Annotated in this window: 49 protein-coding genes and 1 tRNA gene; 16 read left to right on the top strand and 34 right to left on the bottom strand. The window is 42.8% G+C overall.

Annotation, left to right across the window (positions count from 1 at the left end; genetic code table 11):
• Window positions 1-81 precede the first annotated feature (81 nt).
• Window positions 82-2661 (bottom strand): family 20 glycosylhydrolase, encoded by a 2580-nt coding sequence (locus tag QWZ17_RS26195; protein WP_290308300.1) that lies wholly within the window; start codon window positions 2659-2661, stop codon window positions 82-84.
• Between the two features lie 258 nt (window positions 2662-2919).
• A complete protein-coding gene (locus QWZ17_RS26190) occupies window positions 2920-3846 on the bottom strand; it encodes a cobalamin-binding protein (protein WP_290308299.1) in 927 nt (308 codons plus the stop codon).
• A 174-nt stretch (window positions 3847-4020) separates the two neighbouring features.
• Between QWZ17_RS26190 and QWZ17_RS26185 the strand changes: the two genes are divergently transcribed.
• Window positions 4021-4644 carry a LysE family transporter gene (locus tag QWZ17_RS26185; RefSeq protein ID WP_290308298.1) on the top strand — a complete coding sequence of 208 codons (624 nt, stop codon included), beginning with the start codon at window positions 4021-4023 and terminating at the stop codon, window positions 4642-4644.
• Window positions 4645-4919: 275 nt separating this feature from the next.
• Here QWZ17_RS26185 and QWZ17_RS26180 read toward each other — a convergent pair whose 3' ends face one another.
• From QWZ17_RS26180 to mraZ, 14 genes are all read right to left on the bottom strand, one after another.
• Window positions 4920-6164 (bottom strand): aminotransferase class I/II-fold pyridoxal phosphate-dependent enzyme, encoded by a 1245-nt coding sequence (locus QWZ17_RS26180; RefSeq protein ID WP_290308297.1) that lies wholly within the window; start codon window positions 6162-6164, stop codon window positions 4920-4922.
• A 245-nt stretch (window positions 6165-6409) separates the two neighbouring features.
• Complete coding sequence (gene ftsZ / locus QWZ17_RS26175; RefSeq protein ID WP_290308296.1) at window positions 6410-8035, bottom strand: cell division protein FtsZ; 1626 nt, start codon at window positions 8033-8035, stop codon at window positions 6410-6412.
• Between the two features lie 127 nt (window positions 8036-8162).
• Window positions 8163-9506: a cell division protein FtsA gene (gene ftsA / locus QWZ17_RS26170; RefSeq protein ID WP_290308295.1), complete on the bottom strand. Its 1344-nt coding sequence runs from the start codon at window positions 9504-9506 to the stop codon at window positions 8163-8165.
• A 1-nt stretch (window position 9507) separates the two neighbouring features.
• Window positions 9508-10368 carry a cell division protein FtsQ/DivIB gene (locus QWZ17_RS26165; protein ID WP_290308294.1) on the bottom strand — a complete coding sequence of 287 codons (861 nt, stop codon included), beginning with the start codon at window positions 10366-10368 and terminating at the stop codon, window positions 9508-9510.
• A complete protein-coding gene (gene murC, locus QWZ17_RS26160; RefSeq protein WP_290308293.1) occupies window positions 10361-11716 on the bottom strand; it encodes a UDP-N-acetylmuramate--L-alanine ligase in 1356 nt (451 codons plus the stop codon). The genes QWZ17_RS26165 and murC overlap by 8 nt, the downstream gene beginning before the upstream one ends.
• A gap of 55 nt (window positions 11717-11771) precedes the next feature.
• Window positions 11772-12875 carry an undecaprenyldiphospho-muramoylpentapeptide beta-N-acetylglucosaminyltransferase gene (murG, locus tag QWZ17_RS26155; protein ID WP_290308292.1) on the bottom strand — a complete coding sequence of 368 codons (1104 nt, stop codon included), beginning with the start codon at window positions 12873-12875 and terminating at the stop codon, window positions 11772-11774.
• Between the two features lie 157 nt (window positions 12876-13032).
• Window positions 13033-14178, bottom strand: coding sequence for an FtsW/RodA/SpoVE family cell cycle protein (locus QWZ17_RS26150; RefSeq protein ID WP_290308291.1), 1146 nt, complete (start codon window positions 14176-14178; stop codon window positions 13033-13035).
• Between the two features lie 128 nt (window positions 14179-14306).
• On the bottom strand, window positions 14307-15680 hold the full coding sequence (gene murD, locus QWZ17_RS26145; RefSeq protein ID WP_290308290.1) for a UDP-N-acetylmuramoyl-L-alanine--D-glutamate ligase: 1374 nt from the start codon (window positions 15678-15680) through the stop codon (window positions 14307-14309).
• A gap of 77 nt (window positions 15681-15757) precedes the next feature.
• Window positions 15758-16999: a phospho-N-acetylmuramoyl-pentapeptide-transferase gene (gene mraY, locus QWZ17_RS26140; protein WP_290308289.1), complete on the bottom strand. Its 1242-nt coding sequence runs from the start codon at window positions 16997-16999 to the stop codon at window positions 15758-15760.
• A gap of 119 nt (window positions 17000-17118) precedes the next feature.
• Window positions 17119-18579, bottom strand: coding sequence for a UDP-N-acetylmuramoyl-L-alanyl-D-glutamate--2,6-diaminopimelate ligase (locus tag QWZ17_RS26135; protein WP_290308288.1), 1461 nt, complete (start codon window positions 18577-18579; stop codon window positions 17119-17121).
• A complete protein-coding gene (locus QWZ17_RS26130; protein ID WP_290308287.1) occupies window positions 18576-20687 on the bottom strand; it encodes a penicillin-binding protein in 2112 nt (703 codons plus the stop codon). Before QWZ17_RS26130 ends, QWZ17_RS26135 begins: the two co-directional genes overlap by 4 nt.
• Window positions 20677-21093 (bottom strand): FtsL-like putative cell division protein, encoded by a 417-nt coding sequence (locus QWZ17_RS26125; protein WP_290308286.1) that lies wholly within the window; start codon window positions 21091-21093, stop codon window positions 20677-20679. Before QWZ17_RS26125 ends, QWZ17_RS26130 begins: the two co-directional genes overlap by 11 nt.
• A complete protein-coding gene (rsmH, locus tag QWZ17_RS26120; protein WP_290308285.1) occupies window positions 21090-21992 on the bottom strand; it encodes a 16S rRNA (cytosine(1402)-N(4))-methyltransferase RsmH in 903 nt (300 codons plus the stop codon). The genes QWZ17_RS26125 and rsmH overlap by 4 nt, the downstream gene beginning before the upstream one ends.
• Entirely contained in the window at window positions 21985-22449 is a 465-nt protein-coding gene (mraZ, locus tag QWZ17_RS26115) for a division/cell wall cluster transcriptional repressor MraZ (RefSeq protein WP_290308284.1), read from the bottom strand. Before mraZ ends, rsmH begins: the two co-directional genes overlap by 8 nt.
• 372 nt (window positions 22450-22821) lie before the next feature.
• Between mraZ and QWZ17_RS26110 the strand changes: the two genes are divergently transcribed.
• The gene (locus QWZ17_RS26110; RefSeq protein WP_290308283.1) at window positions 22822-23238 is read left to right on the top strand and encodes a DUF4259 domain-containing protein; all 417 of its coding nucleotides are present in this window, start codon (window positions 22822-22824) and stop codon (window positions 23236-23238) included.
• A 90-nt stretch (window positions 23239-23328) separates the two neighbouring features.
• On the opposite strand, the gene QWZ17_RS26105 is transcribed toward QWZ17_RS26110, so the two are convergent.
• Entirely contained in the window at window positions 23329-24537 is a 1209-nt protein-coding gene (locus QWZ17_RS26105; RefSeq protein ID WP_290308282.1) for a PepSY-associated TM helix domain-containing protein, read from the bottom strand.
• Window positions 24538-24604: 67 nt separating this feature from the next.
• The gene (locus QWZ17_RS26100; RefSeq protein ID WP_290308281.1) at window positions 24605-27067 is read right to left on the bottom strand and encodes a TonB-dependent receptor; all 2463 of its coding nucleotides are present in this window, start codon (window positions 27065-27067) and stop codon (window positions 24605-24607) included.
• Between the two features lie 180 nt (window positions 27068-27247).
• Between QWZ17_RS26100 and QWZ17_RS26095 the strand changes: the two genes are divergently transcribed.
• Complete coding sequence (locus QWZ17_RS26095) at window positions 27248-28561, top strand: polysaccharide deacetylase family protein (RefSeq protein WP_290308280.1); 1314 nt, start codon at window positions 27248-27250, stop codon at window positions 28559-28561.
• 8 nt (window positions 28562-28569) lie between these two features.
• Here the strand turns inward: QWZ17_RS26095 and QWZ17_RS26090 are convergent, their stop codons facing one another.
• Both QWZ17_RS26090 and QWZ17_RS26085 read right to left on the bottom strand, forming a co-directional pair.
• Entirely contained in the window at window positions 28570-28983 is a 414-nt protein-coding gene (locus QWZ17_RS26090) for a hypothetical protein (RefSeq protein ID WP_290308279.1), read from the bottom strand.
• 163 nt (window positions 28984-29146) lie between these two features.
• Complete coding sequence (locus QWZ17_RS26085) at window positions 29147-31012, bottom strand: CocE/NonD family hydrolase (protein WP_290308278.1); 1866 nt, start codon at window positions 31010-31012, stop codon at window positions 29147-29149.
• A 378-nt stretch (window positions 31013-31390) separates the two neighbouring features.
• Between QWZ17_RS26085 and QWZ17_RS26080 the strand changes: the two genes are divergently transcribed.
• On the top strand, window positions 31391-32629 hold the full coding sequence (locus tag QWZ17_RS26080) for an endo-beta-N-acetylglucosaminidase H (protein WP_290308277.1): 1239 nt from the start codon (window positions 31391-31393) through the stop codon (window positions 32627-32629).
• Between the two features lie 44 nt (window positions 32630-32673).
• On the opposite strand, the gene QWZ17_RS26075 is transcribed toward QWZ17_RS26080, so the two are convergent.
• From QWZ17_RS26075 to QWZ17_RS26065, 3 genes are all read right to left on the bottom strand, one after another.
• Window positions 32674-33093, bottom strand: a complete 420-nt coding sequence (locus QWZ17_RS26075; protein WP_290308276.1) for a GNAT family N-acetyltransferase — start codon at window positions 33091-33093, stop codon at window positions 32674-32676.
• Window positions 33094-33165: 72 nt separating this feature from the next.
• Complete coding sequence (locus QWZ17_RS26070; protein WP_290308275.1) at window positions 33166-34356, bottom strand: phosphoglycerate kinase; 1191 nt, start codon at window positions 34354-34356, stop codon at window positions 33166-33168.
• 100 nt (window positions 34357-34456) lie between these two features.
• Window positions 34457-34891: a GNAT family N-acetyltransferase gene (locus tag QWZ17_RS26065; RefSeq protein WP_290308274.1), complete on the bottom strand. Its 435-nt coding sequence runs from the start codon at window positions 34889-34891 to the stop codon at window positions 34457-34459.
• A gap of 189 nt (window positions 34892-35080) precedes the next feature.
• On the opposite strand from QWZ17_RS26065, the gene QWZ17_RS26060 reads away from it, so the two are divergent.
• Entirely contained in the window at window positions 35081-35680 is a 600-nt protein-coding gene (locus QWZ17_RS26060) for a hypothetical protein (RefSeq protein ID WP_290308273.1), read from the top strand.
• Between the two features lies 1 nt (window position 35681).
• Here the strand turns inward: QWZ17_RS26060 and gap are convergent, their stop codons facing one another.
• From gap to QWZ17_RS26030, 6 genes are all read right to left on the bottom strand, one after another.
• Window positions 35682-36683, bottom strand: a complete 1002-nt coding sequence (gap, locus tag QWZ17_RS26055) for a type I glyceraldehyde-3-phosphate dehydrogenase (protein WP_290308272.1) — start codon at window positions 36681-36683, stop codon at window positions 35682-35684.
• A gap of 103 nt (window positions 36684-36786) precedes the next feature.
• Window positions 36787-37890: an MraY family glycosyltransferase gene (locus tag QWZ17_RS26050; RefSeq protein WP_290308271.1), complete on the bottom strand. Its 1104-nt coding sequence runs from the start codon at window positions 37888-37890 to the stop codon at window positions 36787-36789.
• Window positions 37891-38333: 443 nt separating this feature from the next.
• Window positions 38334-39341, bottom strand: a complete 1008-nt coding sequence (gene obgE / locus QWZ17_RS26045; RefSeq protein WP_290308270.1) for a GTPase ObgE — start codon at window positions 39339-39341, stop codon at window positions 38334-38336.
• A gap of 123 nt (window positions 39342-39464) precedes the next feature.
• On the bottom strand, window positions 39465-40037 hold the full coding sequence (locus QWZ17_RS26040) for an adenylate kinase (protein ID WP_290308269.1): 573 nt from the start codon (window positions 40035-40037) through the stop codon (window positions 39465-39467).
• 99 nt (window positions 40038-40136) lie between these two features.
• Window positions 40137-40210 (bottom strand) — tRNA-Arg (locus QWZ17_RS26035).
• Between the two features lie 129 nt (window positions 40211-40339).
• Window positions 40340-40801 (bottom strand): redoxin domain-containing protein, encoded by a 462-nt coding sequence (locus tag QWZ17_RS26030; protein WP_290308268.1) that lies wholly within the window; start codon window positions 40799-40801, stop codon window positions 40340-40342.
• A 410-nt stretch (window positions 40802-41211) separates the two neighbouring features.
• On the opposite strand from QWZ17_RS26030, the gene QWZ17_RS26025 reads away from it, so the two are divergent.
• The 4 genes from QWZ17_RS26025 (at window position 41212) to atpC (ending at window position 46756) form a co-directional block, all read left to right on the top strand.
• On the top strand, window positions 41212-43611 hold the full coding sequence (locus QWZ17_RS26025) for an ABC transporter permease (RefSeq protein WP_290308267.1): 2400 nt from the start codon (window positions 41212-41214) through the stop codon (window positions 43609-43611).
• 128 nt (window positions 43612-43739) lie between these two features.
• The gene (locus QWZ17_RS26020; RefSeq protein WP_290308266.1) at window positions 43740-44729 is read left to right on the top strand and encodes an NAD(P)H-quinone oxidoreductase; all 990 of its coding nucleotides are present in this window, start codon (window positions 43740-43742) and stop codon (window positions 44727-44729) included.
• A 163-nt stretch (window positions 44730-44892) separates the two neighbouring features.
• Entirely contained in the window at window positions 44893-46398 is a 1506-nt protein-coding gene (gene atpD / locus QWZ17_RS26015; protein ID WP_290308265.1) for a F0F1 ATP synthase subunit beta, read from the top strand.
• 103 nt (window positions 46399-46501) lie between these two features.
• Window positions 46502-46756 carry an ATP synthase F1 subunit epsilon gene (gene atpC / locus QWZ17_RS26010; protein ID WP_290308264.1) on the top strand — a complete coding sequence of 85 codons (255 nt, stop codon included), beginning with the start codon at window positions 46502-46504 and terminating at the stop codon, window positions 46754-46756.
• 484 nt (window positions 46757-47240) lie between these two features.
• Here the strand turns inward: atpC and QWZ17_RS26005 are convergent, their stop codons facing one another.
• The 5 genes from QWZ17_RS26005 to QWZ17_RS25985 form a co-directional block, all read right to left on the bottom strand.
• Window positions 47241-47810, bottom strand: a complete 570-nt coding sequence (locus QWZ17_RS26005) for a hypothetical protein (protein WP_290308263.1) — start codon at window positions 47808-47810, stop codon at window positions 47241-47243.
• A gap of 184 nt (window positions 47811-47994) precedes the next feature.
• Window positions 47995-48441: an SRPBCC family protein gene (locus tag QWZ17_RS26000; protein ID WP_290308262.1), complete on the bottom strand. Its 447-nt coding sequence runs from the start codon at window positions 48439-48441 to the stop codon at window positions 47995-47997.
• Between the two features lie 19 nt (window positions 48442-48460).
• On the bottom strand, window positions 48461-48910 hold the full coding sequence (locus QWZ17_RS25995; protein ID WP_290308261.1) for an SRPBCC family protein: 450 nt from the start codon (window positions 48908-48910) through the stop codon (window positions 48461-48463).
• 46 nt (window positions 48911-48956) lie between these two features.
• Window positions 48957-49289, bottom strand: a complete 333-nt coding sequence (locus QWZ17_RS25990) for an ArsR/SmtB family transcription factor (RefSeq protein WP_290308259.1) — start codon at window positions 49287-49289, stop codon at window positions 48957-48959.
• The gene (locus QWZ17_RS25985; protein WP_290308258.1) at window positions 49270-49716 is read right to left on the bottom strand and encodes an SRPBCC family protein; all 447 of its coding nucleotides are present in this window, start codon (window positions 49714-49716) and stop codon (window positions 49270-49272) included. Before QWZ17_RS25985 ends, QWZ17_RS25990 begins: the two co-directional genes overlap by 20 nt.
• A 286-nt stretch (window positions 49717-50002) precedes the next feature.
• On the opposite strand from QWZ17_RS25985, the gene QWZ17_RS25980 reads away from it, so the two are divergent.
• The 7 genes from QWZ17_RS25980 to QWZ17_RS25950 all read left to right on the top strand — a co-directional run bounded on the left by QWZ17_RS25980 (window position 50003) and on the right by QWZ17_RS25950 (window position 57456).
• Window positions 50003-51106: a YncE family protein gene (locus tag QWZ17_RS25980; protein ID WP_290308257.1), complete on the top strand. Its 1104-nt coding sequence runs from the start codon at window positions 50003-50005 to the stop codon at window positions 51104-51106.
• A gap of 172 nt (window positions 51107-51278) precedes the next feature.
• Window positions 51279-52322 (top strand): PAS domain-containing protein, encoded by a 1044-nt coding sequence (locus QWZ17_RS25975; RefSeq protein WP_290308256.1) that lies wholly within the window; start codon window positions 51279-51281, stop codon window positions 52320-52322.
• Window positions 52323-52822: 500 nt separating this feature from the next.
• Window positions 52823-53236 (top strand): nuclear transport factor 2 family protein, encoded by a 414-nt coding sequence (locus tag QWZ17_RS25970; RefSeq protein WP_290308255.1) that lies wholly within the window; start codon window positions 52823-52825, stop codon window positions 53234-53236.
• Between the two features lie 37 nt (window positions 53237-53273).
• Window positions 53274-53975 (top strand): 3'-5' exonuclease, encoded by a 702-nt coding sequence (locus QWZ17_RS25965; RefSeq protein WP_290308254.1) that lies wholly within the window; start codon window positions 53274-53276, stop codon window positions 53973-53975.
• Window positions 53972-55879 (top strand): DUF294 nucleotidyltransferase-like domain-containing protein, encoded by a 1908-nt coding sequence (locus QWZ17_RS25960; protein WP_290308253.1) that lies wholly within the window; start codon window positions 53972-53974, stop codon window positions 55877-55879. Before QWZ17_RS25965 ends, QWZ17_RS25960 begins: the two co-directional genes overlap by 4 nt.
• A gap of 295 nt (window positions 55880-56174) precedes the next feature.
• Window positions 56175-56411: a hypothetical protein gene (locus QWZ17_RS25955; RefSeq protein ID WP_290308252.1), complete on the top strand. Its 237-nt coding sequence runs from the start codon at window positions 56175-56177 to the stop codon at window positions 56409-56411.
• Window positions 56412-56475: 64 nt separating this feature from the next.
• Window positions 56476-57456: a 3-keto-disaccharide hydrolase gene (locus QWZ17_RS25950; protein ID WP_290308251.1), complete on the top strand. Its 981-nt coding sequence runs from the start codon at window positions 56476-56478 to the stop codon at window positions 57454-57456.
• Window positions 57457-57671: the final 215 nt, after the last annotated feature.

Below are 57671 nucleotides of genomic sequence, written 5' to 3'. Positions count from 1 at the left end.
CCACGAGGTACGCTATCGCTAACCTCGCGGGAGCGAAAGAAAACCTAATGACTAATGACAACTCAGCGAAATGACTAATGACTACAAAGTAGATCCTTGTTTCTTTCCAGTTTGTGTTTCCTCGCCTCCGGTAGCTACATTACCTCCCCTACCTTTAGGATCAAAGGCGCGGAATTTGATGATACCACTTTTGTAATCAACGGGGCCGGTGTACATTTTGCTGCCTGCATCAGGGTCATTACCATTGGTGGTATACCTGATGGTTAAACCCGGGAACTCTACGTTTGATGAGTATTTACCATCCTGCAAGTTAATGCCCGGTTTAGGCACACGGTAGTTGTAACCACCATTGAAATACGTTAGTCGTGGCAATTCTCTTTTACCCAATACATTTAAAAACGTAGACCAGGCCTGCTGATAATCCTGCTTCGCTTTTATGCCATCCTTTTCGGTAGCCCAGGTTGGGTCTTGTGCCCATGCACGCTCTGCAAGGCCCAGCAAACGCGGGAAAATCATGTAATCCATCCTATCGGTGCTTTTCACCGTTTCGGCCCATAGCGCGCCTTGCAGGCCTATAATGTTGCTTTTGCCATAGTCGGTAAGGCGCTGCTTGCCTAAAAATATGTTTTGATTGATTGGCGCGCCGTTTCTATCTACATCGGCATTTTTAAAGTAATCGTAAGGAATAAATGAGTAAAACTTATCGATACCTAAAAATGCTCCCCAGTAATAACCCGGTTCATCAAATGATTTGTAGTTGGCCATATCAAAATACAGGTTGGTAACGCAGGTAAGCACTACCTTGTAACCGCCGTTTGCCAGTTTGTAGGCCAGGTCTTCCTGTCCGCCGCCTAATACGTTGTTCCAAACATCGGCATGCAGGTGTTCGCCGGCAAGGTCGGGGTTGGGCACGTAGGTATCGTTACCATCAAGCTTGGTTTTACGAAGGGCCATTTCTTCCCATCCCGACAGGTAAATGCCTTTTGCTTTCAATATCTGGTTAACACGACCGTAAAAGTAATACCACAGGTCGCCGGTACCTTGAATTTCGGGGTGCGTTGCTTTTAAGGCAAGATAAGCAGGCGATTTTTCCCAAACATGCGGAGGTACCTCATCACCACCAAAATGAATAGTTGGTAGTGGTGCGCCCGCTTCTTTGTAGATACCGATCAAATCATCGACAACGGTTTCAACAAAAGTATAGGTTGATGGTACAGATACATTGATCACGTTATCATTCCAATACTGTACAGAACGGTATTCTGATTTATCGTCCAAATCGCGCAGCAAATATTTAACGGCCTCGTCCTTTTTACCTTCGGCCATCAGGCGATCATAACGTGCATCCATAGCTTTGATAGACGCACGAGCATGGCCAGGGGTTTCAATCTCGGGGATCACTATAATGTGACGGTCGGTAGCGTATCTTAAAATCTCGATATACTCGGCTTTGGTATAAAAACCAGTACCGGTAGCATTATTTACATCCGGACCCGATCCATGCGATGCCGGAAGATGATGTTTGCTATCTAAAGTATGGCCGCGTTTTGACCCTACCGAAGTGAGCTCCGGCAATGAGGGGATCTCTATTCTCCAACCTTCATCATCAGTTAAATGCAGGTGAAGTACATTAAGTTTATAAAGGCTCATCGCCTCAATTAGTTTTAGCACCTGGCTTTTAGGCTGAAAGTTACGGGCCACATCCAGCATTACAGCGCGGTGCGGGAAACGGGGTTCGTCTTTAACGGCAACGCAAAGTAACTGGATAGATTTTTCTTTTTTGCTGTAAGCAGCAAAAGGCACCAGGCTTTTTAATGACTGAATACCATAAAAAGCACCAACCGGGGTAGACGCGTTAATGGTGATGCCTTGTGGTGTTACATTTAATTCATACCCTTCGGCAGCAATTCCACTCACTTTTTTCAGGTAGATATTTGCCCCTGATGCTGTAGTTACAATCTTAGCGGGTTTACCTGTCAGACTGTTGATGCTTTCGGCTAAAGAGGTTGCTTCCTTTGTAAAATCGCCATCGGCAGCAATAAGAGTTTTCTCACTCAATATAAACGAGCCACTATTTTCGGTGTAGCTTACCGGCGTAGGGAAAATTTTCGGTAATTGATCTGCCGGGATATCAGTTACCACTTTATTTCTGTCAAAAACAATTTCGGGAGTAATTAAACCCTGGTAGGTGGGTTTGTAGGGGGTTATATTGAATGATCCGATGCTGTAGCCTTTTTCGGGGTTGGCATCCCATACCAGGTAAATACCTTCGGGGGCATCGGTTACGTTTACTGCCGGATCATCGTTTACATATTCTATGCGGATTGATTCGCCGGACTTTAGGTCTTTAAAACCGGCAGTTGGGGTAATGCTATATAAATCGCCATTTACCTGGTTTATTTTGGCGTTGCCGCTCACAGCGTTTTCGGTAAATCCCCGCCCCGAGTTAAAATAAAACTTCCAGCCGGCGGCAGGTAAAGTTTCTTTCCCTTTGTTGGTGATCACTAATGCTGTCAGGGCTTCATTTTTACCCTGGTAGTTATCATCCATTACCTCCCAGCTGATGTGCAGATCGGCGGCATTAAATTTTACGGGATCAGTTTTAAAAGCAGTACTCATAAAAAATGCCGAAACCAGCATTAAGGTAAGGATTTTGCGCATGTGATTTTGTGTTATGATAATATAGGAAACGTAAATATATACAACTTTTTAAATAATTTTAATAAGTTGAAATATTATTGTTCTATAAATTAATGGGATATGAAAAACTTACGACGTTTTAAAAATTTCGTAAGTCTGGATACGCCTGTAATATACTTTGCATGCGGGCCACAAGGCAGAGCCTTGCGGCAGCACGAGAAGTTAGGTCCATCGTCCCAAAATCCCATATTCCCAATGTCCACCGGTCCCCAAGTCCCGCTACAGGCCAAACTTAATCCAGCCTTCGCCTTCGTAACCAAAAGCAAACTGTTTAGGGCGAATAATCTCGGCCAGGATCTCGATAGAATCAACTATCCTTGGGCCGGGGCGATTAAAGTATTGGTTGCCATCGGCAATGTACAGGCGGTTATTTTTAACGGCTTTCAAATCGGCAAAGCCAGGTTGCTGCATAAGTATACCCATTTCGCGCAGCGTACGCTCAATAGAAAAACCACAGGGCATCACCACTATGATTTCCGGGTTTTGCTCAACAATATCATCCCAGCTCACATAAGGCGAATGTGCGCCTGGTTTGGCCAGCACCGGTGTTCCACCTGCTATATCAACTAAACCCGGTACCCAGTTACCAGATACCATTAGCGGTTGAAGCCATTCAATACAGGCTACTGTTGGTTTACTATCGGCAAACTTTAGTTTGTGTTTAATAATATCAACACGTTCGTTCAATAACTCTAACAACTCCTCGCCTGCTTTCTCTACATTTAACGCTTTGGCTATAGTGCTGATATCATTAAAAATATCCTGCATACTGTTTGGTCGCAAAGAAATGATCTGTGCTTTTTTATCGAGATAATTATCTAAAGCCTGCTCCACATCGGTTAAAGATACCGCGCAAACTTCGCACTGATCCTGTGTGATCACCACATCGGGCGAGAGGTCTTTGATTACTTCGCGCTTAACGGTATATACCGATAATGCATCGGCCAGGATCTCTTTTACTTTTATATCGATATCAGCACTGCTTAATCCATCGGGGAAATTTGCCTCGGTACAAACCGGCAGTTGCTTTACAGATTCGGGATAATCGCACTCATGCGAGCGACCAACCAAAATATTTTCGAGCCCAAGGGCACATATGATCTCGGTAGCGGAAGGTAGCAGGGAAACTATTTTAGAACTTGACATGTTTGTTAGATGTGCAGATTACAGATGTGCAAATATGCAGATTATGTCTGAATCAGAATTTACAGGATTATTGAATTTACAGGATTCTGTTCATTTTTAAATTCTGAAAATTCTGATCAACATCTGCAAATTTGAAATTTGAAATCTGCACATCAACACCCTATCTTTGCGCCAATGATATTTCTAACCTTTTTTATCGGGCTTATCGCCAACTTTATTGGTTACATACCGCCCGGCAACATAAACCTTGCACTATTACAACTTACTATAAACCGTGGCATGAAAGAGGCTTTACGCTTCATCATCGCCTTTTCATGTGTTGAGTTTTTCTTCACGTATTTTATTATGCACGCGGCCGACTGGCTATCCGGACAGTTGCACTTAAGCGTAATTATTGACTGGATAATGGTTGTCTTGTTTACCGTAATGGGCACCATTACCTGGGTTAACCGCAAAAAACCGCCAGAGCCACGCAAATCAGAACATGACAGCATTAAATACGGCATTTTGCTCGGTTTTTTAAACCCGGTACAGGTTCCCTTCTGGATGATTACCGGCACATACCTTATTACCCACGAGTGGATATTGACCGGTAAAGTTGCATTGGTTATATTTAGTATAGGTTCTGCCGCCGGCGCATTCTTATGCCTGTTTTTATACGCCCAGTTTGCCCGGTACATGCAAAGTAAATTCGCGCTCAGCAACCGGCTAATCAATACCGGCATCGCCATACTATTTTTCGCGTTTGCGGCTTATCATATTGTGAAGCAGGTTTACCTTACGTTTTTTAAACACTGATTTTTTGATATGCAGAGGTGTAGATTACAGATGTGCAGATTTTAAATTATACGGTTAATGGCTTCAGAACGCACCAAAAACTAACATAAACAAAAGGCCTCTCAATTAAATGAAAGGCCTTTTATTTTTCTCTGAACCGGGATTAAACAGATTACTCAGATTTAACAGGATTTTGATTTTCTTCTTTTAGATTATCGTTTTCTTAATTGCCAAATCCTCAAATTTTAAAATCAAAAATCATCTGCACATCTGAAATCTGCACATCCGCATATCTACTACGCTATTTCCAGTTTGTTTTCTTTATAGTATCCGGCTTTTAGTTTATCGCCCATGGCGGTGTAAGCATCAAGCGTACGTTGTACATCTTCTAAACTGTGTGATGCGGTTGGAATTAAACGTAATACGATTAATCCTTTAGGGATAACCGGGTAAATTACGATTGAACAGAAGATACCATAGTTTTCACGCAAATCGCGGGTTAAAGCGGTGGCTTCAAAAAGATCGCCTTTTAAAAATACCGGGGTAACCATGGTATTGGTGTTACCCAAATCAAACCCACGTTCCCTTAAACCTTTTTGCAGTGTTAAAGCCACTTCCCAAAGTTTAGCGCGTAACTCTGGCTGCGAACGCAGCATTTCAAAGCGTTTTTTTAGGCCCAATACCATTGGCATTGGTAAAGCTTTAGCGAAGGTTTGCGAACGCATGTTGTAACGCAAAAAATGAACTATCTGCTCATCGGCGGCTACAAAAGCGCCTATGCCTGCCATTGATTTGGCAAAGGTGGCAAAGTATACATCTACCCCTTCAACGCAATCCTGCTCTTCATGGGTACCGGCACCGGTTTTGCCCATAGTGCCAAAGCCATGCGCGTCATCAACTAATAAACGGAAATTGAAATCTTTTTTAAGATCAACAATCTCTTTTAATTTACCCTGCGCGCCCGACATGCCAAAAACACCTTCGGTGATCAGCAGGATGCCACCGCCGGTTTGCTCTACTAATTTGGTAGCGCGCTCCAACTGTTTTTTGCAGCTATCAATATCGTTATGCTGATAAACAAAGCGTTTACCCATATGCAGGCGTACACCATCAATAATGCAGGCGTGCGATTCGGCATCGTAAACAATCACGTCGTTACGATCAACCAGCGCATCTATAATAGATACCATTCCCTGGTAGCCATAGTTCAATAAAAACGCAGCTTCTTTCCCCACAAACTGAGCCAGATTGTTTTCCAGCTCTTCATGGTGTTTTGAATTTCCCGACATCATTCGCGCACCCATAGGGTAAGCCATACCGTAATCGGCAGCGGCTTGCGCATCGGCCTGGCGAATATCGGGGTGATTAGCTAAACCCAGGTAATTATTAAGGCTCCAAACCAAATGCTCTTTCCCGTTGAACTGCATGTGCGGCCCAATCTCCCCTTCCAGTTTAGGAAATGAAAAATAACCGTGCGACCACTTTTGGTGCTGACCAATCGGTCCGCCCGAGTTTTTTGTTATTTTATCAAATAAATCCAAAATAAATTACCGTTTAGTTAGTGAATAATATGCAAATATAGCTGTATTTATAGCTTGCGACAATAGCTATAACTTTTTAGAATAGGTTATAACTTAGAAAAGAGAATCAAGAGTTAAGAGTCAAGAATTAAGATTTTTGAATGCAAGATTCTTTTAAACAAGAACAGGGCGGCTTTCATATTTGTATATGTTAACCGCCCTGTTTTCTGTCTTGATTCTTGACTCTTAATTCTTGATTCTATTCCTTAATCCGCATTATCGTGCAAAAACGAATTATTTCTCCTGATCTCGGTATTGCCTTCGCTGTCTGGCATCAGGCTGAAACGGGAGATGGCGCTTTCATCAGATTTTGGGGTATCTTGCAGGGCTACTTCCTTGCGTTTGTAGGCAGGTACGTTTTCCAGTTCCTGGATGTTGCCGGTACGTAGTTTCATACTCAGGTCTTTTAAGCGCATAATCCGCTCGCGCGATTTTTTCAGCTGCTCTTCTATTGATTCATTTGTTTTATGATCATCGGCGCCAGCTAAAGCAACCGGCTCTGGTTCTGGCTCGGGCACAGGAATAGGCTCTGGCTTGCGTTGCTCCTGTACGGGGGCTATGTAAGTTTCAGGCTCACTCATTTTAAAGGTGAAACCTGCCATATCCGGCTCGTTTTGTTCGTCTTGCTGTTCTTCTTCGTGCAGGTTAAACCTTACTACCGTTTCTTCTTTTGCTGCCTGAACACTGCCACCAAACATATCGAAAAGACCGGTTTGTTTTGGCTCTTCTTTTTGGTGTTTAATATATGGCTGTGCAGGTGCATCGGCTTTAACAGCATTGATAAACTCGTTAACAACCGGTTTTACCAAAGGCGCGTTTTCAGGCACCAGCATAGATACAATCTTTTTGTTGCTGTTTTCCAATTCACGCTCATCCTTGGTTTGGAAACCTGTGGCTATGATGGTTACTGATAATTTATCTTCTAAATTTTCATCAACGCAGTTACCCCAAATCAGGTCGGCAGCCAAACCGGCTTCTTCCTGTATGTAATCGGTAATAATGCTTACCTCATCCATGGTAACCTCTTTAAGGCCCGAGCTGATGTTAAGCAAAATGTAACGCGCACCTTCAATTTCATTATCTTTCAACAACGGCGATGACAAAGCACCTTCAACAGCTTTCAACGCACGGCCTTCGCCTTCGGCGGTGCTGCTACCCATTATACATACGCCGCTATCTTTCATAACGGTGCGCACGTCTTTAAAGTCGACGTTGATATAGCCCGGTAAGGTGATGATCTCGGCAATACCTTTTGCGGCAGTTGTTAAAATATCATCGGCCTGCCCAAATGCCGAACTCATGGTTAGGTTACCAAAAATCTGGCGTAACCTATCGTTTGAGATCACCAGGAATGAATCGACATATTTTTTCAATTCTTCCATACCGGCATCTGCCTGCATTTTACGGCGTTTACCTTCAAAAGAGAAAGGCGTGGTAATAATACCTACCGTAAGTATATCCATTTCGCGGGCGGCTTTGGCAATGATAGGGCTTGCGCCTGTACCGGTGCCACCACCCATCCCGGCAGTAATAAACAGCATTTTGGTATTAACACCAAGCATCTGTTTTATATCGTCGATATTTTCAATTGCAGAGTTTTTTCCTACTTCGGGTATTGATCCCGCGCCCATTCCTTCGGTAAGGCTGGCACCCAATTGTACCTTGTTAGGTATAGGGCTAAGCTCTAATGCCTGGGCATCGGTGTTACAAATTATAAAGTCGACACCGGTAATTCCCTGCCTGTACATATGGTTTACGGCGTTACCACCACCACCGCCAACACCAATTACTTTGATGATTGACGATTTTTCTTTTAACATCTCAAACTGCATAATCTTCGTTTTCAGCTATATGTGATTTTACCAACATTTAGATTTAACCATCGTAATAATAGGGCTTTTTCAACAATAGTTTTCCACAAATGTCTACAATGTGGAAAACCTTAACTATTGTGTATAATTATTTCAAAAAGTCCTCGTCGTTTATATCATCCTTAATAAAAGTGATGCTTTTCTTTAATAACCTGTCGAACAAGCCACCCTCTTTACCCTTGCCTTCAAACTTCGGCTTTTCAATTTTGGTAGCTGCCGGGATATCGGCATTCATGTATTCTGTTTTTTGGATACCTTTTATCAGCAAGCCAATACCAGTAGCAAACGTTGGGCTTTGCAGTTCTTCGTAAACGTTTTTAGGCAACACCTCATTTTTGGCCAAATGCTCTGTCGGGTAGCCTACACGGCAATCTAACCCGGTAACAAACTCAACTAACTGACGTAAATGTTTTAGCTGCGCGCCACCACCGGTAATTACTATACCTGCAATCAGTTTTTTCTCGTAGCCCGATGATTTGATCTCATAGTATACATGCTCAACAATCTCCTCCATACGGGCCTGGATAACATAGGCCAGGTTTTTTACGCTGATCTCTTTAGGTTCGCGGCCACGTAAGCCAGGCACACACACTATCTCGTTCTCTTTATTTTCGTCAGCCAGGGCCGATCCAAACCTCACTTTCAGCTGCTCAGCAATGTTGCGCATTACAGAACAGCCTTCGCGGATATCCTCGGTTACGCTGTTGCCACCAAACGGAATAACCGCGGTATGGCGAATGATACCTTCGTGGAATATGGCCACATCTGTAGTACCACCACCAATATCAACCAATACCACACCTGCTTCTTTTTCCTCTTCGCTCAAAACAGATTCAGAAGATGCAAGTGGCTCCAGGATCAGGTCCTGGCTATCAAGGTTTGCCTTGTTAACACATTTTACAATGTTTTTAATTGCGGTAACCTGGCCAGATATGATATGGAAGTTGGCCTCTAAACGCACGCCAGCCATGCCAATAGGATCTTTAATTCCCGGCTCATTATCTACCGTAAACTCCTGCGGTAATACGTGAATAATGTCTTCGCCCGGAGGCATTACCAGGTTGTACATGTCCTCAATTAGTTTATCAATATCCTTGCGGCTGATCTCGGACTGTAAATCACGACGGGTAATTAAACCACGGTGCTGCAAGCTTTTGATATGCTGACCGGCAATACCAACAAACACCACTTTTATATCCACATTTGATTGTGCACCGGCAATTTCAACCGCCTGGGCTATCCCCTGTACAGTTTTATCTATATTTGATACCATACCGCGCGTTACACCCGCGGATTCGGCTTTACCAATTCCTAATACCTCAATCTTCCCATTCTTGCTCCTGCGCCCCACAATGACGCATATTTTTGTAGTCCCGATATCCAATCCTACTACAATTGGTGAACTTTTTTCTTGAGTTGAGCTTTTGTCCATATTACATTTTTATTTGAGATGTATCCTTCTTCATTTTGAGCGAATCCAACCTTGCCGCTTTTGCTTTGGCCGAATCTGCTTTGGTCAGTTGATTTTTAATACCGATGACCTGGTTGGTATATTTAATATTTATTTTGCTGTACTTATCCCAGCCTACCTGCGGTAACACTTGTTTATAAAATGCTACGAGGTTTCTTAATTTCACGTTCAGCGAATCGGCATTGCCTATTAAAATACGCTGGTTGCCTACCCGGGGGATCAGCTCTATCTCTCTATCAACATTTACGTAGATCTGTGCTATCTGGGCATCCCACAATGAATCCTTGCGGATATAGTCGGCCGTTTTGTACAGGTCTTTTGCCAGTTGGGTGTGTAATGAGTCTACATGATTAGTAAACAATTCATCTATATAACCATTGGCTACCAATACCCTTGCGGTAAAGTTTGATGATAGCGGAATTTTTAAACCATGCTGATCTATATAAAAATCCATATCGTAATGGTTCATCACCCTTAGTATCGGTTGGCGCTGGCTAACCTCTACCCTCAGGATGCCATCCATTTCGGTATACACTTTGGCAAACTCAATAAATGGATTTGCCTTCAGTTTGTTTTCCAGATCCTGGATATTTATGTTTTCCAGTTTACGGCCAATCAGCGTATGGCTGTTGGTTTGCAAAATCTGGTCAACCTCCTGTTTATCTATAAAATATTGGTTGCCGGGGATGTTTACTTTTACCGCTGTACACAATACCGATGCCTTTTTGGTTTCAATAAAACTCATAAGCGCTACCAGGCCACCCAGGCATATTACCCAGGCACCACCTATCAGCAGGCGCTTCCATATGAGTTTTTTATCCATGCAATAATCCTTTTAAAGGGTGTACCAATGTATCTATATCGCCTGCACCTACAGTTAACAGCAATTCGGGCTGTTCATTTTTTACCGCGTTAAGCGCTTCCTGTTTGCTTAGTATCCGTTTATTTTGCAGCTGCATTTTACCTAATAGCATGGCCGATGTAACGCCTTCAATAGGCAGCTCACGGGCCGGGTAAATATCCAGCAGTATCAGTTCATCAACCATATCCAGCACCTCGGCAAAGCCATCGGCAAAATCGCGGGTGCGGGTGTACAGGTGGGGTTGAAAAATAGCGGTCAGCTTTTTATTAGGATACAATCTTTTTACCGATGATATGGCAGCCCGCAATTCTTCGGGGTGATGCGCGTAATCATCTATATAAATATGCTCCGGTGTTTTTACAATATATTCAAACCGACGCTTAACTCCACGGAATGAACCCAATGCGTCTTTGATAGAATCAGCCGGGATATCCAGTCTTAAAACAGCCTCGATGGCAGCAACCGCGTTTTCGATATTATGCATACCCGCAATACCCATCCTGATATTGGCGATGGTGATATCGGCATTGATAAAATCGAAATAAAAATCGCCGTTCTCTATACGGATGTTAGCAGCATGCGCATCGGCGGTTGCATCTTCAAGCGCATAGGTGTAACCGGTATCTAAAGGCAAGCCTTTTTTATGAACCAGCGTTCCGCCGCTTTTAATCTGCGAAGCAAACAGCTTAAACGACTCTGTTAAATGTGCGTGATCGCCATAAATATCCAGGTGATCGGCATCCATTGATGTGATGATAGCCACATCCGGGAACAATGTTAAAAACGAACGATCGTATTCATCGGCCTCCACCACCATTACGTTATTTTTTCCGTAAAGCACATTGGTTTGGTAGTTTGACGATATACCACCCAAAAATGCAGAGCAATCGTTACCCGATGCTTTCAGCAAATGCGCCACCATGGTTGAGGTAGTGGTTTTACCATGTGTGCCGGCAACAGCAATAGTGAACGAACTTTTGCTGATGAGGCCCAAAACCTGCGAACGCTTATATAAATCGAACCCCTTATTTTTAAAATAGTTTAATACCGCCGAATCTTTAGGGATAGCCGGGGTGTAAATAATCAGTGTATCATTACATGGCTTTTGAAAACTCAGCGGGATACAATCGGCATTATCTTCAAAACAGATCTGGATGCCTTCGTTGTGCAAATCGTTGGTTAAATCCGTAACTGTTTTATCGTAACCGCAAACAACACAGCCCAAATGCTGGAAATAACGGGCCAGGCCGCTCATCCCGATGCCGCCTATACCCACCAGGTAAACCCTTTGTATGTCGCGTAGTTCCATTGTAATGATTGTTTAAAAAAGGTCCTCCCCTTTTGGGAGAAGGAGGACCATAACTTTAATTGTTAACTGTTATTTGTAAAAGTTCTTTAGCTATTACTTCATCGGCATTTGGCATGGCCATTTTACCTATGTTGGTGCTTAGCTTTTTTTGTAAATGTTTATCTTCTAATAACTCAAGCACCCTATCTACCAGTTTGGCTTCGGCGTCCCTGTCGGCCACAAAAACGGCGGCGTCTTCCTGTACCAATGCCAGGGCATTTTTGGTTTGATGATCTTCGGCCACATTTGGCGAAGGCACCAGGATCACCGGCTTTTTAACCATGCACAATTCGGCAATGGTACCGGCACCCGCCCTTGAAATAATGACATCGGCGGCGGCATAAGCCAAATCCATACGGGTTAAAAACTCCCGTATTTTAATATCCGGGTGATGATCTTCGCCCAGTTTTTCAATGATGCCTTTATAATAAAACTTGCCCGTTTGCCATATTACCTGTACATCGGCAGCTATCAGCTTATCTAAACCGGCCATAATGCTGTTATTCAATGTACGCGCGCCAAGACTGCCGCCCGTAATCAAAATGGTTTTCTTAAACGTTGATAGTTTAAACAACTCCAGCGCTTGCATATGCTTGCCGGCAATGTTCACCGCATCCTTACGGATAGGGTTGCCTGTTTTAATAATTTTGCCAACAGGGAAAAACTGCTCCATATTATCAAAGGCCACGCAAATTTTTTGAGCGCCCTTACCTAACCATTTATTGGTAATACCTGCGTACGAGTTTTGCTCCTGGATGAGGTACGGGATCTTTTTCATAGATGCCGCGTACAACAACGGACCGGAGGCATAACCACCAACGCCAACCGCGGCATCGGGTTTAAAATCTTTTATAATTTGCAGGGCCTTACGCACACTACCCAACAGTTTTACCGGGAACATTACGTTTTTCCAAACAGAATCGCGCTGAATACCCCTAATATCTAACCCGATGATCTTGTATCCGGCAGCAGGAACCTTTTCCATTTCCATACGACCCAAGGCACCAACAAACAATATTTCGGTATCAGGATCAATAGCCTTCAAAGCATTGGCAATAGCAATAGCCGGGAAGATGTGACCACCCGTTCCGCCTCCGCTTATAATAATTCTTTTTGCCATGTTTTTTAAATTCTAAATAGATAAACCCTAAATCCTAATTTTTAAATCCTAAATGGAAAAAACTTAAACTCTAATATTCTGAAATTCTAAATCCTAATCTTTAAGCTCCGGTTCCAGCCAATCACTAATTCACTAAATCAATAATTCACTAATTAAATCAAGCTACACTTATCTCTCCCACAACCACCTTCTTCGGTTCCTCAATATCCTTACTTACCGATAGTATAATGCCAAAGGCCACACTTGTAAATAATATAGATGTACCACCCATACTAACAAACGGCAATGGCACACCCGTTACCGGCCCAAGCCCTACAGCCACCGCCATATTGGCAAAGGCTTGTATGGCCAGGCTAAAGCTTAAGCCGCAAGCCAGTAAAGCCCCGAACGCTTTTGGCGCTTTAGTTACTATTTTGATACAGCGATACAGCAAAAACAGGTAAATACCTATCAGCGCGAAACCACCCACCAGGCCGTATTCCTCTATAATGATGGCATAAATCTCATCCGAGTATGACTCAGGCAAGAAATTTCTTTCGGTACTATTACCTGGCCCTTTACCAAACAGACCACCACTTGCTATAGCTATTTTAGCGTGATCGGCCTGGAATGATTTATCTGTTTTGGTTGAATCGGGGTGCATAAACGTTTGCACGCGCGATACATAAGTATGCCTCCTTGGCCCTAAAAATATTACGCCCAATAACAACACAAAACCCGCCGCGCATACTATGGCAATTTGTTTGATACTGATACGACCGATGATCAGCAACAAAATACTTACCCCAAAAAGCATCAACGCGGTTGATAAGTTGGCTAAAGCGATTAAAATAAACACCACGCAAACAGAACCCATGATTGGCAAAAACGACTCTTTAACATCCTTAATATTTTCCTGCTTGCGCGATAAGGTACGCGCCAGGTAAGTAATTAAAGCCAGCTTGGCCAAATCTGATGTTTGGAAGCTTAAGCCGATAACCGGGATACTAATCCAACGACTTGCATTGTTGATATGGCTACCAAAAACCAGCGTGTACACCAACAGCGGTATGGTAACAATCATCATTATTTTTGACAGACCGGCGTAATACCTGTAATCCAGCTTATGCGAAATGTACATCAGCATTAAGCCACCCACCATCATAGCCAAATGCTTCATCAATATCGACTCGACCCCTACGCCACGCTTGTAAGCCAACGTACCGGTTGAACTGTATACCGCCAGCAAGGATATAACAGAAAGCAATATGACTATAAGCCATATCCACCGGTCGCCTTTTGTGTTGTTTAATATCCTATGCATTTAGCCCCCTCTAAATCTCCCCCTAAAGGGTGAGACTTTATATTTTAGTATTCGTTAATTATCTATTCTATAATCTATCATTTACACTTCTTTCATCTGCACATTTGCACATTTGAAATCTGCACATCTTATAACTCCCTTACCGCTGCTTTAAACTGATCTCCCCTGTCTTCATAATTTTTAAACAGATCGAAACTGGCGCAGGCTGGTGATAATAGTACAGTATCCCCTTTTTCGGCCAGGTGAAACGCTATTTGCGCGGCTTCCTGGGCCGAGAATGTATTTACAATTACATCAACGTCGTCTTCAAAAGCATCGTGGATACGTTTATTGTCTTTACCCAGGCAAACTATAGCTCTTACCTTCTTTTTTACTAAATCTTTAAGCATGCCATAATCGTTGCCTTTATCAACACCACCCAGTATCAAAACAACATCTGTGCTCATGCTTTCTAAGGCGTACCAGGTTGAATTAACGTTGGTAGCCTTTGAATCATTAATAAAACGAATGCCCGAAATATTGGCCACAAATTCAAGCCTGTGCTCAATGGCTTTAAAGTTGCCCATGCTCTCCTTAATCGTTCCTTCGCGCAACTCCAGCACCCTTGCTACAATACCTGATGCCATGGAGTTGTAAATGTTGTGCTTGCCCTGTAAGGCCAGTTCTTGAATTGACATTGTAAAATGTTCTTGTGTGGTGTTAATGACAATATTGTCGTTTTCGAGATATGCTCCCGGTTTAACTATAGTTTCAATTGTAAAAGGCAATAGTTGGGCTGCAAACGTTCTATCGGCCATTCCTTTAATGGTTTCAGGATCGTCGGTGCAGTAAATAAAATAGTCGGCCGGTGTTTGGTTCTGCATAATCCTGAATTTGGATGCCGCGTAATTTTCCAGCTTATAGTCGTACCGGTCTAAGTGATCGGGGGTGATATTGAGCAATACCGCAATATCAACCTTAAACTTAAACATATCATCAAGCATGAAGCTACTTAGCTCCAATACATAAAAATCAAACTTTTCGGTAGCCACCTGGTAAGCAAAGCTTTTACCAATGTTGCCTGCCAGGCCAACATTTAAACCACCATTTTTTAAAATATGATAGGTTAAACTGCTCGTAGTAGTTTTACCGTTTGAGCCGGTTATACCGATGATTTTCGCATCGCAATACCTGCCCGCAAATTCGATTTCGGAAATTACCGGGATACCTTTTTCTTTCAGCTTTTTGATGATTGGTGCCTTATCGGGAATGCCCGGGCTTTTGATCACCTCAACCGCGTTCAGGATCAGGTCTTCGGTATGTTGTTTTTCTTCAAAGCTGATATTCCAGTCCTGAAGTTGTTGTTTATACTTATCAGCAATAGCCCCAAAATCCGACACAAAAACATCATACCCCTGCTGTTGAGCCAGGTACGCCGCCCCAACCCCACTTTCGCCGGCACCAAGAATGGCTATCCGCTGAGTGGTGAGTAGTGAGTGATGAGTAGTGAGTGGGTGATTCATTGCTGTATTTATCCTTGTTCTTTTATCCTTTTGTCTTTATTCCTTCTATCTTGATACTTGATACTTACTACTTGATACTATCTAAGTTTAAGAGTTATAATCGTTATAATCGCCAGCAAAATCCCGATGATCCAAAAGCGGGTTACAATTTTAGCTTCGTGGAAACCTTTCTTTTGATAGTGGTGATGTAACGGTGCCATTAAAAACACACGTTTACCTTCGCCAAATTTCTTCTTGGTGTACTTAAACCAACCCACCTGCATAATCACTGATACGTTTTCGATTACAAACACACCGCACAATACCGGCAGCAATAATTCCTTACGGATCATGATAGCGAACACTGCGATGATACCGCCGATGGCTAAACTGCCTGTATCGCCCATAAATACCTGTGCCGGGTACGAATTATACCACAAGAAACCCACGCAAGCGCCCACAAAAGCACCGGCGAAGATCACCAGCTCGCCCGAGTTGGGGATAAACATAATGTTAAGGTAATCGGCAATTTCGATGTTACCGGATACATAAGCCAGTATAGCCAGCGTGATCCCAATAATGGCCGAGGTCCCCGTTGCCAGGCCGTCGATCCCATCAGTTATATTTGCCCCGTTTGAAATAAAGGTGACGATGATGATCACAAAAAACAGGAACACCACCAATGCGTAATATTCATAACCCGGACCAATAAACTTTAATACCTTGCCGTAATCAAACTCGTTGTTTTTATAAAACGGCATGGTTGTTTTGGTGGAGTGCACATCCTGCGTGTAAACGGGCACATTCCTTTTTAAGTGAAAATCGACAGGCGCGTTAATTTTAACCGGCAGCTTTACTTCCTGGCGGATAACAATGTTGGTATTGAAATACATTGTCCACCCTACTATCAGCGATAAACCAACCTGCCCTACTATTTTAAACCGGCCTGCTAAGCCTTCTTTGTTCTTTTTAAATACTTTAATGTAATCGTCTAAAAAGCCAATAGCACCCAACCAAACGGTGGTGATGAGCATCAAAATGATGTACACATTACCGAGTTTTGCAAATAGTAAAGTAGGGATAAGGATACCGGCCAAAATGATGATACCACCCATAGTAGGCGTACCCGATTTTTGCATTTGACCTTCCAGGCCTAAATTTCTTACGGTTTCCCCTACCTGTTTAAAGCGCAAATAGTCAATCAACCTTCTGCCATACACCGTAGTAACCAACAGCGATGTTATCACAGCCATAGCCGTACGGAACGTGATGTACTGAAACACCCCCAACCCCGGTATGCTGTAGTTTTTATTTAGATATGTAAACAGATAGTATAACATTCCCTTTTTTGATTACTCTTATTTATATTGGTATTCTTGCTTTTATTATCTGAACCACGATTCAGCAGATTAAAGGATTTACAGGATTCTGTTAATTCTTTAATTCTGTAAATTCTGATTCAGACCATCAATTTAAACTGCTCCTCCAACTCCTCCATATCATCAAAGTGATTTTTGATGCCGTGGATTTCCTGGTATTTTTCGTGGCCTTTGCCGGCTACTAAAATGATATCGCCGGGGTTTGCCAGCATACAGGCGGTTTTGATAGCTTCCTTGCGGTCTACTATACTTACCGTGTGCCTTTTGAATGCCGGATCTACACCTTCAATCATTTCCTTAATGATCTGCGCCGGATCTTCCGAACGCGGATTATCTGAGGTTAGGATCACTTTGTCGCTCCATTCGCTGGCTACACGGGCCATAATAGGGCGTTTGGTTTTGTCCCTATCACCACCGCAACCTATTACGGTTATTACCTTTTCGTTTCCCTTGCGGATATCATGAATAGTGCTCAGTACATTTTGCACGGCATCGGGCGTGTGGGCGTAGTCAACTATACCAATTACCTTATTTGGCGCAACTATATATTCAAACCGACCTTCGGCACCTGTTAATTTGCTTAGGCTGGTTAGCACTTTTGATTTATCCTGCTCCAACAGCATAGCAGTAGCGTAAACAGCAAGCAGGTTATAAGCGTTAAACGTGCCTACCATTTTAAACCAAACTTCTTCATTATCGATATGCAGCAGCAGGCCACCAAACTGGTTTTCCAAAATGCGGGCCTTATAATCGGCCATACTTTTTAAACCGTAGCTTTTTTTATGAGCCTGGGTGTTTTGCAGCATTACGTTGCCGTTTTTATCATCGATATTGGTAAGGGCGAAAGCGCTTTTTGGCAAACCATCAAAAAACGCCTTTTTAGCCTTCAGGTATTTATCAAAGGTTTTGTGGTAATCCAGGTGATCGTGTGTAAGGTTGGTAAACACACCGCCCGAAAAATGGAGATTAGCTACCCGGTGCTGTGCTACCGCGTGTGAGCTTACTTCCATAAAGCAATAATCGCAACCCTGCGCTACCATTTCTTCCATCAGGCGGTTAAGCTCGATAGGGTCTGGTGTGGTATGGGTTGATGGAATAACTTGCCCATTAATCTGGTTTTCAACTGTCGAAAGCAATCCACATTTATACCCCAAATCCCTGAATAACTGATATAACAATGTGGCAATGGTTGTTTTGCCATTGGTACCGGTTACACCCACCAGTTTAAGCTGGGTAGATGGATTACCGTAAAAATTGGCAGCCACAAGACTGAGCGCTTTAGCCGAATCGGCAACCATTAAAAAGTCGACCTCACCTGCTGTATGGGCTGGCAGGTCCTCGCAAATAATGGCAATTGCTCCTTTTTTAATGGCCTGTTCAATATAATCGTGTCCATCAACCAGGGTCCCTTTAATCGCTACAAACAGCGAGCCCGGAATTACCGCGCGCGAATCAAACTCGATAGAGGTAATTTCCACATCGGCACTGCCTTGTAGTTCTGTAAAGGCCAATCCATCAACTATATCGCTTAAATATCTCATTGCAATTCAATTGTTATGCGTGAACCCTTTGGTATTAAGCTACCGCCGGTAACCGATTGTGTGGCCACCGTACCGCTGCCGCGTACCGTTACTTTATATCCTGCATTACCCAATACATACAGGGCATCGCTTAAACCCATCCCGGTAACAGCCGGTACAGTACCTTCTTTAACTCTTGCGTCCTCAAACGGAATCCCATTACTGGTATCAACTCCGGCAGATGCCCCGTTTACCGAGGCGTATAGCGGTTTTACCCCCAATGTATTGTACACATGCTTTAAAGCTTTTTGGTTACCCTGTTTTACTTTAGGCATTGATGTGTTACCTACAAATCTTACCGGCGCAGGCTGGTTAATATCCATATCATTGGCGTAAACTTTATCCGCAACAGCCCTGAAAATCGGGCCGGCAACTTTAGCCGCCAGGTATGATCCCCGGGTTGGGTTATTAACCACCACAATCATCGAATACTTAGGATGATCGGCAGGGAAATAACCGCAAAAAGAAGCCTGGTATTTTTTATCCTTGTAACCTTTTGTACCGTTTGCTACCTGTGCTGTACCTGTTTTGCCACCTACGGTGTACAATGAATTTTTGATCACGTGGCGACAGTTACCTTCCTGTACCACACCCTCCAACATGCCCCTCAGTTTACCAAGCGTTACATCAGAGCATACATGCTCATTAATAACACGGGCCTGGAACTGCTCGATGGTATTACCCATGCGGCGAATTTCGCGCACAAAAATGGGGGCTATCATTTTGCCGTTGTTAGCTACCGAATTGTAAAACGCAAGCATCTGCAATGGCGTTAAATTCATCTCGTAACCGTAAGCCATCTCTGGCAGGGTGTAATACTTGTTCCAGCTGCGGTTTGATGGATTTTTAATGATCGGCATCCCTTCCCCTTTTATCTGTAAGTTCAATCTTTCATTCAAATGATAGCTATATACCTTATTGATAAACTCCCAGGGGTTATCTTTATAATTATTATAAACCAGTTTTGCAGCCGCAACGTTAGATGATTCTTCAAAAGCCTTTTTTACCGACATTTCGTAATTATCGTGTTCGGTATCGGTAATGGTTGGCCCTTTAGGAAATTTATATTTGCCACCTTCCGCATTCACAATGGTGCTGGTATCCAGTTTATGCTGATCTAACAAAGTCATGTACGATACCAATTTAAAAGTTGAACCGGGATCGATAGAGTTGCTGATAGCATAGTTTAAACTCTCTTTATAAGTACCGCTTTTGGTACGGGTAAAATTGGCAATAGCTCTTACTTCGCCGGTAGCTACTTCCATCAACACTACACAACCATGATCGGCCGCGCTTGAGTCCAGTTGATTTAGCAAAGCCGCCTGTGCTATCTCCTGGTAGTTTACATTGATGGTTGATATAATATCGGCACCGTCTTTAGCGGCAATTTCATCTTCATCGTTATTAACGGGCATCCAGGTACCACCGGGAATGCGCTGCATTAAACGCCTGCCGTTTTCACCATTGATGTATTGCGAATAAGCACCTTCTAACCCAACCGGGTTTTTAACGTTTTCGTTTTTGTAACCTATAGTACGTTCGGCCAGTGAATGAAAAGGCAAAATGCGCCTGTTTTGCTGTAAAACGATCAGGCAATTTTTGGTTTTGCGGTTTTTAAATATCGGGAACTCGCGAATTTGCTTTAACTCCTGGTAAGTAACCTTACGCCTTAACAACTGGTAACGCGAGCCATCTTTACGGGCATCCCTGAAAATGCGCGCGTACTCATGTGCCGAACGATCGCCATACATTTTTGACAGGTTGGCCGATAATACATCAATATTATCATTAAACACGCTATCAACCGCGATACCGCCGGCCAGCATATCCATGTGCAATTCATATTCAGGTACCGATGTAGCCAGCAGACTACCATCAACAGAAAAAATATTCCCCCTTGCAGCTTCAACATCCCTAAACTGGGCAGCCATGTTAACGGCTTTGGCTTTCCATTTGGCGCCTTGCACAAACTGCACCCTGCAAAGCTGTACCACCACCGCGAACGAAAAAAACACCACCAACCCGAAGGCGATGTATACCCTTAAAAGTATATTAGTCCTAATTTTCATCCTTATCCTCCTTCACAGTTATTTTCCTTGGCGGCTCAACAGATTGCCTTACGCCCAGTGTATCGGCACGTTTGGCTACTTCTGTTAAAGTGCTTTTAAAAGCCATATCGGCCTTGGTGGTTTTAAAATCCCAGCCGCGCTCTTTTACTTCTTTGGTTAAATCGTCAATAGCACGGATGTTTTTTTCGGCCAGGTGCATGTTACCGATGTATATCATGCCTAACAATGCCACGTACAACACAAACGGAAGGGCATTAGTTGCCTTCTCGCTTGTAATAAAGCGTTTGGTAAAAAGCTGCGTAAAGAAATTGTCGGGAATTTCCCTTTTCCTGGGTTTTTCCTCCACAATAAGCTCTTCGGCTTCTAACTCTTCTTCCTGAATTTCTGTACGTAAACGATTGGTCATTTTTTTACAGCTATCCTTAATTTAGCGCTCCGTGCCCTGTTATTGTTATTGATTTCATCTGCCGATGCAGTGATAGCCCCGCGGCTAACTGCATCAAGCGGTTTATTGCTATTTCCGTATAGATCTTTCTCCACCTCGCCGCTGAATTTGCCTTTGGCGATGAAGTTTTTTACCAGCCTGTCTTCCAGCGAGTGATAGCTCATTACCACCAACCTGCCGCCAACCGCCAAAGCTTCGGCGCTTTGTACTAAAAACTCTTTTAGGGCCTCCAGTTCCTGGTTAACCTCAATTCTTAGCGCCTGGAAAACCTGCGCCAGGTATTTATTTTCTTTCCCTTTGGGGATGCGGTTAATTATCGCGTTTTTTAAATCGGCAATGGTTACAATCGGGGCGTTAAGCCTTGCGGTAACTATAGTTTCGGCCAGTGATTTAGCATTCTGAATTTCACCGTAGATACCAAAAATGCGGTGCAGTTCGGCACCGCTATAGTTATTTACTATGTCCTTAGCCGTTAAATCGCCGCCCTGGTTCATGCGCATATCCAGCTCGGCATCAAAGCGGATAGAAAAACCGCGGTCGGCCTGGTCAAACTGGTAGGATGATACACCCAAATCGGCCAGAATACCATCAACCGGGATAGCACCATGCAGGCGACAAAAGTTTTTGAGGTATCTAAAATTCTGATCTACAAAAACAAAACGCTCATCGTCAATTATATTTTGCTGCGCGTCTGCATCCTGATCAAAAGCAAGCAACCTGCCATCAGGGCCCAGGTGTTTCAAAATTTCACGCGAGTGACCACCGCCGCCAAAGGTTACATCCACGTAAGTGCCGTCCTTTTTAATATTTAAACCCTCAATGCATTCCTGCAGCATTACCGGGGTGTGGTACTCACTCATTGTTCCTCCCTGCTTTACTACCCATTACCAGTTCTGCCAGTTCTGCAAAATTATCCGGCTCGTTATTAATCATTTCAGTATGAGCCGTTTTGCTCCAAACCTCAATTTTATTTAATACACAAACTAAAACCACATCGTTGCTGATGCCTGCAAAATCCAATAACGATTTTGGCAAAAGCACCCTGCCGGCAGCATCTGGCACCAAGGGCGTTGCGCCGCCGGTGAAATACCTGATAAAGCGCAGGTTTTGCCGATCGTATTCGTTAAGTTTGCTTAGTTCATCAAGTCTTTTATCCCATTCGGATTTTGTGTAAATAGCCAGATTTTTCTCCAGGCCGCGATTGATCATCAGCGTCTCGCCAACAGCTTCTGGAAGCTGTTTTTTGAGACCGCCGGGGATCATCATCCGCCCTTTGGCATCCAGTTTACATTCAAATTCTCCGGTTAAATGCGGCATTATAAGACTATGGCTTAATTTAATGAGTAAAAGTAATTCTCTTTTACCACAAATTACCACTTTTTACCACCAAAAAGTTTTCAACATTTTTGGCGGATTTTGATGCTACGTGCAAGTTTTTGAACGTAAAACATTGAGCCTTATAGCTAAAAAATAACATCGCTAAAAATGAGCAGGCGAAAGTGGCATTCCAGGCTTTTTAAGGACGGCGAGAATTGGGAATAGTAAACCTGAAAAAGTGGTGATTTGTGGGAGAAAAATTGGACATACAAATCGGGTTAGATTATTGCCAATAAAACCATACAATATTTGTAAAACACCTCCCCTTTTATCATTTATATTGCCATCTTTAACTCAAAAAAAGAAAACATTATGGGCGCCTGGGGATATGGACCTTTTGAAGACGATACAGCTTTAGACTTTATGGTAGAAGTGGAAGATTCTGACAATCCACAGCAAACATTAAGTGATGCGCTCGATTCGGCATTGGATACAGACTATTTAGAATATACAGAAGCACAGGGAGCCATTGTATCGGCAGCTTATATAGACAGACAAGTAAACGGGACAAGATTTTCATCGCCAGATGACGAAGACGGTTTAGACGTAGATACTTTTCCGGAGCGCCACCCCAACCAGGACTTTAGCCATCTTAAACAAAAGGCCGCAAAAGCCTTACGACAGGTTTTATCTGAAAACTCAGAACTGAATGAACTTTGGGCTGATAATGAAGAACTTTACCCTAAATGGCGTAAGGGTCTGGAAGAACTGATTGAAAGATTAAGCTAAACGTGATCTTTTAATCAGCCCCCAGCATTTCATCCTTTAACAAACCTGCCAGGCATTATTATACGCAACTGGCAATCCTGTTATTCTCTGTTACACAACAGCAAGCTTTTTTGCAGGCTTCTTCTTTTTGCGCGTTCTGTTAAGCCACATCATTACACCCGTTACCGGAAAAATGAGCGATAATAAACAAACCACAAAACTGATGATCTTGGTTGGCAAACCATAAACCGAGCCGGTATGCACCGGCTTCACCATCGCCTTAACACGTTGCCCCAGGCTTTTGGATGCAAATGTTTGTTCGCCCACTACCTTACCGTTATATTGGTCAATGTAATAAGTATCGGCAGTTGTTTCGATGGCTCCCTGCGGTAAAACGATCACACCATAAGTTGCCGATGAGTCGCGCGGTAAACGAACGGTATAGTAATCGGCTGTTTTAATGGCCGGTATATTTTGAACACCCGCATCAATAGATAACTTCTCTGTGCCTGCTGTATAATTTGATTTTGGTTGTTCGGGTTGTTCTTTTACCAACTTGGAACCGGTTATGGCAAACAAGGCCTGGTTGGCCCAGTTAAATGTCATAATCAGTCCTGTTAAAACTATAACTATCAAAAAAACTGAGGTATAAAAGCCCGTTACAATGTGTAAATCATGTACCAGACGTTTGGTACTGCCACCCCATTTTATTTTTAAACGCTGGCGCATAACGGTCTTAGTTTTTGGCCACCATAATACAACGCCGGTTATCAGGATAAATAAAAAAAACAAGGTACAAATAGCCACTACCATATCGCCGGCGCTATCCTTCCCGGCTAATAAAAACCGGTGCAGCATCTCTACCGAATACAGGAACGATTCCCTGTGGTTATATTGCCCCGTTACCTGCCCGGTATATGGGTTAACAAAAACAGTTAAATTGGGGCGGGCGACATCTTTATCTTTCTTACCTTTTTTTGCCGACGCACCTGTTGGCTTTTCTTTTACATGTTTACCGGCTTCTTGTTTTTTATCCTTACGCTCGGGTACAATCATACCTACTTCCACGGTTCTGGTGACATCGGTGTAAACCATAACAGAGGCTATTTTCGCTTTGGCGACCTGCTTCAAAGCATTTTCGGTGAGTTGCGAAACGGGTAGCCGCCTTTGTTGCGGTTGCACATAATACCTTTTGGCATGCAGGGTATGTTCTATCTCCTTTTCAAAAACCAGCATGGTGCCGGTAAGGCAGGAGCAAAAAATAACAATCCCTGCCGCAAGGCTCAGGTAAAGGTGAATAGTGCGAAAAAAAACTTTCATAATTTTTTATTACAAAACCGGGATGCGCCTAAGCACAGCCCGGTTTAACATTTGGTATCAATTGATATTAAAAGCTATATGAAACAGTAGTTAAAAACTGCCTTGGCGCTATTGGGTTAATACTATAGTTTTCATGTACGTTATAGTTTAACACGTTACCGATATTGGAAATTTTAGCTATGATGGATATCTTTTTATAAGTGTAGCCTGCAGATGCATCAACAGTGGTAAAACCGGGTACGTTAACCAACCTGGATAGGGTTTGCGTTTGGCCTACAGTATTTGCATTACCGGCAACCCTATCGCCCAGGTAATAAACAGATGCGCCAACTTTAAAGCCACGCAAAGTACCATCATAAAAATTATAAAAAACGCTGGTATTCGCGGTATGCTTAGGCACGTTTAGCAGGGGCTGCCCGGCTATGTTGCTACCTACAGATGTTGAAGTTTTTGAATAGCGCGCATTGGTATAGCTGTAACCCGCCAATATATCCAGCCCTTTAACCGGGTGACCTGCTATATCCAGCTCAACACCATCACTTTTGGTTTGACCAACCAGCTCTTTAATATTGGTATTAATGTTTACAGTAGTACCATCGGCCAAAAATGGTGCTGTTTGGGCCAGATTATTGTTGATGATGCGGTAAGCTGTTACGTTAACCGATAAATTACCGTTCAGGAAATCGTTTTTGATACCAGCCTCATACTGATCAACCAGTGAGGGCGATAGCGGGTTATTATTAACATCCGTACCGGTATTGGTTATAAATGAATTAGAGTAGCTGGCAAAAAGCGCGGTATTGGTAACCGGTTTATAAACGATGCCTACCCTTGGCGAAAACGCTTTATCGGTTTTACTTGCTGATGGCTGCACCAAAGCAGGCAGGTAATAATTGGTAACCACCGTTGGCGCAATGTATTGGTATGACCAGCGGATGCCGGCAAGTACCTTAACTTTATCAGACAGGCTGATTAAATCATTAAAGTACGCCCCAAACCTGCTGGTTTTAGTAAGGATATTGTAAAACGGACTCATAGCCGGCCTATCCGTACGCAACCTGTATTTATTAACATCAAAAATATTAATGGTATCATACAAAGCGGGCTTTAACGAAGTACCATTGTCCCAGTAACTTGAAACCTTATTTACAGTAGCTACATAGGTATAGGCGGTGTTATTATATCTATCGGCATCAATACCGGCTAAAATATTATGTTTTATAGCGCCGGTATTAAACTGACCGGTAACGTTAAACTGGCCGGTATAGTAATCTTCCAGCGTTTTTGCCTGGTTAAGGGTACGGCCCCAATTGCCGTTAGCATCTGGCAATACTCGTTCGGTAGTTTGATATTGCCTGTTAAAATGCTGGTAGTTAACACCACCGCTTAATTGCCATAAACTATTAATCTGGTGATTGATAGTAGCTGTAGCGGTACTTTGTTTGGTATTGCCGTTTGACCACGATGCGCCTAAATACCGGTTTCGTGGCACTTTTGCAATTACGTTGTTAATTTGGCCGGTACCAAAATCGGGAGTAAAATCATAATTGAGATAATCGCCCTCAACGGTGATGGTTGTTTTATCGCTTATTTTGTATAAAAAAGAAGGGTTGATATATTCTCTTTCAGATTTTACGTTATCGCGGTAGCTGTTTGCTTTTTCATAAGTACCATTTACACGGTACGCCAGTTTTGAGGTGATGGGACCATAAACATCAAATGACGGGCGATACAGGTCATAGCTGCCATATGTCATGGATACTTTGCCTCCTTGCTCAAACAATGGCTTTTTGGTTACCATGTTAAGAATACCGCCTGGTGCCACATTACCATATAACAATGCCGCGCTGCCTTTTAAAACTTCAATACGCTCCAGCGAGCTAACCTCTGGCACAACACCCGAATTTACCCTGAAACCGTTTTTAAACATATTGGTGCTCGAAAAATTGTATCCTCTTGCGGCAAAGGTTTCCTGGGTGTTACCACGTGAGCTGTACAGGTAAACGCCGTTCACGTTTCTGATAACATCACTTAAACGTAATGACTGCTGCTGTTCAAGTACATCTTTGCCAATTACGGTTACGCTTTGCGGCAAATCCATAGGCGCGGCGTTCATTTTACCGATGGTTATTTTTTTACGGTTAATGGTTTTGGTAGATGATACCACCACTTCGTTTAGCTGGGCCGCGTTTTCATTTAGCGTAAAATTTACCCTTACCGTTTGGTTGGCTACAACGGTTACACTTTGTTCTTCACTTTTAGTACCTACGTAAGTTGTAATTAACGTGTATGTACCTGGTTTAATATTAAAAAAGTTAAAAGATCCGTCATCGATAGTGGCTGTACTTTTATGGAGGCCTTTTATTGCCACATTAACCGAGGCGGCCGGTTTACCATCGCTGGTTTTTACAAAGCCGGATATTTTGCCGTTGTTGCCCTCTTCGCCGGCTTTTGCGGTAAGCCCGGTTACGAGAAACAAGAAGATAACTAAAGTAATTTTTTGCAGGTAGTTGTGTAGGTTATTTAACATATTATTTAGATTAAGTCTAATTAGTCGCAAAAATAACAACACAATCTTAAAACACAACAATTATTTAGAATTAGTTTAAATAAGATTAATAAAGTACGACATAACCTTGTTAACGATTTTGTTACAGCGCTTTACGGCAAAAAACATCTGCCTATATTAGCCCTATAAACCGCTCCTGTTATGAAATTTCTTTCACTATATGCCCTGTTCATGCTGGCCTGCTGCTGCTTTTTAAAGGCGCAACCCGGTAAAACCGAAATATGCAAATGGCAATACAACCGCAATGGAGCAGTATCCATTACCTGGGATGATGGCTCAATTAACCAATTTAAAATAGCGCTGCCCATTTTAAACAAGCTTAACCTCAAAGGCACCTTTTTTATCATCACAGGGCAAATCCCGGGTTCAAAGTACCAGGCAAAATTTATTGGCAGACCGATAAAAGATATCATTGCCGAAACCGCCAACACCCCTACCAATAAGGATAACTTTTTTGAGCGCGCCTCTGCTGCCGCGCATTTAGGGTTGATAGGTACGTTGGATTACCATTATAAGGCAGGGTCATTAATTGATGGTCATAAGGCCGACGCCGCTTATAAAGTAATGGATGAGTTGTACGCAAAAGTAAGGCATGGCGATTTTAAACCCGGCATCGAACACAATACCGAATACAACGATGCCCACGGCACCACCTGGGCACAAATAAAACAATACGCCGCCCAGGGACATGAATTTGCCAGCCATATGGTTACCCACCCGCGCCTCGCCGCGCTTGACGAAGCCAACATGAAGTACGAAATGGAAAGCAGCCGGCTCGATATTTTACATCATTTAGGGCTGGCTTATACCTTTAGCGCTGAAGGGCCTTTTGGCACCGAAAACGAACGCGCGGTACAATACCTGAGCACCGTTTATCCGGCTTTACGCAACCGCATGCCCGAACCATGGCTTAAAGAGATCAGTCGTGGCAATAAGGATACACCGGGCAATACCAATAAGGAGTATGTACAATACCAGCGCGGTGCTACCACTAAAACGCCGCTGCCCATAATGAAAGCCTGGGTTGATACCACCATGAACAGGCACGATACCTGGCTGGTACTTACCCACCACGGCGTACAGGGCATTGGCTGGGAAGCATTACCTGCTACCGAACTAACCGAGTATTTCACTTATATTAAAAATCACGAGGATAAACTTTGGGTAGCCACATTTGGCGACGTAACCAAATACATGCGCGAAAGACAGAGCGCCAAAATTATTACCGGTAATGAAAACGGCAAAATGGTGATTAAAATTCAACATCCTTTAGATAAGCGTTTTTACAACATACCGCTTACCCTTAAAACTTATGTGCCCGCAAACTGGAAAAATGCCATCACAATCCAGGCTGGCGTTAGCCATACGGTAAATGTAACTACCGACGCTAAGGGTACTTACATTATTTACCAAACCAAGGCAAACGGTACAGGTGTAGTTATTACTCAGAAATAAAGCTGCCCTTAATTAAAGGTGATTGTATCCGGACCGGATATTTTGTTAATATGGCAAGTGCAACCGCCGGCAATTTTAAGCGTGGCAGTTTTGGTTTGATGGGTATCCGGGTCGGTGGCAGAAATTTGCACATTGTCGCCTTCTGCGGAAAACTGCGCTTTGTTACCATCTGTAGCGATGGTTTTATAAGATGGTGAAAAACCGGGGTCGGTAACGCCTGCAGCCACAATCAAAGAATCGCTGCGCAGGTTTTTGGCCGTAAAATTAGTGACAACAACACCGGCACCTTTGCTATCTAGAAATTTAACACCTATAGTTGCGTAAATGGCTGTACAAATACCTAAAGAACAAGCGGGTTTTTGTTGGGTTTTATTACAGGCAATAGAGGATATAATTAGCAGGGATAGTAAAATCTTCTTCATCTTTTGAGCAGCTTGGTTATAGCTTCATTTACGGATAAAGGAGATTAAATGCTACATCAAGCATTTAAAAATTCATTAAAAACACTTAAGAAGATCAAAAGCGTCATTGCTTCGTTCCGCGCAATGACGCTTTTGATTTAACCTTTCTTAAGCAAGCTCGCTACTACTCTATCACCCTAACTTTCAAAAAGCTTGGCTCATCTTTAGAGGTATAAACCTTGTGGGTAGCCTTTTTAAAGTCGGTGTCCTTAGCTTTCATAATATCCTGGAACTGCTGGGTATTCCTGTCAATAAGCGGGAACCAGGTACTTTGAATCTGCACCATCAGCTTGTGCCCTTTTTTGAAAGTGTGCAACACATCCTGTAACTCGAAATTAACGGGGGTTACTTTGCCTGGCTCAAATGGTTGGGGTTTATCAAAACCGTTACGGTATTTACCTCGCATGGCCTCGCTGCGTACCATTTGCTGGTAGCCACTCAGGTACACATCTTTACCCGTAAACTTGTTGTTTTTAGTCGAATCAGGGTACACATCAATCACCTTCACAATCCAATCTGCATCGGTGCCTGTGGTTGATACTTTAAGATTTGCCCAAATGTTGCCGGCAAGGGTAATATCCTTGTCCAACACTTCGGTTTCGTAAGTAAGCACATCTGGCCTGCGGGCGGCAAAACGCTGATCGCCCGTCATGTACTCGCGCTTCATATCGTTATCAATGGTATTGATGAAGGGCACAGGTTTGTTTGGGTCTGATATAAACTCATCAAAGCTACCACCCGCGGCAGGGGAGTCAAAAGAAAGCTTGCCGTTTGGCAGCATATACAGGTTCTTTTCTGCAGCCTCTTTTGGCGGCCAGGTCTTGTAGGTTTTCCATTCGTTAACGCCTGTTTCAAAGGTCGAGATCGGCTCCAGGTCTAAGTCGCCGCCTTTAAGGTAATGGTTAAAAAAGGCAAACTCAATTTTTTCACGATAAAACGGACCAGTCGGACCGCCAAACCCTACATCGCCTAAATGATCGCCATCACCGCGGGACCAGCCACCGTGTACCCATGGCCCCATAGTAAAGTAAACCGGGGTTTTAGGATTTTCTTTAACCAGGGTTTTGTAGGTATTGATAGCGCCATACAAATCTTCGGCATCGTACCAGCCGCCGGTAACCAGTACCGCGGTTTTAATATCGTGCAGGTGGTAAAGTACATTCCTATCTTTCCAATGCTGATCATAATCCGGGTGATCAAGCATTTCGTTCCATAAACGGATGGTATCTTTATAGTATTTGGTATTGGAGTTTTGTACCGATCCCATACGCATAAAAAAGCCGTAACCATCATTGGTGCCGGCATCAAAGCCGTTACCACGGCGTTGTGTGGGCTTATCATCCTGCCTGTTTGTAAAAAACGGGTAAAAGCCAAAATTGGCGGTAAGCATAAAAGCACCGTTATGAAAAGCATCGTCACGATACAGATCGGCCATTGGTGCCTGCGGCGATGCGGCGACCAAAGCGGGGTGACGGCTTAACAAAGAGGCCGTAGTATAAAAGCCGGGATATGAAATGCCCCAAACACCCACTTTACCGCTGTTATTGGGAATTTGTTTTAGCAGCCAGTCGATGGTGTCATAGGTATCTGTGCCTTCATCAACATCGTTTTTTGTTTTGTGAATTTCCTTTTCGGGTGTCATTTCCTCAAAAATGCCTTCACTCATCCAGCGGCCACGCACATCCTGGTAAACAAATATGTAACCATCATGTACAAATAGCGATGACGGACCAAGCCCGGTTTTATAGGCATCAACACCATATGGAGCAACGCTGTAAGGCGTTCTATCCATCATGATGGGATATTTTTTGGTTTGATCTTTAGGTACATATACCGATGTGAACAGTTTTTTACCATCGCGCATGGGCACCTGGTATTCGTATTTGGTATAATTAGCTTTAATGTAATCGGCATCCGGGCCTTTAGGTTGTGCCTGCGCGCAAGCGGCTGATAGCACAAAGCAAAATACTATAAGGAGAATTTTTTTCATAAAATGTTAATAGTTCCCTAAAAGTACTGAATAAAACAAAATGGGCAAACCGGCCCACACCCTAATAATTAAAAACCTCGGCATTGTTACATAGGGACGATTCAGCAATTTTCAAAATAAACTACGAAGCTATTTTTTATTAACCGATGTTTAATTTTTATAAAATAAAAATTAAAACCTGTAGGCAATTTCCCCTGTTTAGTTGTCTTAACTATATAAACCAATAAACCACTGTTTGCAACGCCCCAATTGTAAGCATGCTACCTAAATAAGATAAATAAAAGATGATGCTAAACTTAAAGAGCTATGGCCTTTGTATGCCCGCTGAAAAAAGTCTTTATATAATCCTATTTATTCATTAACAAAAACAATTACTTTATGAGAACAAACTTTAATTCTTCAGTAACTAAAACCTTATCAGTCTTTTTTGGCTCGCTAATGCTCATCACATCGGCCTGTAAAAAAGGGGAAGCGCCTGTACCAGTCGAATCTGTTAAACCAGCTTCAACAAGCAAATTAAGTACCAATGCCATTGGGGTAAGCGGTCCTAAAGGTGTTTGCTACGTGGAGGTTAACAATAATGATATCCGTAATGTGGGCAATTATTATCTTTCAACCGGCCAGCAACTGTTTGATATTGCCATTATTTTCGCGGCTAATATCAATTATAACACTACCACTCAAAAAGCCGAATTATTTTTTAATACCCAGGTCACCAATGTGCTCAGCAATAAGGCCACTTATATTCAGCCTTTACAGGCCAAGGGAATTAAAGTGTTATTATCTATTTTAGGCAACCACCAGGGCGCAGGGATCAGCAATTTCCCAGATCAGGCTTCGGCTAACGCCTACGCGCAATTGCTTGCCAACGCGGTTACTACCTACGGTCTTGATGGTATCGACTTTGACGATGAATATGCCGATTATGGCACCAACGGTACCGGGCAGCCTAATTCAAGTTCCTTTGTTTACCTGGTTACGGCTTTGCGCCAGCTTATGCCTACTAAAATCATCTCGTTTTACTTTTACGGCCCCGCTGCTTCACGTTTAAGTTATAACGGGGTAACTGTAGGCTCAAAGGTTGACTATAGCTGGAACGCCATTTACGGCACTTATTCGGTACCAAGCGTACCGGGCCTTGCGGCCAGTAATCTTGGGCCCGCGGCTATTGATATCCAAAGTACCAGTTCATCAACCGCAGCATCATTGGCCACCCAAACTGTAAATAACAATTATGGCATCTACCTATATTATAACCTGCCCAATGCCGACTCGCACACCTATTTAAGCAGCGTATCTAACGCGCTTTATGGCAAGGCTACCACTTTTAATACCGGCACACCCGCCGCCGGCGTAAACTTTTACCAGGATATAAATTATACCGGCACGGCCACCGGCGCCATCCCCAAAGGCAGTTATACACTGGCGCAACTGCAGGCCTATGGTTTTGTGAATGATTGGGCATCGTCAATGAAAGTTCCGAGCGGATGGTCGGTAACGATGTACAGCAACGATAATTTTACCGGTACTTCGTGGACGTTGACGTCAAATACCACCAACTTTACCACGCTATCGCCAAACGCGAATGATGTGGTATCGTCGGTTAAAATAAACTAAAAACAAAAGCGGGGCTTTCCTGGTTGGGAAGCCCCGCTTTGTTGTTAGCTATAACTCATCAAAAAATAATCCCCCGGCTTTCCCTCCCCTTTTTCTTCAATTTGCCAACCATGCGAGCGATAAAACGCCAGCGCATATTCATTGCGGGTAAGGCATTTTAGGGTAACCGGTTTATTGAGCGCGGCTACAGCTGCATTTAAAAGGGCTTTACCCACGCCATGGCTTATGTAAGCGGGGTGCACAAATAAATGGTGTATAAAATCATCGGGCTGCCAGCAGGATACAAAACCTATAACCGCGCCTTCTTTATCGGCCACCATAATTTGCTCGCCTTGCGTATCTTTATCAAAATCGGCTAAAGTATAGCCCGATGTATCAAACCAGGTAAATGTTTGCTTACGGCTTACCAGGTAAATATTGCGGAGTGTTTCCCTATCGCTTTCAATAAAATTCCTGATGATCATTAAAAATGCTTTAAAACAAAAAAGTTCAACCGTTTTACAGGTCGAACTTTCTTTTATCTTTTAACAAAAATATTATTCGTTAATTGCTTTTACGCCGGGTAGTTCTTTACCTTCCATGTACTCCAACAGAGCACCACCACCTGTTGATACATAGCTAACTTCGTCGGTAAGGTTAAATTTAGCAACCGCGGCTGCAGAATCGCCACCACCAATTAATGAAAACGCGCCATTTTCTGTCGCTTTAACTACCGCCTCGGCAATAGCTTTGGTACCTACTAAAAACGATTCCATTTCAAATACACCCATCGGACCATTCCATAAAATGGTTTTTGATTCTTCAACAACCTTGCTGAATAATTTTACGGTTTCGGGGCCGATATCCAGGCCCATCCAGTTGTCAGGAATTTCGCCCGTTTTGGCAACACCGGTTTTAGCTTCGTTTGAAAAAGCATCGGCAATAACGTTATCAACCGGTAAATACAGGTTTACACCTTTATCTTTTGCTTTTTGCCTAAGCTCAATTGCCAGATTAAGTTTATCGGCTTCAACCAATGAGGTACCAATGTTGCCACCATCTGCCTTAGCAAATGTGTAAGCCATACCACCACCGATGATCAGGTTATCTACCTTATCCAATAATTTTTCGATCAATAAAATTTTATCAGAAACTTTAGAACCACCCATAATAGCGGTGAAAGGTTTATCGGCACCGTTAAGGATTTTTTCGGCATTGGCTAATTCGCCGGCCATCAGGTAGCCAAAATATTTGGCTTCAGGGAAAAACTGCGCGATGATAGCTGTAGATGCATGCGCACGGTGTGCTGTACCAAAAGCGTCGTTTACGTAGATATCGCCTAATTTTGCCAGTTTTTCTGCAAAAGCTACATCGCCTTTTTCTTCTTCTTTATAAAAACGAAGGTTTTCTAATAATAAAACTTCGCCATTGCCTAAGTTTTTTGATTTTTCAACGGCTTGTTCGCCAATGCAATCATCAGCAAACTCAACCTGCTGACCCAACAGATCCGACAGATGCGGAACCAAGTGTTTTAAAGAAAACTCTTCAGTAGGTCCGTTTTTAGGCCTGCCCAGGTGCGACATTAAGATAACTTTACCGCCATCTTTTAATATCTTTTTTATAGTTGGCAACGCGGCTGTCATCCGGTTATCATCTGTAATAGTATAATCTTTATCCAAAGGCACGTTAAAATCAACCCTGATAAGAGCTCTTTTGCCTGCAAAACTAATTTGATCTACGGTTTTCATATGATTTATATGGTCGTTTTATGTAAGGCGCGCAAATTCAGCATTTTATTCTAAATTCTGAACACAAAAGTAAAAAAGGTGTTTCGGCGGCCCTGTTATTTCATCTTAATTTAACATACATCACATAATGAGGGCCAATGCCAGGCACTTCAAACTCGGTCGATACGATCTCAAAAGCAGTGTTATGATAAAACGGCACAGCTTTTTTACGGGCATTGCACCAAACGTAATTTACTTTTTGCCCACGCAGATAAGTAAGCGCGAAATTTACCAATTGGTTGCCTATGCCCTGCCCGCGGTATTTTTCGGTTGTAGCCATACCGCGTAATTGATAACCGTTAGGACCAAATTTGTCATAAGGCTGCGGGTGGAACGACACGATGCATGCCAATTCTTCATCAACATAATACCCCAGGTGAAACGCGCCTTCAATTTTATCAGTGGGAAAACGGCATTCATCCAATGTTAGTCGCCCTTCTCGTAAAACTGTGTTACGGATGGGCAAAAGATTCTCAACTTCTATAAATTTTATCATAAAATGGGGTAATTATTTCCCTAAGTGGCTCTGCTTATACAACGGCCTGCTTTTTAAAAAGCAACCTTATACGAAAAATAGCAGCTTTGGTTGTGCCAGCTTTAAACCTTTTATGTTTATTTGATACCAAACACCAACAAAAGGCATATTTATTGCTCGTTGCAACATGTATTAAGCGCAATGAACAACATGAACAAATATATCAGCATATTAGTATTAGCCGTCATTTTCTCGGGATGTCACAAAATATCCGATAACAACCCAACACCAACAACTCCTACTACAGATAACTCAGCAGGTTCATACGCTGTAAAATTTGATATTGCAGATCAATCTGTGGTTACAACTGTTAAGCACGATACCTTGTATTTAACCTTTCATGAAACCGCTACTTTATTGGTTAACCCTACAGACTATCAAAAAGCATCGGCCTTACATTTAAAAGAAGATTTTAGCAAATCGGGGTTAACCGTTTATGACTATAAAGTTTTAAATGAAGACAAAGTTTACCGCTACAATTCTGTTGACGATAACATGAACAACAACCCCCCGTTCATTACCGCTACTACAGTAACAGTTGATGGCACAAAATTCACCAAGCTGGTTGTAAAACGCGATTTTATATTTTATAAAGCATACAAATTAGCGCAATTGGCAACAGAAGCACAAAACAATGTGACAGCAGTTACAACTGATAAAATCAGCTTCTCAACTTATTATTATTACGATAAGAAAAACACTACACCGGTAGTAACTACCGCCGCGCTGGTATACTCAAAAGGAAATTAAGTTATACTTTTTCAAGTACCGATATCTTTTCTACCAAATCGGCAAGGCGGCTGCTGTAACCCATTTCGTTATCGTACCAGCCAACTACTTTTACCAGGCCGCCAACAATGGAGGTGAGTTGGGCATCAAAAATACAACTATGCGGGTTGTCTAATATATCGGTTGATACAATAGGGTCTTCGGTATACTCCAATACGTTTTTCATTGGTCCATAGGCAGCCCGCTTAAACGCCTCATTGATTTGGGCAATAGTTGGCAGTTTTTTAAGACTACAGGTAAAATCGGTTAATGAACCATTAAGCACAGGCACCCTGATCCCCGCGCCGCCCAGTTTACCATCCAAATGAGGGAATATAGCTGTAATAGCTTTTGCAGCACCTGTTGTGGTGGGGATAATTGAGGCCGACGCTGCCCTTGCCCGTCTCAAATCCTTATGCGGGGCGTCATGTAAGTTTTGATCGCCGGTCATGGAGTGCACTGTGGTAATATAGCCATCAATAATGCCCCAGTTTTCATCGAGTATTTTAACCATGGCGGCCACATTATTTGTGGTGCATGAAGCATTGGATAATATTGGTGCCGATAGATCAACCTCTTCATCATTAACGGCAAGCACTACGGTAGGTACACTTTTATCACCCGATGGAGCCGATATAATCACCTGTTTAGCACCGGCATCAAGATGCATCTGGGCGTCTTTTTTTGAAGTGAATTTACCGGTTGATTCAATTACCAGGTCGATACCCAAATCCCTCCAAGGCAATGCAAGCGGATCGCGCTGGGCAAGTACTTTAATTTGTTTTCCGTTGATGAAAAGATTGTCGGCGTCAAAAGTAACTTCGCCTTTAAAGCCACGATGAACAGAATCATATTTAAATAAATGGGCGAGTGTTTGGGTATCTGCCAAATCATTAATAGCCACAACCTCAATACCTGGCCGGGCCAAAACGTTCCTCAAAAATATACGACCGATACGGCCAAAACCATTTATAGCAATCTTCATTGGTGCATGTTTTATAACAACAGCAAAGTTAATGAAGATGGATGGTTATTTGAAGAAATGAAAAGGTAATGACTTTGTAACTACTATAGGTTAGCTTAAATAGTTACGCGAAAAAATTACGGAGTGCTATGCGATCGCGCTCTTTAGAGCGTAAACTAAATGTGATGATCCAGTTGGCAATAATGGAAACTGAAAGAATAAGTACTATAAGCAGGGAATTATTTAAACCACTAAAAACAAACACCGTCCCTATAGATAGCAAATTGATCAATGACAGGCATATAGTTGTTTGCAAATGATTAAGGCCAAGCCCTAAAATGCGGTGATGTATATGGTTTCTATCGGCCTCAAAGGGCGATTTACCGCTTGCTATCCGTAAGGTAAAAACCCTTAACGTATCAAATACCGGTCCTATTAATATAGCTATGGTTAATGCAGGCACGCAATTAATTACAGGTACCCCAGCATTTGCAATTTTGCTCACCTCAATAAACTTTATAGCCATTACTGCCGATATTAGGCCAATTAGTAAAGCGCCGGTATCCCCCATAAATATTTTGGCGGGAGTTATATTATATCGTAAAAAGCCGGTTATAGCGCCCACCATGGCAAATGAAATAGCGGCAAGCTCATATTGTTTAAGATAAATAAACAGGGCGGCAAATGTGCTGTTAACAATAATTCCGGTTACGGCTGCCAGTCCATCTATCCCATCTATGAGGTTAAACGAATTAACAACCAACATGATAAGCAAAATAGAAAATATAGCGCTTGGTACATAAGGCAAAGTAAAAATGCCAAAAACACCGTACATACTTGTAATACGGATATCGCCAAGCAACACCAAAATAGCGGCTACCACAAACTGAATAAGAAATTTAGTGCTTGAGTTTACACCCGATAAATCATCCTTTAAACCCATGGTGAACAGGATAATACAGGCAATGAGGAGGTAGCTTATGGGTAACGCTTTATCAATAATACTAAATAACAGTATAGTAATGGTAAAACTCACAAAAATAGCAACCCCACCCAAACGCGGAATACCATGATCATGCTGTTTTCTGAAATGGCCTACATCATCATAAAGGTGTCTGGAACGCGCAACATGCAGAATAGAGGGGATAGAGATTAGTGTAATCAGGGTTGAAAACACTACTATTAATATATTGTAAATAAAATGAGACGAATGTAAAAGTTCAACCATACTAACGTATTATTTAAATCAGTTCATTTTTATCGTTAACCATTATACGAAACGGTTGAAAAAAAAGTTCTCATTTAAGTTAAAAATATTGACATACTTTTTAAAAAAGCGTGGCCATTGTGTTCATTACAAACCGTTTGATATAATTTGCACGCACAGGCTTTAAGTTCGCAGCGCATATATTGATATTCTTATCGCTTTTCTCGCGCAAATTACATAAACCCAAATCAAATATCGCCCGTAAATTTTCCCCAGTTATCAACTTTTCCACATTGATACGCTGGGTGACGGATATATTTTTTTATGTCAGACTAAATTGTTTGTTGAGCTGAAGGCTAAAAGCTTAAGGCAGAAAGCTTTTTTCAAGTTGTTTATAGCAAACGGGGAACATCATAGTAATGACATTCCCCGTTTGTTATCATATTTTTTTTAGCCTGTTCCCTCTAAACAGTTTGCTTGTTAATTTCAAGCCAAAGCAGATCTTTTAATCCGGTAAGGTTTTTTTGCGCTACCGATGATATGAATATAGATGGCACGCCTTCCGGAAGTTCCTTTTTCATTTCGGCTTGCAATTCATCATCAAGCATATCCATTTTGGTTACGGCTAAAACGCGGGGTTTGTGCATGAGCTCATCGTTGTACTCCTGTAGCTCGTTCAGTAATATTTCGTATTCCTGCTTAATGGTGCGGGTAGTATCGGCAGGTACCATAAATAACAATACCGAGTTGCGCTCGATATGCCGTAAAAATCTAAAACCCAATCCTTTTCCCTGCGATGCGCCTTCAATAATACCCGGAATATCGGCCATTACAAATGAGCGGTTATCGCGGTATGATACGATGCCCAAATTAGGTACTAAAGTGGTAAAGGCATAATCGGCAATTTCTGGCTTGGCAGCAGATACTACCGAAAGCAGAGTTGATTTACCCGCGTTAGGGAAACCTACTAAACCCACATCCGCTAATACCTTTAATTCTAATATATTCCATTCTTCCTTGCCATCTTCGCCGGGTTGGGCAAAGCGGGGAGTTTGCTGCGTTGAGGTTTTAAAATGCCAGTTACCCAAACCACCACGACCGCCAGGGGTTAATGTTTTGGTTTCACCATCCTGGGTAATCTCAAAAATCACTTCTCCTGTTTCGGCATTTTTTACGGTTGTACCCAGGGGCACTTCCAAAATCTCATCGCGCCCGGTTTTACCGGTACGTAGTGAACTTCCGCCCGATTCTCCGTCGCCGGCAATAACGTGTTTGCGGTATTTAAGGTGCAGCATGGTCCATAACTGGGCATTGCCTTTAACAATCACATGACCGCCACGACCACCATCGCCACCATCCGGACCACCTTTTGAGGTTAATATATCACGATGTAAATGCGCAGAACCCGCCCCTCCGTGGCCACTGCGGCAACAGATCTTTACATAATCAACAAAATTGGAACCTTGCGACATAATTTTTTCGTTTTAAATCAGTCTGAAAGTCCGAAAGTCAGTAAAGTCCGAAAGATAAGAAATTACTCCTCTTAACTTCCGGACTTTACTGACTTTCCGTCTTCTTAACTTTCGGACTATTACTTAATAGCTTTCAACAACTTCACCAATCTGGGTGAAGATTTCTTCAACAGAGCCAACTCCGTTAATGCTTTTAAATTTATCCTGTCCTTTGTAAAAACCAGCTACCGGAGCAGTTTTATCATTATACTCCACAATGCGTTTACGGATAACTTCGGGGTTGGCATCATCCGGCCGTCCAGATAACTTACCACGCTCCAATAAACGACGCTCTAACTCCTCGTCATTTACCTCAAGTGCTATCATGCCGGATATGGCAGACTCTTTGCTTTCAAGCAAGCTATCTAAAGCTTCGGCCTGGGCAACAGTACGGGGGAATCCATCAAAAATAAAACCTTTAGCTTCTTTATTGCTATCCAGCTTATTGCTGATCATACCAATTACAACAGCGTCCGGAACAAGCTTGCCATCATCCATCAACTTTTTTGCCTCTAAGCCAAGTTCTGTTCCCTGTGCAATTTCGCCACGTAAAAGATCGCCGGTTGATAAATGGATCAATCCATGTTTTTCAATAAGCTTTTGTGACTGAGTCCCTTTTCCGGCTCCGGGAGGACCAAACAATACCAGGTTTAGCATGCTCGTAATAAATTAAAAGCCTTTCGGTACTACACAGAAAGGCTTGAGATTAGTCGTTAATACTGTATTTATAAGTAATTAAAAACAGTATATTTTATGTGCACTCGAAGGGAGTCGAACCCCTAACCTTCTGATCCGTAGTCAGACGCTCTATCCAATTGAGCTACGAGTGCTTTTCCGAAATGGAATGCAAAGATAGATTTTTCGCGCATCCATTCAAAACTTTTTTAAAATATATTGCAATATAACAATCAACCTGTTGATAATGAATTGAAAATTTTATCATCAACAGGCCAATTGAATTATTTTACCACAGCGGCAATAGCTTCAAAGTTTGGTAAATCGGTAGCTTTTTCTAAAACCTCGGCATAAATAATGTTCTGTTCTTCATCGATTACAAATGCAGCACGTTTTGAAACACCTTTAAGGCCCATCACAAAATCGGCATAAATAGCTTCGTAAGCGGTTGAAACTTCCTTATTAAAATCAGATAGTAAATCAAACTGGTAATTATTTTCTTCTTTAAACTTAGCCAGCGAAAAAGGCGAATCGACAGAAATGCCTAAAATAGTTGCGTTTAAGCCATCGTAATAACCAAAACTATCGCGCATGGTGCAAAGCTGGGTAGTACAAACCCCGGTGAAAGCTAAAGGGAAAAAGTGTAAAACCACTTTACGGCCCTTAAAATCGGCCAGTGATACGGTTTGTAATGCCGATGATACTAATGTAAACTGAGGTGCCGCCTGGCCTGGTTGTAATGACATATTGATATGTGTTTGTTATACTGCAAATAAATCACATTAAACTTAAGTTATCAATAGTGCAGATAATTGAAATGTAAATTTATAATGCAAATCCAATCGCTTTTAAAACCCAGCCGCGCAATTTGGGGCTAAAGCCACCTTCATTTTTACTTTCTTTACATTTGGCTAAAGCCAAAACGGCAATAAATTTGAAAAATCAGATTGAAAACTCGTTGCCGTCCCATTTATGGGGCAGAAAAAAGCAATAATAAAGGTGGCTTTAACCAAAATGAGCTATAAAATTCAAAAAGCGATTTCCCTGATCGTGCACTACCAATTTAACTTACTTTAACTTTATTTAACAATCAGTTTGATACATAGTGAGCTAATTTAGTGTTGCCCCAAATCACCTTATAACAACACTTGCCGCCATGCTCAAAAACTTTATCAAAATTGCTTTTAAAGGTCTTTTAAAAAACAAAGCTTTTACCATTGTAAATATTTTAGGCCTGGCCATTGGGCTGGCAACCTGCCTGCTTATTATGTTTTTTGTAATTGATGAGTTAAGCTACGATGGATTTAATACCAAAGCCGACAGGATTTACCGGGTAAACATGGATTTAAAATACGGCGGCAATGTATCCTCCTTCGCTATTACTCCCCCTCCCCTCGCGGCAACCTTAAAAAGCAATTTCCCGGAGGTTGAGCAAGTTGCCCGACTTATTCATGACCAAGGTGTACGCATTAAAAAAGGAGAAGAATTTATACAGGAAGAAAAGGTAGTATATGCCAACTCCGATCTGTTTAGCTTATTTACCCTCCCATTAATTGAAGGCGATGCCAAAACCGCTTTAACCGGGCCAATGACTGCCGTTATTACCGAAAGCACAGCTAAAAGGTATTTTAACGATACGCACGTTACAGGGCGCACGCTCATATTAAGCAACAATACTGCCTATAAAATTACGGGGGTGATAAAAGACATTCCCAGTCAATCGCATTTTAACTTCGATTTTTTTCTGTCGATAGCAGGGCGACCGGATGCGAATAGTACCGACTGGAACAACTTTAGCTATACCACCTATATATTATTTAAACCTGGCGCCAATGTGCAGCAATTTCAAAGCAAACTGGCCGGGTTAATGAAAACCCAGCTTGGCGAAAACTACGCACGGCTGGAAAAAAGCGGAAACTACTTTCACCTAAACCTTACACCACTAACAGACATCCACCTCAAATCAAACCGGCAGTATGAATTGGGCACCAACAGTGATGCATCGTACGTGTACATTTTTGGGGCGATAGCGTTGTTTGTACTGCTGATTGCCTGTATCAATTTCATGAACATGTCAACCGCACGCTCTGCCAACCGGGCAAGGGAAGTTGGGGTGCGCAAAGTTTTGGGTTCATCACGCGGCTATTTAATAGCCCAGTTTTTGGCAGAGTCTGTTTTGTTAACCATCGGCGCGGCCATCATAGCCGTGTTGGCCGCCTGGGCTTTATTGCCTTTATTTAACCAGGTTGCCGGCAAGCATCTGGCAGTTACCGGGCAAACTGTAATGTGGTTATTGCCTGCGTTATTAGCTATCGTTTTAATAGTTGGGGTACTTGCCGGCTCGTACCCGGCGTTTTATCTTTCGGCTTTTCAGCCTATCAATGTTTTAAAAGGCAAAATAGCAACCGGTTTTAAGGGTGGTAAACTGCGCAACTTTCTGGTTGTTTTTCAATTTGCTATCTCTATCTTTTTAATCATCGGTACCATAATTGTTTACAACCAGCTCAACTACATTCAGCATAAAAATTTAGGGTTTGACCGTAACCAGGTATTGGTTATTAAAAATGTGGATGTGCTGCCAAACGCTAAGCTATTTAAACAACAGGTAAAACAACTTGCTGGGGTTAAAAGCGCGTCGCTTAGCGGCTTTTTACCAACCGGGGTAGTGAGGCAACCCGATGCTGTTTTCCGCAACAAGGTGGCAGATCCTAAAAACGCGCTCTTTACTGAAATCTGGCCTGTTGATGATGATTATTTGCCGACTATGGGCATGGATTTGGCAAAAGGCCGCAACTTTTCGGCCCAGCTTATTACCGATTCATCGGGCGTGGTGATCAACCAAACTGCCGCCCGCATGTTAGGCATTTTAAATGATCCGTTGGGTAAAACGGTGTACCGCCCATCGGGCCAGCCGAATCAGCCCATAAAAGAGTACCATATTATTGGCGTGGTGAAGGATTTTAACTTCAGTTCGCTGCGCGATAACATTACACCTGTGGTAATGATGCTTACCGATGATAAAGGCGCTTTAAGCATCAAAATGAATACTAAAAACCCATCTGCATTTATAACCCAAGTTGAGCAACTGTGGACCAGCCTTGCCCCCAACCAGCACTTTGAATACAGCTTTATGGACCAGGATTTTGACGCCGCTTACCGCACAGAACAGCGTACCGGCACCCTGTTTTTAACGTTCACCTCCTTAGCTGTAATTATTGCCTGCCTTGGTTTGTTTAGCCTGGCTGCCTACGCTGCCGAGCAACGCAATAAGGAGATCGGCATTCGCAAAGTATTAGGTGCAAGCGTATCGGCCATAGTAGGTATGCTTTCTAAAGATTTCATTAAGTTGGTGATCATATCCTTTATCATAGCCGCCCCGCTGGCCTGCCTGGCCATGTACAAATGGCTGCAGGGCTTTGCTTACCGCCAAAATATTCAATGGTGGGTTATTGTAGCTGCAGGTATTGGTGCCGTTACCATCGCCTTTGTAACCATCAGCGCGCAATCATTTAAAGCGGCTATGAGCAATCCGGTTGATAGTTTGAAGAATGAATAGATTTGTTCATTGGTTCACTGGTTCATTAGTTCATTGGTGAAAAGTTCAAGAGTTGGATTGCTGCTGTTATGGAGTTTAAGATTTCTTCGTGCGGCCCTTTAGTGCGTTCTGTTTAGTAATTTTACTAAATGAAAGCAGTAGTGATAACCCAGCCCGGTGGGCCGTTTGTTTTGCAAATAGCGGAGCGGCCTGTGCCTGTTTGTGCCGATAACGAGGTGCTGATAAAGGTGATGGCGGCGGGGGTTAACCGGCCTGATGTTTTTCAGCGGAAGGGTAACTATCCGCCACCCGCTGGTGCGCCGCAAGATATTCCGGGGTTGGAGATTGCAGGGATCGTTGCAGAAATTGGCAACACCGTTACGCATTTGATGGTTGGCGATAGGGTTTGCGCCCTCGTTGTGGGCGGCGGCTATGCCGAATATTGTAACGTACCGCAGGAACAATGCCTGCCTATCCCGGGCAGTCTTTCCTTTATTGAAGCTGCCTCACTACCCGAAACATTTTTTACTGTTTGGAGCAATGTATTTGATCGCGGTGATTTAAAAGACGGAGAAACCTTATTGGTACATGGCGGTTCGAGCGGGATAGGTGTTACAGCTATTCAAATGGCAAAAGCCCTTGGTCATACGGTTTACGTAACCGCCGGTTCTGATGATAAATGCCGCTTTTGCGAACAGCTTGGCGCGTCAAAAGCTATCAATTACAAAACAGAAAATTTTGCCGATGTAATTAAAGAGGCAACCAACGGCAAAGGCGTTGATGTAATATTAGATATGATAGGCGGCGATTATACCGCCGGCAATATCCAGTCGCTGGCGGTTGAAGGCAGGCTGGTGTTAATCAATACCATGAAGGGTAATAATGTACAGATTGACCTTGCACAGGTGATGCGAAAGCGGCTCGTTATAACGGGATCTATGTTGCGCTCGCGCGAGGTTGCTTTTAAGGGTAAAATAGCGCATGAGCTTTTAACTACCGTTTGGCCGCTATTGGTATCGGGGGATATTAAGCCGGTTATCCATTCGGTGTTCCCTGCCACCGATGCCGCCAAGGCCCATGAGTTGATGGAAAGCAGCGCGCATATTGGCAAAATCATACTCAATTTTGAGCAGCGATAGCAGCAATTAACAGGCACATGAACAGGTAGTGCAAAAATGTTGCTTTTGATGTTTAAATACTTAGATAGAAATTATATCTTTGCGCCTCTGAAATAGCATCTTATATTATTACTAATAAGATAACTGTTAAAAAGGAAAATTCTTTAAAAACACCAGGTTATATATGCCAAACATTGGAAAAATATCACGGATCATCGGTCCGGTAGTTGACGTAAGTTTCGCTGATGACGCTCATCTCCCTAAAATTTATGACGCGTTGGAGATCACGAAAGATAATGGCCAAAAAATCATTTTAGAAGTTCAACAGCATTTAGGTGAAGATCGTGTACGCGCGATCGCGATGGATTCAACAGACGGATTGCTACGTGGCATGAAAGTTTTGGATCTGGAGTCGGCTATTAAAATGCCTGTTGGCGAAAACATTAAAGGCCGTGTATTTAACGTAGTAGGCGACGCGATTGACGGTATTGCTGATTTGGACAAAGCCGATGGTCGTCCTATCCACAGCGCTCCTCCACGTTTCGAAGATCTATCTACCGAAACTGAAGTGTTGTTTACCGGTATCAAAGTAATCGATTTGTTAGAGCCTTATGTAAAAGGTGGTAAAATTGGTTTGTTTGGTGGTGCTGGTGTAGGTAAAACAGTATTAATCCAGGAATTGATCAACAACATCGCTAAGGCTTATGCAGGTTTATCTGTATTTGCAGGTGTTGGCGAGCGTACACGTGAAGGTAATGACCTTTTGCGCGAGATGCTTGAGTCTGGCATTATAAAATATGGTGATGCATTTATGCATTCAATGGAAGAAGGTGGCTGGGATTTAAGCAAAGTGGATAACGAAGCTTTGAAAGACTCAAAAGCAACCTTCGTTTTCGGTCAAATGAATGAGCCTCCTGGTGCACGTGCACGTGTAGCTTTATCGGGCTTAACCATTGCCGAATACTTCCGTGATGGTGATGAGGACGGCAAAGGCCGCGATATCCTTTTCTTTATCGATAACATTTTCCGCTTTACACAAGCAGGTTCTGAAGTATCGGCTTTATTAGGTCGTATGCCATCGGCAGTAGGTTACCAGCCAACACTGGCTACCGAGATGGGTACCATGCAAGAGCGTATTACTTCAACCAAACGTGGTTCAATTACATCTGTACAGGCCGTTTACGTACCTGCGGATGACTTGACCGACCCTGCACCGGCAACTACATTTGCCCACTTGGATGCAACGACCGTACTTTCACGTAAAATTGCCGAGCTTGGTATTTACCCTGCCGTAGATCCTTTGGATTCAACCTCACGTATCCTTAGCCCAGCTGTTTTAGGTGATGAGCACTACAATACCGCTCAACGCGTAAAAGAAACTTTACAACGTTACAAAGAGTTACAGGATATCATCGCCATCTTAGGTATGGACGAGTTATCTGAAGAAGATAAATTGGTTGTAACACGCGCACGTCGTGTTCAGCGTTTCCTTTCTCAGCCGTTCCACGTTGCCGAGCAGTTCACCGGTTTAAAAGGTGTATTGGTTGACATTAAAGACACCATCAAAGGTTTCAACATGATCATGGATGGCGAAGTTGATGAGTATCCTGAAGCTGCCTTCAACTTAGTTGGAAGCATTGAAGATGCCATTGAAAAAGGTAAAAAATTATTAGCAGAAGCTAATAATTAGTAGTAAGTATTTAGTATCAAGTAGTAAGACTAATTTCTGTTTTACTACTTGATTTTCATAAAATACTTGATACTTGATACTAACTACTTGATACTAAAAAGAAATGACTTTAGAAATTCTTACTCCCGATAAAAAGATCTACGAGGGCGAAGCCTCATCGGTTACCGTACCTGGTACTTTGGGATTATTTGAGATATTAAACCACCACGCGCCTATCATATCAACCTTGCAGGATGGTAAGTTAACCGTACGTGGAGGCAACGCCGGCAAAGAAGAAGTTTTTTTGATTAAAGGCGGCGTTGTTGAAGTATTAAACAATAAAGTAACTGTTTTAGCCGAAGGTATCCTGACTAAATAAAACACACTTTACTGATATTGAAAAAGGGTCTGGTTGCTTTGCAGCCGGACCTTTTTTGTTGCATATCTCTACTTCATCTCCGCTAAGTTATGCTGCTTATTTTCCCCCTCATATGCAAAGCTTGAACCATTACTGCCACCTTACCTTGTGCAGATCTGATATAAGCCATCTATGACAGATAGTAATTACTAAAGAGGGCCGTCAGTCTGAGCCTGTCGAAGACTCGCGCGCAGAGGCCTTCGCCCGCGTGCTTCGACAGCTATCCATGACAAGTTGAAAAAACAAAAAGGGCAGTCAGTCTGAGCCTGTCGAAGATTCGCGCAGGGGCCTTCGCCCGCGTGCTTCGACAGGCTCAGCATGACCCCATTTTTTTTGATGTTGTCATTTCACTTTCAGAGTCCCTGGATTTACATACCCGCAATGACGGTTCTATATATGTTTTTAAACTGCTTCTTACATTTAATTTTATCGTTGCCTCTTCCCCCTACTCATCATTATACCCGTTTTTATAATCCTTAAACTTTAGCTTATCAAAAGTTTGTTTTTTATAAAACTCGGTGGTTAATTTACCGCCCCGTAAGGTATCATCAAATGATACCCCGGCGTCTTTATGTAATATAAAATCCTTTTTAATCGGATCATATTTAAAGGTGATCATCCGTGTCCATTTAAACCGGCTGCCACCGTAATGATCAATGGTAAAGTATCTGCCTTTAATCTCTATCCCATCAAACGGATCGCCAAATACGCCGCCGCAGGCTTTGCAAAGTACTACACTATCATTACGTGCAAAAAGGGATAACTTGCCGCCGGGTTTTCCTAAAAGGATCAGCAAAGGCCTTGCAGCCTGGTCGCTATCTGCTTCGTGATTGTATTTCAATACCAGTATTACGTCGGCGTAATTATCGTGGTTGAGGTCGCCGGTTTCGTTGGCTAAAACGGAATAGCCGGCCGGGATAAACGGCTTTAACTTAGCAAGCGACACCTTTAGCACCTGCGCAAAAGGCGATTGGCTGAGTATAAGTAAAACAGCGAAGAGGAATATCTTTTTCACCTATCCTTACTATTTTTAAATCATACCTAACAATTGACAAAACCCGGCAACGCCCTGCATACAGGCTGTTTTGATTACAAGTAAGTTTCTCTTCATTTGCATCAAGAATATTTAGGTAATAAAATAGGTTGTATAAAAAGGAGTTGTTTATCTCAAAGTTATATAACCTTTTCCATTTTACCTACTACTCTTTCATCGCAGGCATCCCCTTACCGGTAGTAATAAAGCTATATAAACTGTGAGTAGCATACCGATGCCAGCCTTTACTACAGCTATTAAAACATTCAAACCCGGGCACTAAACCCTGATGCGTGAAATGGAGTTGCGTTTTATCGCCTTGCTTTGATATTTCAAAGATCAATTTTGTGCCGGTCCATTCGGTTTGGTTTTCTACAAAAGTGAGTTTACTATCGATGATAAACCAAACCACCTTTTCGCCTGGAATAACCTCTGTTAATTTTTGCTTACTGTAATGTACATCGCCAAAATGTACCGAATACTCATCATTGAGCTTTTGAGATTCGCCCTCAAAATTCTCGGTCCACCATCCGCCTATGTTGTTAATAGCATCAAAAACTTCCATCGGGGTTTTATCTACCAAAAAGGTAGTGCTGAAATCCTGGTTATCCATAACGTGTTTTTTAATTGATTTAATTCTTTTTGGGGTTGGGCTTTCCTTTGCCTGTTGTAATGAGATCATGTAAACTACCGGTTATATAACCAGTCCATGCGTCTGCGCATATCCCGTAACATTCATGAGCGGGAACCAGTCCCTGGTGGGTAAACTGAACCCGCGTTTTGCCGCCCCGCTCCTGTACTTCAAAAACTATTTTGGTGTCCTTCCACTCGCTTTGATCTTTAACAAAACTGAAATAGTTATCAAGCACCTGCCAAACTACTTTTTGATTAGGTATAACTTCAATCAACCGCATAGTACAGCGGTGCAAATCCTTTACCTCGTAAGTAAACTCCCGGTTAAGCTCACTTGTGCCCCCTTCAATATTTTCCGACCACCATCCGCGCACGTTAGTAATGGCATCAAAAACTTGCTTTGGGCTTTCATTTACCTCAAAAGAGGCAGTTAAATCCTGATTATCCATAATAGTTTTTTTTTACTGATTTAATAATCTTGCTACTTGATACTAACTACTTGATACTATTCCCACTTCGTTCATTTAATAAAGCTTCCAGCTTTTTAAGTTTACTACCCCAGAAGGCATTATAATACGTTAGCCATTCCTGCAGTTGTTTAAAGCCATCCTGCTTAAGAATGCAATGCCTTTCGCGGCCAATGTCCTGTATGGATATAAAACCGGCATTGTGCAGCACTTTAACATGTTTGGATACCGCGGGGCGACTCATATCAAAGTTTTCGGCCAGTGAATTGATTGTCAGGCTATCCTTTGATAACAGGTGCAGCATTTGCCTCCGGCTGGGGTCGGCAATTACCTGGAAAACATCAAGCCTGTGCTGTTCCATCTATCTTTTCGTTTATACGGATAAGCATTTTTTTCATATTGCTCAACCAGCCACCATTCAGGGCGTCAAACATCGGCACGCCAACGCCTGCAAAACCACGATGCACCAACTCTATTTCGGTGCCGTTGTCTTTTTCATTTAACGTCCAATTCACTGTCGAATCAATAAGTTCGCCGTTTCCGGGGCCAAATTGCCAGGAATAGCTCAGCGTTTTAAAAGGCTCTATTTCTAAAACTTTGCAATAAATAACGCCGTCAAAATCAAGCTGGGGCATGGGGTTTATCCTGAATTGAAACTCGTGCCCAAGTACAGGCATGAAATCGTTTTTCATTAGCCACAATGCCATTAAATCGGCATCGGTAAGGTATTCCCAAATCACCGCGGGCGGATGAGGGAAAAATAACTGGTGTTTAATGATCTTTGCCATAATAGGTAACTTTTAAGTTACTCAAATATATATGTAACCTGTGAGTTACGCAAATTTATTTCAACTTTTATTTACAGACTGATAAATCCTACTTCATAGACTAAAAACACCTCATCATCTATAAATCCCTTATCACTATCGGTTAAATGTTTAAAACAAAATGGCCCGGCTTATATTTGTTAAAACACAACACCCATTGCCCAATTCAATTGTTAGCTTTTTACCAAACCCGATAAACCATATGAATAACGTCTCGCAAATACAGACTCATGCATCTAAAAGTTTCATGAAAGCGCCTTTTAACCTGTTTGCTATTGGTTTAACTTTAATGTTGGCATTATGCTGTACAACAAATTGCCAGGCCCAAACCGGGCAGAAACCTTATCTCCTGGCCTTATCAAAAAACGATAAAACACTGGCCATTGTTGATCCTGTTTCCTTTAAAGTGATAGCACGCGTACCTGTAGGGCAAGATCCGCATGAGGTGATTGCTGCGGCCGATGGTAAAACCGCTTACGTAACCATTTACGGCGGCGGCAGTTTACATGAGATAGATGTTATTGACCTGGTGAATAAAAAAGTATTACCACCTATTGATACCAAACCATTCTGTGGCCCCCATGGAATAACATTTGCAGCCGGTAAAGTGTGGTTTACTGCCGAAGGCTCAAAAACGGTGGTAAGGTATAACCCCGCAACCGGCGCTTTTGACTGGGCGATGGGAACCGGGCAGGACCGTACCCATATGCTATACGTAACGCCCAACGGCAAACGTATTTACACCACCAACGTAAGCTCGGGCACGGTGAGTATTTTGGTTGATACGCTTATGCAGCAGGGCGGCTTTGGGCCTCCTCCGGGCGGGGGTGGTGGCCCCGGTCCGGGTGGCCCGCCTGCAGGTGGACCGCCACCGGGATTTAAGCCGCAACCGCGCAGCGATTGGTCGCAAACCGTTATCCCGGTATCCAAAGGTTCAGAAGGTTTTGATGTATCGCCGGATGGCAAACAACTGTGGACAGCTGCCGCTAACGACGGCACGATAGCCATTATTGACCTGGGTACCAAAAAAGTTATTGAAACCATTGACGCCAAAGTGTTAGGAGCCAACCGCCTGCAATTTACGCCCGATAATAAATATGTGCTGATATCCAGCCTGCAAAATGGCGACCTGACGGTTTATGACGCGTCATTGCATAAAGAGGTGAAAAAGATAAACATTGGCCACGGCGCAGCGGGTATACTAATAGATCCCGACGGATCACGTGCTTTTATAGGCTGCACCGCCGATAACTACGTTGCTGTTGTTGATCTTAAAACATTACAGGTAAGCAACCATATTGATGTGGGCGGTGGCCCCGATGGCCTGGCCTGGGCGGCGCGTGCCGAGTAAACAATTTTTAATAAAACCCAATCTATCGGTTGCGCTTGTTGCAAATAAGTACCACAGTTCGTTAACTTTAGCATAAAAACAATCTAAAGATGATAATGTTAGTTATGTAGACCAGAACGCGAAGCAAATCTGCGCAGGTTTTGTTCTATCGTTAACCTAATATCTTAGAACGATGCTCAAGCAAACCAACCCGTACCAGATATTTAATATTTTACCATCGCCCTGCCTGGTACTGTTGCCTGATGCTCCTGAGTTTACCGTTGCCGATTGTAACCCCGCATTTACCACAGTTACCGGGCTGTCGCAAACTATAGTTTCTGGTAAAGGGATATCAGCCATCATAGCTAACAGCGGTGCCGGCTCCGATATTTTCACGGCGCTTAACCTGGCATTAAAGCAAAAATCGGCTACCAGGGTAAATGCATTCCCGGGTGAATCTGACTGGGGTTATAAACGCTTTTTTGATATTAATATAACTCCCCTGCTAAGCGATAACGGTAATTTGTATTGCCTGCTGCTTAGCCTTACGGATGTTACAGAAGCCATAGCCATGAAGCAACAAGCCGCCATGGATGCCAGGGAGCTAAAACAGGCTGCTCAATTGATGAGCCAGGTTCAGGAAATGGCAAGCTTTGGCAACTGGAGGTGGGATGTGGCTCAAAACAAAGTAACCTGGTCTGATGCGCTTTACCATATTTACGGGCTTGATAAAACATCATTTAAAGCCACTTTTGAGGGCTACCGCGACCTGCTGCACCCAGATGACCGCGACCGGATAACCGCCAAAATTGGTGAAGCGCTTCAGTTGCAAAAGGATATTACCTTTGAAGAACGGATTATCAGGCCTGGCGGCGAAATCCGTTACCTGCAATCATGGGGACGGGTGCAGACCGACGAAAACGGAATGCCCACAGCCATGATAGGTGCCTGCCTGGATATAACCGACCGTAAAATAGCCGAGGCTACACTAAATTCAGAACGCCAGCTTCGTGTGGCCAACATAGAGCAGCAGAACAAACAGCTCAGCGAAATAGCCTGGATGCAATCGCATGTAATACGAGCCCCGCTGGCAAGGGTAATGGGGTTGATAGAGGTATACAGATCATGCGATGGGGATAACTGCGAGCAGGGCGAACTTATAAATCAAATTTCAGATTCGGTATGGGAACTTGATGGCATCATCCGCGAAATTGTAAGCCGGGCCGAGCGCGCTTAATTATCGCTAAGCAATATCTTTAGCGTATTAACATATACCTGGCATTAAAAAGCAGCCATAAGCTTCAGAGGCCCACTCAACTCATTCCATAGTCCACTTTTTACGCATACACGCGTAACATTGATATCTTTTTAGGGGGAGCCAGAATAAAAACAACTTCATAAACGCGGTGCGTGGAATTCTGGCCAAGTCGCTACGGCTTGTTTTACCACAAGGGCACTTTTTTTCATTGAGCAAACGATCAGTTATTACAGTCATAGTAGTATGATTTAGGGTACTACAACTCATATTTATTATTATAACTGGTATATCAAAGATAAGCAATAGAGCGTGAAGTTGTAATGAAGTTAACAAAAACTTATCTGTTGGGCTGATTATAATTTAAAAACAAGCATTACCTTAGAACAAAATACCATATTGGTTTTTGGTATATAAATTGATTTTTTATACCTTCACTATACCAGTAACAACCTATTAACAATTACAACACAACTACACTCATGAACTCCCAACATCCAAACCTTGCAATCATCCACTCTTTTTTTCAGGCATATGGCAAAAACGATTTTGAAGCTATCGGTAACATCTTATCACCAGATATTGAATGGCATATTCCAGGACACCATCCATTAAGCGGCACAAAAAAAGGCGTTGCAGAGGTTCTTGAATATTTTAGTCAGCTGCACCATTGCAATTTCCAGGCAAGCCCTATTGTTATGGGCTATAACGATGAGTTTCTCATTGATTGCCACTTAAACTGGAGCAACCGCGAAGAGGGCGAAAATATGAAGCGCATGTCATGCCTGTTATGGCAGTTTAAAAACGGTAAAATCATCAGTGTTTACAATTTTCCCGAAGATCAGCACATAGCCGATGCCTTTTTTAACAACGCGTATGCCGGTTTAAAAAATTAATTACTTTTGAACCAACACCAGTAACAAGGCAAACCAATTGAGCGACTATCTTTTATTTATCGACACTGAAGCATCCGGCTTACCCGCAAAATGGGACCAGCCCTACAGTGCCGATGATAACTGGCCTCATATATTACAGGTATCCTGGCTTATTTATGATAAACAGCGCCAATTAGTTAAGCAGCAGGATCATTATGTTGCTGAAGACGGCATTACCATTACTGACGCAGCCCGGCAAATTCATGGCCTTACGCCGGAGTTTTTGGCCTTGAATGGCAAGCGCCGCACCGAGGTGCTGCAATTGTTGGTTGCTGATGTACAGCAATACCAGCCTATGCTGATAGGCCATTTTATCCGGCTGGATTACCACCTGCTTGGCGTGGCCTTCCACCGGTCGGCAATGGAAAACCCGTTGAGCAAGCTACCTGTTTTTTGTACCATGGTAGCTACTACCCAATTGATAAACAGGCCGCTTACCCGCCATTTACGGTTAGAAGAGCTTTATTATATGCTGTTTGGCAGCAACCTGCAAAATCAGCACAACTCCCTGGCCGATGCCGAAGCGACGGCAGCTTGTTTTTTTGAGTTGCGCCAACGGGGCGAAATTTCTGACAAAAGCATCAGCCAGCAAAACCAGGATTTTGAACAACAGCGCGACCCTACCAAAAAACAAAAGGGATGCCTTATCCCAGCTTTAGTGATCATATTATTAGTGGCTATCATTATTTACAGCTTATGAACAATCGACTGGAATTTCTGAAAACCATTGCCCCCTTTAATGCCCTACCTGCAGATGTGCTGCAAGGCATAGCCGACCAGTTACAGGAAACCACCTATCATAAAGATGTGGTGATTTATCAGCAGGATATCACCATGATGAAAGGGGTTGATATTATTGTTGAGGGTAGCTACGAGTCTTTTTTTTACGACAGCACGGGTAATAAACGCCTGATTGAGCATCACCAGCCGGGCTTTTGCTATGGCGGCGTATCGGTATTGCTAAACAGGCGCAGATCATTACGAATGGTGATTGCTAAAAAAGGAACCCTGGTTTACTTTTTACACCGCAGGGATTTTAGGTTGTTATGCAAAACTTACGAAGACTTTTTTCTGCATTTTACCGCCGAGTTTGGCAAGCGGATGCAAAACGAGGAGTTTGTGCACTTTTTTAAGCAACCCGCCTCCTTTGCCGAAAGCTACATCGCCTCAGAGCAATTGTATTCGCGCCGCATGGAGAGTATTGAGTACCGGCAGTTGGTTAGTTGCAGTAACGAAACACCTGTATTTAAGGTGGCGCAGCTGATGGCCGCTCAAAAAACAAGCTGTTTATTTGTACTTGATAACCAGCAAAAAGTCGTCGGTTATGTAACCGATATCACCCTGCGCGATAAAGTGGTTGCCAGCCAGCAGGATACCGCCGCCGCTATAAGTACGGTAATGGATACGCCGATAGTAAGCATCAATGCCGATGCATTTGTTTATGAGGCCTTGCTCATGATGTTTCAAACCAAAACCCGCTACATCCTTATTCAAAAAGAGGGCGCTTATGTGGGCTTTATCAGCAGGAATAAATTATTGAGCGAGCAGGCGCAATCGCCGCTGGTATTTATACAATCGGTTAAGCTGGCTTTATCAACAGATGAGTTGAAACGCAAATGGCAAAGCGTACCGCAGTTTGTAACCCAGCTGCTTGGCCGCGGTGTTAATGCCGAAATTGTGAACCAGATTATCACTACCATTGCCGATACCATTGCCCAAAAGGTAATTGAAAGCGTAATTAAGCTGATTGGTCCGCCCCCGGCTAAGTTTGTTTTTATGGTATTAGGCAGCGAGGGCCGCAAAGAACAAACCTTTAAAACCGACCAGGATAATGCCATTATTTATGAGGATAAAGCTAACGAACACCGCGAAGAGGTGCGGGCTTATTTTCTTGACCTGGCTACCCGGGTATCTACCGATTTAAACCACATCGGCTTTGTGTATTGCACCGGCGAATTTATGGCGCAAAACCCCAAGTGGACGCACTCCCTATCGCACTGGAAACGTAATTATGAGTATTGGATGGATGAATCGATCCCCGAAACGGTTATCAACTTCTCTACCTTTTTTGACTGCCGGGCAATTTATGGCGAAAGCGCTATTATGGATGAATTGCGCGAGTTTTTAGATGAGCGATTACAGCATCCTTTAGAAAAACTATTTTTCCATATGGCCAAAAACGCCTTGCAATATGAGCCACCTTTAACCTTTTTCAACAACATCCGTACCTTTAAAAAGGATAGCCGCGAGGTATTTGATATTAAGCGAACCATGAGCCCCATTGTTGACCTGGTACGTGTTTATGCCCTTAAAAACCGCATTTTTGAAGTAAATACCGGTGAACGCTTAAAAGCCCTGAAGGCAAAAGGAATTTTCTCTGAATCGGAGTATCATGAGCTGATCCAATCATACTATTTTTTGATGAACCTGCGGTTAAAAAAACAAACTGAGCAAATTATCCAGGACCATACCGAGCCGGATAACTACATCGATATTTCCCAGCTATCAAAAATTGAACGGGTTACGCTAAAGGAAATCTTTAAGATCATTGAAAATTTTCAATCGAAAATTAAAGTATCGTTTACGGGGAGCTTGCTGAGTTGATAGGATTGGGATAACAGAAAAAAAGTTTCATAGTTCAAAGCAGCAGTATTTAGGCTAAAGCCATTTTTTATTATTTAGCTTAACCGTTGACTGAAGCCAAAACGGCAATGAAAGAAACAACCAAACTTTAATAATAATTAAAAACTCATTGCCGTCCCATTAATGGGACGGAATAGCAGCAACAGATAAGATGGCTTCAGCCAAAATAAATCTTGTGTTTTTAAAAGCTCATTAGCGTAACTGGCATCTTCATTTTTAGTGTCAAATAAGTAAATTCGTATAAAAGCTTTCATCTATGAAAATGTTAACCATCCGGCAAAAATTAATTACCTACCTGGCCGATGCCGACGATAACATAATAAGCGCTTTATATACGCTATTGGAACGCGATATCCTGGAAAAAGATCTACGGGAAGACGAAGGTTTTGACTCTACCGAAGAACAATTCCTGCTGCTTGAGGAGCAACGCGAATTGTATATAAAAGGGCAAGCTAAATCTGACATCCGGGGAGATGATGAAAACAATAAATGATAGATTACATTTGATATAACAACCTGTTATTAAACTTCAGTTCAATACTGTACATTTATTCATTATGAGAAAATCACCTGTTTTAACCCTTAAGCAGGCATCCGGCTTTATGCGGATGCAAATTGTTTTGTGTTTACTGCTGATATCGGCAATACAAGCCTTTGCCCAAACCACTAAAGATATCCCGGTTATTGGTAGATGGGATATTACGCTTGATAAGGCAGGAAAAAGTCTCCCCTCGTGGCTGGAGGTGCAAAAATCTGGCACGCATACGCTGATAGGCAGGTTTACCTATGCTTTTGGCAGCGCCAGGCCAATATCCGAGGTAAAGCCTGAGGGTGGTAAATACACTTTTTCTATCCCCCCGCAATGGGAAGAAGGCACCAGGAATATGGACTTTGTAGTAGAGGTGGTGAGCGACGATGAGATTAAAGGCACCATGGTTTACACAGATGGTGTTACTTACAATTTTACAGGTGTGCGCGCGCCCTTACTTACAAAAAACGCCGCGCCTGTATGGGGTAAACCTGTTAACCTATTTAACGGTAAAGACACCAAAGGCTGGCATACCGATGGCAAAAACCAGTGGATGGTAGAAGGCGGAATCCTGCGCAGCCTGCACTCGGGCGCTAATTTGATCACCGATAAAAAATTTACCGATTTTAAACTTCATATAGAATTCAGGTATCAAAAAGGAAGCAATAGCGGTATTTACCTGCGCGGTAGATATGAGGTACAGGTAATTGACACTAAAACCGGCGCGCCAGAGCCTATCAACAACCAGTTTAGCGCTATTTACGGCTTTTTGCCCCCCAATAAAATGATGGCTAAAGATGCCGGCCAATGGCAAACCTATGATATTACGTTGGTTGGCCGTTTGGTTACTATAGTTGCCAACGGCACCATGGTGATATGCAGGCAGGAAATCCCCGGTATTACCGGTGGCGCTATCGACAGCAAAGAAGGCGAACCAGGACCAATCCTGATCCAGGGTGATCATGGCCCTATTGATTACAGGAATATTGTGATAACTCCGGTGAAGTAAGGGGCTTGGCGTTTACGGGCATCAATGAGAAGCTATTCGTTATAAACGCCTAAAAGAGAAAGCGTCATTGCGAGGCACGAAGCAATCTCCAGACTATACAGGGCCGATCTGTCTATGTAGAGATTGCTTCGTACCTCGTATTATAGGTCTACGACATATCCAAATTTTATTTAAAAGAATCATTTTTTATGCGATTCTTCTATAGTTCTCCACAT

The organism is Mucilaginibacter flavus (assembly GCF_030409315.1).
GTDB classification, from domain to species: domain Bacteria; phylum Bacteroidota; class Bacteroidia; order Sphingobacteriales; family Sphingobacteriaceae; genus Mucilaginibacter; species Mucilaginibacter flavus.
Note: the sequence above shows the minus strand (reverse complement) of the source record. Positions and strands in the feature narration are given on the sequence as shown.

What these genes read in the sequence shown, in the direction of transcription:
- QWZ17_RS26195 (WP_290308300.1), bottom strand. Translation starts at nt 2,661, where the DNA reads ATGCGCAAAATCCTTACCTTAATGCTGGTTTCGGCATTTTTTATGAGT.
- QWZ17_RS26190 (WP_290308299.1), bottom strand. Translation starts at nt 3,846, where the DNA reads ATGTCAAGTTCTAAAATAGTTTCCCTGCTACCTTCCGCTACCGAGATC.
- QWZ17_RS26185 (WP_290308298.1), top strand. Translation starts at nt 4,021, where the DNA reads ATGATATTTCTAACCTTTTTTATCGGGCTTATCGCCAACTTTATTGGT.
- ftsZ (WP_290308296.1), bottom strand. Translation starts at nt 8,035, where the DNA reads ATGCAGTTTGAGATGTTAAAAGAAAAATCGTCAATCATCAAAGTAATT.
- ftsA (WP_290308295.1), bottom strand. Translation starts at nt 9,506, where the DNA reads ATGGACAAAAGCTCAACTCAAGAAAAAAGTTCACCAATTGTAGTAGGA.
- QWZ17_RS26165 (WP_290308294.1), bottom strand. Translation starts at nt 10,368, where the DNA reads ATGGATAAAAAACTCATATGGAAGCGCCTGCTGATAGGTGGTGCCTGG.
- murC (WP_290308293.1), bottom strand. Translation starts at nt 11,716, where the DNA reads ATGGAACTACGCGACATACAAAGGGTTTACCTGGTGGGTATAGGCGGC.
- murG (WP_290308292.1), bottom strand. Translation starts at nt 12,875, where the DNA reads ATGGCAAAAAGAATTATTATAAGCGGAGGCGGAACGGGTGGTCACATC.
- QWZ17_RS26150 (WP_290308291.1), bottom strand. Translation starts at nt 14,178, where the DNA reads ATGCATAGGATATTAAACAACACAAAAGGCGACCGGTGGATATGGCTT.
- murD (WP_290308290.1), bottom strand. Translation starts at nt 15,680, where the DNA reads ATGAATCACCCACTCACTACTCATCACTCACTACTCACCACTCAGCGG.
- mraY (WP_290308289.1), bottom strand. Translation starts at nt 16,999, where the DNA reads ATGTTATACTATCTGTTTACATATCTAAATAAAAACTACAGCATACCG.
- QWZ17_RS26135 (WP_290308288.1), bottom strand. Translation starts at nt 18,579, where the DNA reads ATGAGATATTTAAGCGATATAGTTGATGGATTGGCCTTTACAGAACTA.
- QWZ17_RS26130 (WP_290308287.1), bottom strand. Translation starts at nt 20,687, where the DNA reads ATGAAAATTAGGACTAATATACTTTTAAGGGTATACATCGCCTTCGGG.
- QWZ17_RS26125 (WP_290308286.1), bottom strand. Translation starts at nt 21,093, where the DNA reads ATGACCAATCGTTTACGTACAGAAATTCAGGAAGAAGAGTTAGAAGCC.
- rsmH (WP_290308285.1), bottom strand. Translation starts at nt 21,992, where the DNA reads ATGAGTGAGTACCACACCCCGGTAATGCTGCAGGAATGCATTGAGGGT.
- mraZ (WP_290308284.1), bottom strand. Translation starts at nt 22,449, where the DNA reads ATGCCGCATTTAACCGGAGAATTTGAATGTAAACTGGATGCCAAAGGG.
- QWZ17_RS26110 (WP_290308283.1), top strand. Translation starts at nt 22,822, where the DNA reads ATGGGCGCCTGGGGATATGGACCTTTTGAAGACGATACAGCTTTAGAC.
- QWZ17_RS26105 (WP_290308282.1), bottom strand. Translation starts at nt 24,537, where the DNA reads ATGAAAGTTTTTTTTCGCACTATTCACCTTTACCTGAGCCTTGCGGCA.
- QWZ17_RS26100 (WP_290308281.1), bottom strand. Translation starts at nt 27,067, where the DNA reads ATGTTAAATAACCTACACAACTACCTGCAAAAAATTACTTTAGTTATC.
- QWZ17_RS26095 (WP_290308280.1), top strand. Translation starts at nt 27,248, where the DNA reads ATGAAATTTCTTTCACTATATGCCCTGTTCATGCTGGCCTGCTGCTGC.
- QWZ17_RS26090 (WP_290308279.1), bottom strand. Translation starts at nt 28,983, where the DNA reads ATGAAGAAGATTTTACTATCCCTGCTAATTATATCCTCTATTGCCTGT.
- QWZ17_RS26085 (WP_290308278.1), bottom strand. Translation starts at nt 31,012, where the DNA reads ATGAAAAAAATTCTCCTTATAGTATTTTGCTTTGTGCTATCAGCCGCT.
- QWZ17_RS26080 (WP_290308277.1), top strand. Translation starts at nt 31,391, where the DNA reads ATGAGAACAAACTTTAATTCTTCAGTAACTAAAACCTTATCAGTCTTT.
- QWZ17_RS26075 (WP_290308276.1), bottom strand. Translation starts at nt 33,093, where the DNA reads ATGATCATCAGGAATTTTATTGAAAGCGATAGGGAAACACTCCGCAAT.
- QWZ17_RS26070 (WP_290308275.1), bottom strand. Translation starts at nt 34,356, where the DNA reads ATGAAAACCGTAGATCAAATTAGTTTTGCAGGCAAAAGAGCTCTTATC.
- QWZ17_RS26065 (WP_290308274.1), bottom strand. Translation starts at nt 34,891, where the DNA reads ATGATAAAATTTATAGAAGTTGAGAATCTTTTGCCCATCCGTAACACA.
- QWZ17_RS26060 (WP_290308273.1), top strand. Translation starts at nt 35,081, where the DNA reads ATGAACAAATATATCAGCATATTAGTATTAGCCGTCATTTTCTCGGGA.
- gap (WP_290308272.1), bottom strand. Translation starts at nt 36,683, where the DNA reads ATGAAGATTGCTATAAATGGTTTTGGCCGTATCGGTCGTATATTTTTG.
- QWZ17_RS26050 (WP_290308271.1), bottom strand. Translation starts at nt 37,890, where the DNA reads ATGGTTGAACTTTTACATTCGTCTCATTTTATTTACAATATATTAATA.
- obgE (WP_290308270.1), bottom strand. Translation starts at nt 39,341, where the DNA reads ATGTCGCAAGGTTCCAATTTTGTTGATTATGTAAAGATCTGTTGCCGC.
- QWZ17_RS26040 (WP_290308269.1), bottom strand. Translation starts at nt 40,037, where the DNA reads ATGCTAAACCTGGTATTGTTTGGTCCTCCCGGAGCCGGAAAAGGGACT.
- QWZ17_RS26030 (WP_290308268.1), bottom strand. Translation starts at nt 40,801, where the DNA reads ATGTCATTACAACCAGGCCAGGCGGCACCTCAGTTTACATTAGTATCA.
- QWZ17_RS26025 (WP_290308267.1), top strand. Translation starts at nt 41,212, where the DNA reads ATGCTCAAAAACTTTATCAAAATTGCTTTTAAAGGTCTTTTAAAAAAC.
- QWZ17_RS26020 (WP_290308266.1), top strand. Translation starts at nt 43,740, where the DNA reads ATGAAAGCAGTAGTGATAACCCAGCCCGGTGGGCCGTTTGTTTTGCAA.
- atpD (WP_290308265.1), top strand. Translation starts at nt 44,893, where the DNA reads ATGCCAAACATTGGAAAAATATCACGGATCATCGGTCCGGTAGTTGAC.
- atpC (WP_290308264.1), top strand. Translation starts at nt 46,502, where the DNA reads ATGACTTTAGAAATTCTTACTCCCGATAAAAAGATCTACGAGGGCGAA.
- QWZ17_RS26000 (WP_290308262.1), bottom strand. Translation starts at nt 48,441, where the DNA reads ATGGATAACCAGGATTTCAGCACTACCTTTTTGGTAGATAAAACCCCG.
- QWZ17_RS25995 (WP_290308261.1), bottom strand. Translation starts at nt 48,910, where the DNA reads ATGGATAATCAGGATTTAACTGCCTCTTTTGAGGTAAATGAAAGCCCA.
- QWZ17_RS25990 (WP_290308259.1), bottom strand. Translation starts at nt 49,289, where the DNA reads ATGGAACAGCACAGGCTTGATGTTTTCCAGGTAATTGCCGACCCCAGC.
- QWZ17_RS25985 (WP_290308258.1), bottom strand. Translation starts at nt 49,716, where the DNA reads ATGGCAAAGATCATTAAACACCAGTTATTTTTCCCTCATCCGCCCGCG.
- QWZ17_RS25980 (WP_290308257.1), top strand. Translation starts at nt 50,003, where the DNA reads ATGAAAGCGCCTTTTAACCTGTTTGCTATTGGTTTAACTTTAATGTTG.
- QWZ17_RS25975 (WP_290308256.1), top strand. Translation starts at nt 51,279, where the DNA reads ATGCTCAAGCAAACCAACCCGTACCAGATATTTAATATTTTACCATCG.
- QWZ17_RS25970 (WP_290308255.1), top strand. Translation starts at nt 52,823, where the DNA reads ATGAACTCCCAACATCCAAACCTTGCAATCATCCACTCTTTTTTTCAG.
- QWZ17_RS25960 (WP_290308253.1), top strand. Translation starts at nt 53,972, where the DNA reads ATGAACAATCGACTGGAATTTCTGAAAACCATTGCCCCCTTTAATGCC.
- QWZ17_RS25955 (WP_290308252.1), top strand. Translation starts at nt 56,175, where the DNA reads ATGAAAATGTTAACCATCCGGCAAAAATTAATTACCTACCTGGCCGAT.
- QWZ17_RS25950 (WP_290308251.1), top strand. Translation starts at nt 56,476, where the DNA reads ATGAGAAAATCACCTGTTTTAACCCTTAAGCAGGCATCCGGCTTTATG.